Source organism: Paenibacillus sp. B01 (assembly GCF_009649995.1).
GTDB classification, from domain to species: Bacteria; Bacillota; Bacilli; order Paenibacillales; family Paenibacillaceae; genus Paenibacillus_O; species Paenibacillus_O pasadenensis.
This window is the reverse complement of the sequence record NZ_CP045802.1, coordinates 1549279-1605601: the sequence shown is the minus strand read 5'-3', so window position 1 is coordinate 1605601 and position 56323 is coordinate 1549279. Positions and strand designations below refer to the sequence as shown.

At 63.0% G+C, this 56323-nt stretch carries 50 protein-coding genes and 1 pseudogene (2 of these 51 running past the window's edge); 12 read left to right on the top strand and 39 right to left on the bottom strand.

Features of this window, described 5'->3' with window-relative positions:
* Positions 1–630, bottom strand: the 5' portion of a protein-coding gene (locus GE073_RS06905) for a LolA family protein (protein WP_323744193.1). Its footprint begins 291 nt before the window's first position; 630 of the gene's 921 nt are visible here — the first part of the coding sequence; the start codon lies at positions 628–630; the stop codon falls past the left edge of the window.
* A 492-nt stretch (positions 631–1122) separates the two neighbouring features.
* On the opposite strand from GE073_RS06905, the gene GE073_RS06900 reads away from it, so the two are divergent.
* From GE073_RS06900 to GE073_RS06890, 3 genes are all read left to right on the top strand, one after another.
* The gene (locus tag GE073_RS06900) at positions 1123–2481 is read left to right on the top strand and encodes an ABC transporter substrate-binding protein (RefSeq protein WP_028600573.1); all 1359 of its coding nucleotides are present in this window, start codon (positions 1123–1125) and stop codon (positions 2479–2481) included.
* A gap of 115 nt (positions 2482–2596) precedes the next feature.
* Entirely contained in the window at positions 2597–3454 is an 858-nt protein-coding gene (locus tag GE073_RS06895) for a carbohydrate ABC transporter permease (RefSeq protein WP_028600574.1), read from the top strand.
* Between the two features lie 21 nt (positions 3455–3475).
* On the top strand, positions 3476–4354 hold the full coding sequence (locus tag GE073_RS06890; RefSeq protein WP_052333620.1) for a carbohydrate ABC transporter permease: 879 nt from the start codon (positions 3476–3478) through the stop codon (positions 4352–4354).
* Positions 4355–4536: 182 nt separating this feature from the next.
* On the opposite strand, the gene GE073_RS06885 is transcribed toward GE073_RS06890, so the two are convergent.
* From GE073_RS06885 to GE073_RS06830, 12 genes are all read right to left on the bottom strand, one after another.
* Entirely contained in the window at positions 4537–4746 is a 210-nt protein-coding gene (locus GE073_RS06885; RefSeq protein WP_101808753.1) for a type II toxin-antitoxin system antitoxin, read from the bottom strand.
* An 11-nt stretch (positions 4747–4757) separates the two neighbouring features.
* Entirely contained in the window at positions 4758–5627 is an 870-nt protein-coding gene (locus GE073_RS06880) for an SPFH domain-containing protein (RefSeq protein WP_153783123.1), read from the bottom strand.
* 240 nt (positions 5628–5867) lie between these two features.
* Positions 5868–6398 (bottom strand): hypothetical protein, encoded by a 531-nt coding sequence (locus GE073_RS06875; RefSeq protein ID WP_028600578.1) that lies wholly within the window; start codon positions 6396–6398, stop codon positions 5868–5870.
* Positions 6399–6524: 126 nt separating this feature from the next.
* Positions 6525–6869 (bottom strand): hypothetical protein, encoded by a 345-nt coding sequence (locus tag GE073_RS06870; RefSeq protein WP_127464457.1) that lies wholly within the window; start codon positions 6867–6869, stop codon positions 6525–6527.
* 109 nt (positions 6870–6978) lie between these two features.
* Entirely contained in the window at positions 6979–7881 is a 903-nt protein-coding gene (locus tag GE073_RS06865; protein ID WP_153783122.1) for a magnesium transporter CorA family protein, read from the bottom strand.
* A 157-nt stretch (positions 7882–8038) separates the two neighbouring features.
* The gene (locus GE073_RS06860) at positions 8039–9376 is read right to left on the bottom strand and encodes a TrkH family potassium uptake protein (protein WP_373864118.1); all 1338 of its coding nucleotides are present in this window, start codon (positions 9374–9376) and stop codon (positions 8039–8041) included.
* 84 nt (positions 9377–9460) lie between these two features.
* Positions 9461–11713, bottom strand: a complete 2253-nt coding sequence (locus GE073_RS06855; RefSeq protein ID WP_153783121.1) for a response regulator — start codon at positions 11711–11713, stop codon at positions 9461–9463.
* A gap of 27 nt (positions 11714–11740) precedes the next feature.
* Entirely contained in the window at positions 11741–12589 is an 849-nt protein-coding gene (locus tag GE073_RS06850) for a CheR family methyltransferase (RefSeq protein WP_101808751.1), read from the bottom strand.
* Positions 12582–16286 (bottom strand): response regulator, encoded by a 3705-nt coding sequence (locus GE073_RS06845; RefSeq protein ID WP_323744192.1) that lies wholly within the window; start codon positions 16284–16286, stop codon positions 12582–12584. The genes GE073_RS06850 and GE073_RS06845 overlap by 8 nt, the downstream gene beginning before the upstream one ends.
* A gap of 260 nt (positions 16287–16546) precedes the next feature.
* A complete protein-coding gene (locus GE073_RS06840; RefSeq protein WP_153783120.1) occupies positions 16547–17146 on the bottom strand; it encodes a hypothetical protein in 600 nt (199 codons plus the stop codon).
* Between the two features lie 116 nt (positions 17147–17262).
* On the bottom strand, positions 17263–18282 hold the full coding sequence (locus GE073_RS06835; protein ID WP_228551336.1) for a CobW family GTP-binding protein: 1020 nt from the start codon (positions 18280–18282) through the stop codon (positions 17263–17265).
* Positions 18283–18572: 290 nt separating this feature from the next.
* Positions 18573–18899 (bottom strand): YflT domain-containing protein, encoded by a 327-nt coding sequence (locus GE073_RS06830; RefSeq protein WP_028600585.1) that lies wholly within the window; start codon positions 18897–18899, stop codon positions 18573–18575.
* Positions 18900–19167: 268 nt separating this feature from the next.
* On the opposite strand from GE073_RS06830, the gene GE073_RS06825 reads away from it, so the two are divergent.
* Positions 19168–20340: a glucose-1-phosphate adenylyltransferase gene (locus GE073_RS06825; RefSeq protein ID WP_228551334.1), complete on the top strand. Its 1173-nt coding sequence runs from the start codon at positions 19168–19170 to the stop codon at positions 20338–20340.
* Positions 20341–20752: 412 nt separating this feature from the next.
* On the opposite strand, the gene cysK is transcribed toward GE073_RS06825, so the two are convergent.
* The 11 genes from cysK to GE073_RS06770 all read right to left on the bottom strand — a co-directional run bounded on the left by cysK (position 20753) and on the right by GE073_RS06770 (position 31375).
* Positions 20753–21682, bottom strand: a complete 930-nt coding sequence (cysK, locus tag GE073_RS06820; RefSeq protein WP_028600587.1) for a cysteine synthase A — start codon at positions 21680–21682, stop codon at positions 20753–20755.
* Positions 21683–21805: 123 nt separating this feature from the next.
* On the bottom strand, positions 21806–24421 hold the full coding sequence (locus GE073_RS06815) for a rhamnogalacturonan lyase (RefSeq protein WP_153783119.1): 2616 nt from the start codon (positions 24419–24421) through the stop codon (positions 21806–21808).
* Between the two features lie 297 nt (positions 24422–24718).
* Positions 24719–26347 (bottom strand): chaperonin GroEL, encoded by a 1629-nt coding sequence (gene groL, locus GE073_RS06810; RefSeq protein ID WP_028600588.1) that lies wholly within the window; start codon positions 26345–26347, stop codon positions 24719–24721.
* Between the two features lie 84 nt (positions 26348–26431).
* Positions 26432–26713: a co-chaperone GroES gene (groES, locus tag GE073_RS06805; protein ID WP_028600589.1), complete on the bottom strand. Its 282-nt coding sequence runs from the start codon at positions 26711–26713 to the stop codon at positions 26432–26434.
* Positions 26714–26902: 189 nt separating this feature from the next.
* A complete protein-coding gene (locus GE073_RS06800) occupies positions 26903–27178 on the bottom strand; it encodes a hypothetical protein (RefSeq protein WP_043111998.1) in 276 nt (91 codons plus the stop codon).
* A gap of 272 nt (positions 27179–27450) precedes the next feature.
* Positions 27451–28269 (bottom strand): twin-arginine translocase subunit TatC, encoded by an 819-nt coding sequence (gene tatC / locus GE073_RS06795; protein WP_228551332.1) that lies wholly within the window; start codon positions 28267–28269, stop codon positions 27451–27453.
* Positions 28270–28392: 123 nt separating this feature from the next.
* Positions 28393–28650: a twin-arginine translocase TatA/TatE family subunit gene (locus tag GE073_RS06790; RefSeq protein WP_028600592.1), complete on the bottom strand. Its 258-nt coding sequence runs from the start codon at positions 28648–28650 to the stop codon at positions 28393–28395.
* Between the two features lie 63 nt (positions 28651–28713).
* On the bottom strand, positions 28714–29727 hold the full coding sequence (locus GE073_RS06785) for a molybdopterin-binding protein (RefSeq protein ID WP_028600593.1): 1014 nt from the start codon (positions 29725–29727) through the stop codon (positions 28714–28716).
* Positions 29724–30218, bottom strand: coding sequence for a MogA/MoaB family molybdenum cofactor biosynthesis protein (locus tag GE073_RS06780; RefSeq protein WP_028600594.1), 495 nt, complete (start codon positions 30216–30218; stop codon positions 29724–29726). Before GE073_RS06780 ends, GE073_RS06785 begins: the two co-directional genes overlap by 4 nt.
* A gap of 18 nt (positions 30219–30236) precedes the next feature.
* On the bottom strand, positions 30237–30746 hold the full coding sequence (gene moaC / locus GE073_RS06775; RefSeq protein ID WP_028600595.1) for a cyclic pyranopterin monophosphate synthase MoaC: 510 nt from the start codon (positions 30744–30746) through the stop codon (positions 30237–30239).
* Positions 30743–31375: a 5-formyltetrahydrofolate cyclo-ligase gene (locus GE073_RS06770; RefSeq protein ID WP_052333624.1), complete on the bottom strand. Its 633-nt coding sequence runs from the start codon at positions 31373–31375 to the stop codon at positions 30743–30745. The genes moaC and GE073_RS06770 overlap by 4 nt, the downstream gene beginning before the upstream one ends.
* A gap of 141 nt (positions 31376–31516) precedes the next feature.
* Here GE073_RS06770 and GE073_RS06765 point away from each other — a divergent pair, with 141 nt between their 5' ends.
* From GE073_RS06765 to GE073_RS06755, 3 genes are all read left to right on the top strand, one after another.
* Positions 31517–33457, top strand: a complete 1941-nt coding sequence (locus GE073_RS06765; RefSeq protein ID WP_028600596.1) for an ABC-F family ATP-binding cassette domain-containing protein — start codon at positions 31517–31519, stop codon at positions 33455–33457.
* 1184 nt (positions 33458–34641) lie between these two features.
* Positions 34642–35073, top strand: a complete 432-nt coding sequence (locus GE073_RS06760; RefSeq protein ID WP_084137582.1) for a hypothetical protein — start codon at positions 34642–34644, stop codon at positions 35071–35073.
* Positions 35070–36146, top strand: a complete 1077-nt coding sequence (locus GE073_RS06755) for a phosphodiester glycosidase family protein (protein ID WP_153783118.1) — start codon at positions 35070–35072, stop codon at positions 36144–36146. The genes GE073_RS06760 and GE073_RS06755 overlap by 4 nt, the downstream gene beginning before the upstream one ends.
* 384 nt (positions 36147–36530) lie before the next feature.
* On the opposite strand, the gene tsaD is transcribed toward GE073_RS06755, so the two are convergent.
* The 5 genes and pseudogenes from tsaD to GE073_RS06730 all read right to left on the bottom strand — a co-directional run bounded on the left by tsaD (position 36531) and on the right by GE073_RS06730 (position 40609).
* Positions 36531–37580: a tRNA (adenosine(37)-N6)-threonylcarbamoyltransferase complex transferase subunit TsaD gene (tsaD, locus tag GE073_RS06750; protein WP_153783117.1), complete on the bottom strand. Its 1050-nt coding sequence runs from the start codon at positions 37578–37580 to the stop codon at positions 36531–36533.
* Complete coding sequence (gene rimI / locus GE073_RS06745; RefSeq protein WP_052333625.1) at positions 37577–38104, bottom strand: ribosomal protein S18-alanine N-acetyltransferase; 528 nt, start codon at positions 38102–38104, stop codon at positions 37577–37579. Before rimI ends, tsaD begins: the two co-directional genes overlap by 4 nt.
* On the bottom strand, positions 38091–39095 hold the full coding sequence (tsaB, locus tag GE073_RS06740; RefSeq protein WP_255309817.1) for a tRNA (adenosine(37)-N6)-threonylcarbamoyltransferase complex dimerization subunit type 1 TsaB: 1005 nt from the start codon (positions 39093–39095) through the stop codon (positions 38091–38093). The genes rimI and tsaB overlap by 14 nt, the downstream gene beginning before the upstream one ends.
* Positions 39087–39548 (bottom strand): annotated as a pseudogene (gene tsaE / locus GE073_RS06735) (tRNA (adenosine(37)-N6)-threonylcarbamoyltransferase complex ATPase subunit type 1 TsaE); the annotation flags it as partial. The pseudogene tsaE and the gene tsaB, both read right to left, overlap by 9 nt.
* Positions 39549–39733: 185 nt before the next feature.
* Entirely contained in the window at positions 39734–40609 is an 876-nt protein-coding gene (locus tag GE073_RS06730) for a YitT family protein (RefSeq protein ID WP_101808743.1), read from the bottom strand.
* Positions 40610–40885: 276 nt separating this feature from the next.
* Between GE073_RS06730 and GE073_RS06725 the strand changes: the two genes are divergently transcribed.
* Positions 40886–41086 carry a hypothetical protein gene (locus GE073_RS06725; RefSeq protein WP_101808742.1) on the top strand — a complete coding sequence of 67 codons (201 nt, stop codon included), beginning with the start codon at positions 40886–40888 and terminating at the stop codon, positions 41084–41086.
* 46 nt (positions 41087–41132) lie between these two features.
* Here GE073_RS06725 and GE073_RS06720 read toward each other — a convergent pair whose 3' ends face one another.
* Entirely contained in the window at positions 41133–41330 is a 198-nt protein-coding gene (locus GE073_RS06720; protein WP_028600603.1) for an H-type small acid-soluble spore protein, read from the bottom strand.
* Positions 41331–41383: 53 nt separating this feature from the next.
* Positions 41384–41779: a hypothetical protein gene (locus GE073_RS25925; RefSeq protein ID WP_043112002.1), complete on the bottom strand. Its 396-nt coding sequence runs from the start codon at positions 41777–41779 to the stop codon at positions 41384–41386.
* Positions 41780–41948: 169 nt separating this feature from the next.
* Between GE073_RS25925 and GE073_RS06710 the strand changes: the two genes are divergently transcribed.
* The 3 genes from GE073_RS06710 to ligD are packed head-to-tail and all read left to right on the top strand — an operon-like array spanning position 41949 to position 45275.
* Positions 41949–42914, top strand: coding sequence for a non-homologous end joining protein Ku (locus GE073_RS06710; protein WP_153783116.1), 966 nt, complete (start codon positions 41949–41951; stop codon positions 42912–42914).
* Positions 42915–44357: an ATP-dependent DNA ligase gene (locus GE073_RS06705; protein WP_153783115.1), complete on the top strand. Its 1443-nt coding sequence runs from the start codon at positions 42915–42917 to the stop codon at positions 44355–44357.
* A gap of 21 nt (positions 44358–44378) precedes the next feature.
* Entirely contained in the window at positions 44379–45275 is an 897-nt protein-coding gene (ligD, locus tag GE073_RS06700; RefSeq protein WP_028600606.1) for a non-homologous end-joining DNA ligase, read from the top strand.
* 2082 nt (positions 45276–47357) lie between these two features.
* Here the strand turns inward: ligD and GE073_RS06695 are convergent.
* Both GE073_RS06695 and GE073_RS06690 read right to left on the bottom strand, forming a co-directional pair.
* Complete coding sequence (locus GE073_RS06695; protein ID WP_146000514.1) at positions 47358–48062, bottom strand: Fic family protein; 705 nt, start codon at positions 48060–48062, stop codon at positions 47358–47360.
* Between the two features lie 330 nt (positions 48063–48392).
* Entirely contained in the window at positions 48393–48866 is a 474-nt protein-coding gene (locus GE073_RS06690; RefSeq protein ID WP_028600608.1) for a bactofilin family protein, read from the bottom strand.
* Positions 48867–49082: 216 nt separating this feature from the next.
* On the opposite strand from GE073_RS06690, the gene cls reads away from it, so the two are divergent.
* A complete protein-coding gene (gene cls / locus GE073_RS06685) occupies positions 49083–50510 on the top strand; it encodes a cardiolipin synthase (RefSeq protein ID WP_153783114.1) in 1428 nt (475 codons plus the stop codon).
* A gap of 747 nt (positions 50511–51257) precedes the next feature.
* Here the strand turns inward: cls and GE073_RS06680 are convergent.
* The 6 genes from GE073_RS06680 to GE073_RS06655 form a co-directional block, all read right to left on the bottom strand.
* Positions 51258–52073: an ABC transporter permease gene (locus tag GE073_RS06680; RefSeq protein ID WP_153783113.1), complete on the bottom strand. Its 816-nt coding sequence runs from the start codon at positions 52071–52073 to the stop codon at positions 51258–51260.
* Positions 52066–53028: an ABC transporter ATP-binding protein gene (locus tag GE073_RS06675; protein WP_043112008.1), complete on the bottom strand. Its 963-nt coding sequence runs from the start codon at positions 53026–53028 to the stop codon at positions 52066–52068. Before GE073_RS06675 ends, GE073_RS06680 begins: the two co-directional genes overlap by 8 nt.
* A gap of 305 nt (positions 53029–53333) precedes the next feature.
* Positions 53334–53591, bottom strand: coding sequence for a hypothetical protein (locus GE073_RS06670; RefSeq protein ID WP_153783112.1), 258 nt, complete (start codon positions 53589–53591; stop codon positions 53334–53336).
* 100 nt (positions 53592–53691) lie between these two features.
* Complete coding sequence (locus GE073_RS25345) at positions 53692–53925, bottom strand: hypothetical protein (RefSeq protein ID WP_127464560.1); 234 nt, start codon at positions 53923–53925, stop codon at positions 53692–53694.
* Positions 53926–54263: 338 nt separating this feature from the next.
* Positions 54264–54767 (bottom strand): DUF1854 domain-containing protein, encoded by a 504-nt coding sequence (locus tag GE073_RS06660; protein ID WP_052333631.1) that lies wholly within the window; start codon positions 54765–54767, stop codon positions 54264–54266.
* Positions 54767–56323, bottom strand: the 3' portion of a protein-coding gene (locus GE073_RS06655; protein ID WP_228551330.1) for an ABC transporter ATP-binding protein. Its footprint extends 873 nt past the window's final position; only the last 1557 of its 2430 coding nucleotides appear in the window; its start codon lies off the right edge, out of view; its stop codon occupies positions 54767–54769. The genes GE073_RS06660 and GE073_RS06655 overlap by 1 nt, the downstream gene beginning before the upstream one ends.

The window sequence follows — 56323 nt, the reverse complement described above, 5'->3', positions numbered from 1 at the left end:
GCTTTGCAGGTTCGCCTTCGTATCGAACACGCTCTTCTCCAGCTTCTCGTTGAACTTGAACGAATCGAACTTCACGTCTACGAGCACGGCGCTGTTGGAGTCGCTCACCTCGACTTGCTTCGGCGCGTAGTCGTCCTTGCTCAGCCAGATTTTCTGACGGGCCAGCGAGGCGTTCTGATAATTGGCCATGACATCGAACACATAGCTGTCCTTGTCGCTGGCGAACTGGCGGGAATTGTCCTTCAGGATGCTCTCCACCAGCGTCTGGTACAAGTACACCTGGCCCTGCTCCTCCGGCCAGTTGCTCTGGAAGCGGAACACTTTATTGAGGCTCGGCGTCAGGACGAACACGCCTTCGTCGTTGCGCAGGACGATCTGCGTCAGATCCTTCTTCTCGTTCGTCAGCGCGATCCGGTAGTAATTCGGCTTTTGGAACTTCACGTCGACCTTGTACTGGAGCGGCTGGGTCGCCGTATGGAGCGTCATCGTTCCCGTTCCCTGATACGTTTCCGTCTTCTCCTGCAGCTTGCCGAGCTCCTTCACCACGGAGCCCGCATCCTTTTTGCCGCATCCGGCCAGCACCAGAATGAAGCAGGCCATCAGAGCCGCGATCAAGCTTATGCGACGCATCTTCTCATCCCCTCTGCTCGTTGAGTTTTCCTAAGCTGATACATGTCTATGAGGGGACTTGGCCTTTTATGCGGACGAGATTGACGAGCCGGCGGCAGGAGAGGCTTTTCTTCCCTATAAGATGAAGCGCGATTCGAGCTCGAAAAGGGGCCTGGCAACAACGCCCCGTCCCTCGGCAGGCCGCTAGGCCGAAAGTCCCGCTCGGCGAAGCGAAGCCTTTCCGCGGCGATCCGCTGAAGGGCGTCTTCGCGCCAGGCGCCGGCAAGCCGCGCCGCTGCGCCTTCCGCATCGCTTCCGCCGATTTCAAGCGACGGAGAAAAAAGAGGATTTTCCCCTATTCCATCCAAAAATACTCCCCCTCCCGAGAGGAATGTCCCCCATCCAGCGAACCAATCTTGCCTTGGCTGGGAGCTTCCTGGAGCCTACACTTTAAGTAAGCGAGATGGCGAATCTTGCAGCATGCACACAACGAATTCAAGGGGGATTTTCGCAATGTTGAAGAAGAAATCCACAACAGCTCTGGCCGCTCTGTCCATGGCAGCCGTGCTGGCCCTCACCGCTTGCGGAAGCAACGGCAACAACGGAAACAGCGGCGCGAGCAACGGCGGCGCAAGCGCAAGCCCGGCTCCGACGACAAGCACGGCGCCGACCGAAGCGCCTGCAAAAGACGTTTCCCTCCGCGTATTCTCCACGTTCGGCGGAACGGACGCGGCGCGCGAAGCGTTCCAGAAGCTTCTCGACGACTTCTCCGCGAAGTATCCGAACGTGAAGATCGACAACGACGTCATGTCCGCCAACGACGACGGCTTCCGCACGAAAGTCAACTCCGACATGAACAGCGGCAACGAGCCGGATCTTCTGTTCTACTTCGTCGGCGCCGATGCCAAAGGCTTCGTCGATGCCGGCAAGGTCGTACCGCTCAACAGCCTGCTCGACGAGGACGCCGAATGGAAAAACGGCTTCATCCCGTCCGCGCTGGAATCGGTCAAGCAACCCGACGGCAACATCTATGCCGCTCCGCTGACCGGCTTCTACGAAGGCCTGTTCGTGAACAAGGCGATCTTCGAGAAATACAACCTGGAGCTGCCGACCGACTGGGATAAGCTGACGAAGGCCGTCAAGACGCTGTCCGAAAACAAGATCATCCCGCTCGCGGCTCCGTTCGACCAGTCCCACTATGTCATCGAGCACTCCGTCCTCGCGGCATCCGGCTCCGAAGGCCAAAAAGCCGGCCTGCTGAACGGCATCAGCCCGGAATGGGAGCTCGGCATCGGCAAGCTGAAGGAGCTGGGCGACCTGGGCGCGTTCCCGAAAGACGCGGCGACGATCGACCTGACGATGGCGGCAAACTACTACTCGCAAGGTCTGGCCGCGATGGTGCTGGAAGGCTCGTGGGCGATCGGCGGCATGGCCGACGCAGTCAAATCGACGTCGACCGTGCTTCCTTTCCCGGCGATTCCGGGCGGCAAAGGCACCGGCAAGGACGTTGTCGGCGGCTTCGGCAGCGGCTTCTACCTCTCCAAAGCGACGTACGACAACGCCGACAAGAAAGACGCGGCCGTGCAGCTGCTTAAATTCCTGACGAGCAAGGATGCGATCAAAGCGGTCGCAACGGCGAACGGCGGCACTCCAGCCGCAGATGTGCAGATCGACGGCCTGCCGCAAGTCGCGCTTGACGGCTTCAAGATGGTCGCGGACTCCACGTCGGTCAACTCCCCGATCGACAGCTACCTGTCGCCGGAGACGTTCACGACGATCCGTCAAAACATCCAAGGCGTCGTCAAAGGCGAGAAGACGGCGAAACAGGCGCTTGAAGCAGCCGAGAAGATCGAAAAGGCGAACAAGCAGTAATCGGCTTCCTATCGCAGCCCCTCTATAACCAACCCTCGCCGCCCTTCGCACCGCATGGGCGGCGAGCTTTTTTCCGGCCTCGGCTCCATCCACTACGAGTTAAAAAGGTGATTGTATGAAGGGTGACAAGAAGTATATCGTCGCGTTCCTCGCGCCGGCTCTGCTCCTCATTTCCACGTTCGTCTACTATCCGTTCCTGAAAAGCCTGTACCTCAGCTTCTACCGGACGTCTGGCTTCTTCGACAAGAAATTCGTCGGACTGGACAACTACAAGCGCATGTTCACGGACGACCTGCTCGGAGCGGCGACGCTCCATACGCTCGAGATCATGCTGTACACGATCGTCTTCCAGGTCGGAATCGCGCTCGTGCTGGCCGTCATGGTCGACAACATTTCCAAGGGCAAGCAGTTTTTCCGCACCGTCTTCTTCTTCCCGATCGTCATTTCCGGCGCGGCGATCTCCCTGCTGTTCGTCCTCATCTACAACTATCAGTTCGGCATGCTGAACAACGCCATCGCGGGCCTAGGGCTCGAGAAGGTGCTTTGGCTCAGCGAGACCGGCTCGCTGAAGGCGGTGGCCGTTCCGACCGTCTGGCACTATGTCGGCTTCTACTTCATCCTGTTCCTGACGGCGATGTCCAAAATACCTGCCGACTTCTACGAAGCGGCCAAGCTTGAAGGCATCTCCGGCATCAAAAAGACGACGATGCTGACGATCCCGCTCATCCTGAGCGACATCAAGGTCGTGCTCATCCTCGCGATCACAGGCACGCTCAAAGTATTCGACTTCGTCTGGATCCTCTCCCGCGGCCAGAACGGAACCGAGGTGCTCGGCACGTACATGTACAAAAAAGCGCTCGTGGACCAGAACTTCGGCTACGGCTCGACGATCGCCATCTACATCGTCGTGTTCGGCCTGATCCTCTCGATCATCACGAACCGACTGCTTAAAAGAGAAGAGATCACCTATTAACCTTTTATGGGGTGGAAGCAGATGCAGCAAGTCAATGGAGTGAATACCGTACCTGTAGAAAGACATCGATCCGGCAAGCGCATCCCTTTGGGCACGCTGTTCATGTACGTGTGCCTGACGCTGTGGGCGCTCACGACGATCTATCCGATGTTCTGGATCATCAACAACTCATTCAAGCTGTCGACCGACGTCATGAACGACTCGTTCTCCATCGCCCTCTCGCCGGTGCTGACCAACTATGAGACGGCGTTCGACCGGATCAACATCGGCAAGGCCTACGCCAACAGCCTCATCATGTCCGGCGCGACTGTCCTGCTCGTGCTCGTATGCGGCGGCCTGGCGGCCTACGTGCTGTCCCGCTTCAAGTTCCGCGGCCGCAACGCGCTGAGCTCGCTGCTCGTCGCGACGCTGCTCATTCCGGCGTTCGCCACCGTCGTTCCCGTGTACGAGCTGCTCATTGAGTGGGGCCTCGTCAACAAATACTGGGGCCTGATCCTTCCGCATACCGCAGGCAACCTGACCTTCGCGATCCTGGTCATGACCGCTTATATGGCGACCATTCCAAAAGAGCTGGAGGAAGCGGCCTTCATCGACGGCTGCAACCGGTTCAACATGTTCACCCGCATTTTCATGCCGATTGCCCGGCCCGTCTTCGCATCGGCCAGCATCTTCGTCTTCCTCTGGTCGTACAACGATCTGTTCTCGGCCCTGATCTTCGTCAACAAGGAAAACGTTCGGCCCATCGTGGCGCTGCTCAACGAAATCAGCTCCCAGTACGGAACCGACTTCGGCCTCATGGCCAGCGCTGTCTCCCTGACCGTCGTGCCTGTCCTCATCGTCTATCTGTTCATTCAGAAGTACATCGAGAAGGGCATGACCGAAGGTGCTGTAAAGGGCTGATAACCACGATAGCATCATCCTCGCCGTCCGCTCCGCTGAGCGCGGGTGCGGATGCAGCAGCAAAAAGGCTCCAGATTGCCCGATCGGGCATCTGGAGCCTTTTTTGCGCTGCGCCGGAACGCGGACGCCGTGGCCGTCCGTCTGGAGCGCCGTCTCAGGACGCGGCCGCGAGAGCAGACGGCTCAGTCCGCCTGCCCGTCCTGCGGCGGCTCCGGCTCCGGCTCCGGCTGCGGGCTGCGGCGCTGCAAGCGGCCGGACTTGCGCAGCGACTCGCGGAGCAGGAACTCGATCTGCGCATTGACGCTTCGGAATTCGTCGGCGGCCCACGCCTCGACCGCCTGGTAGATGTCGGGGTCCATCCGGAGCGGAAAGGACTTTCTTTCCTTAGGCATCGCGGATGCTCCTAATTGTACAGCGTTCCTGCATTGATGACCGGCGTCGTGCCGCGCTCGGACACGATCGCCACCATCAGATTGTTGATCATCGCCGCCCGCCGCTCCTCATCGAGCACGACCCCGCGTGCTTCCAGCTGCTTGAGCGCCGACTCTACCATGCCGACCGCTCCGTCTACGATCTTCTGCCGGGCGGAGACGATCGCCTCCGCCTGCTGGCGCTGCAGCATCGCGCCGGCGATCTCCGGCGCGTAGGCCAGATGGGACAGCCTCGTCTCCAGCACCTCGACTCCGGCTACCGTCAGCCGCTCCTGCAGCTCCGCCAGCAGCCGCGAGCTCACCTCGTCCGCATTGCCGCGCAGCGATACGGCGTTCGCGTCCTCATACGTGTCGTAAGGATACTGCGCCGCCAGATGCCGGATCGCCGTCTCGCTCTGAATTTCCACGAACGTCTCGTAGTCGTCGACCTCGAAGCTGGCCCGGGCCGTATCCGTCACGCGGAAGACGACGACCGCGGCAATCTCGACCGGGTTGCCGGAGGCGTCGTTCACCTTGAGCTTCTGGCTGTTGAAGTTGCGCACCTTCAGCGAGACCTGGGACTTGGCGCTGAACGGCATGACGAGCCAAAGGCCGCTGTCGGTCACCGTTCCTTTGTAGCGTCCGAAAAAGGTGATGACCTTCGCCTGGTTCGGCTGCACGATCGTCAATGCGCTGAACAGGATCAGCGAGGCGAGGAGAAGCAGCGAGCCGAGGACGTAGCCCGCCGCTCCCAGCGCGAATTCATCGCTGGAGATGAAGAGCAGCACCGCCCCCACAAACGCGGCTGTCCCGAGGAGGAGAGCCCCAAAACCATTCATATGCCATGCCTTGCGTTCTTGCATCGTCATTCCCCCTGAATCACTATGATGTAATAATGATATCACTTTTTCCTTTTCTATGGAAGCTGAAACGAAAAAAAGGCTGTCTCCGGGTCAATCGCCTTGACCTTCGGAGGCAGCCCCGCGTCGAAGACGCTGCAGCCCGTATTGAATGGAAGCTTTCATCCTCGTGGCCGGCTGTCATTCAACCCGGCTTGGCGTCAGGAACGGCGCGTGGCGCGTCCAGCCCCGCCTGCCGACCACTCAAGCGCTCGGAGCAGGCGCTGGCGCCGGCGCCGGAGCGGTCGGCGCGGCGGGCCGCTCCGGAAGCTTCAGCTTGCCTTCGCGATGGAGCTGCCGCAGCTTCTCTTTGAGCTGCTGCTCGTCCATCCCTTTCGTATCGATGCCTTGGGCGGCGGCGAACGCCTTCAGCCGCTCCAGCTTTTTCGCGTGAAGCTGCTGCTTGAACAGCGCCCATTTTTCCGGCTGCTTCGTTTTCTGCTCCCGGATTTCCTGAAGCAGCTGCTCGTCGGTTTTGCCTTGCGTCTTCAGGCCGAAAAAGGCGACCGCCTCGCGGATCATCATCTTCTGATGGGCTTTGCGATAGCGCTGATGGCCGGGCTGCCCTTTTGGATGGCGCAGCTCCCCGTGCGGAGACTCGATGCGGTCTGGCGCCGCCGCCGGCGCCTTGGACGGCTCCGGCTGGATCGCTGCGGCTGCGGAAGCTGCCGGCGCGGACGCCGTGATGGCTGCGGCGAGCAGAAGGGCCGCCGTCTTGCTGAGGAAATGGTTCATTCATCCGTTCCTTCTTTCGGGATGGATTCTGGTTCTTTTTTACCGTGTCCTGCCGTCAGCTCTTTTATTCCAAAAAGATGCAAAAAAAGACCTTTCTCCGTAGAGAAAGGTCGTTGGACTTCAACGTCAGCCTTCAACCGAATGACGGTTCAACAAGCTTTGGAACTGCTCGTCGTTGAGGTCGCGCTCCAGCACGTCCGCGATCTCGATGTCCTCGCAGTCCGGCTTCGTGAACGACTTGCCTTTCATGTAATACCCGTTCGACTTGGCGGCGGCGTAGTAGCCGCACAGCTTCTCAGCCGTCTTGACCGCCTGCTCCTCCGAATCGAAGCTCGCCAGGTTGTTGCCGAAGCTGAGCGGATTTTTGGAGCTTTGAATATTGACCCGATAGGGAGCGACCGCGTCCGACTCTTCGTGTTTGACCAGAATCTCGATGTCAGAGCATGTATTCCGATATTTGATGGACATCATCAACACCGCCTGTTGGTACCTCAGCATGTGAGGCAGATTCGGCCAGTGCCGTTAGCGCTGCCGTACTAGCTATTAAACCGCTTGCTTCAGCTGTTAAACAACAGACGCCCTACATTTTCTCGCGCCGGTTGTCGCTGCGCAGCAAATCGCCCATCCAGCCCTTGGCGCGCATCCAGACATAAACGGCGAGCGTAGAGCCTCCGATGACGCCCAAAGCGATCCAATAGCCGGCCTTCCACTCGAGCTCGGGCATATTCTTGAAGTTCATGCCCCAGATCGCGCCGATCGCCATCATCGGCGTGCACAGGATCGTGAAGACGGTGAGCGTCTTCATGATCTCGTTGCCGCGATAGTTGGACAGGTTCTCCTCCAGCAGCAGCAGCGATTCCAGCTCCCGGCTGTATTCGTCCTGGAGCATGATCATGCGCTCGAGCCGGGACTGCAGCGCCTTGTGGATACGGCTCTCCTCCATCTGCTCGGGAAAAGCCTCCTCCAGCGCGTAGCGGATCTCGCGGATCGGCCGGGTCAGTCCGGACCAGTGCAGCAGCCGGGCGCGGAGCTCGACGATCCGGTGGAACATGTAGCCGCCGTTGCGCTCCTGCAGGCTGTCCTCCAGCTCGCGCAGCTTCACCTCGAACCGGTCCATGCCCTCGAAAAACGGCTCCATGATGCCGGCAAGCAGGTGGATGAAGCCGTCCAGCGGCGTGTCGGCGTCCTCCGCATGCTCGAAGAACGAGGCGGCTTTTTCGCAGCCTGCGACGATCGCCTCCTCGTCGAAGCCGATCGTATAGATCTCCTTGTCCCGAAGCAGAAAATGGAAAAACGAGCTGCTGCTTCCCTCCTCGTCCGCCCGGCCGCTGACAAGCGTGCCGAAGACGGCATTGCGCTCGCCCTGCAGCGAGATCGCCGACAAGTAGTTGACCTCCCGGCTCGAGCTGTTTCTCGCCCATCGAGCGAGCACCGGCTGCTCGCCAAGCGCTTCGGACGCCTGCTCGCAGCTGTCGAACTTCATCCAGCGCCAATGTTGCTCCTCCTGATCCGACCCGCTCACGCTGATCCCCCGCTTTCTTCGACTATTCCCTCTTACCCTGTTCGGCTTGCCTCGCAACCCCAAAACGCCTCCGGAGGCGAGCTCCGAGGCGTTTTTGTTTTTGGATGGCCGAACGAGATCAGCCGATGATGATTCTTCCTTCCGGATAACGGAAGCTTTCCTTTTTGGGCTTGGAGCGAAAAGCGAACGCCAGCGTCAGCAGGCCGAGCCGGCCCATGAACATGAGGGCGATGATGACGCCTTTGCCGGCATCCGTCAGCTCCACCGTCGCTCCGAGGCTGAAGCCGACCGTCCCGAACGCCGATACCGCCTCGAACAGCAGGACGAGGAACGGCCCGTTCTCGACCGTCGTCAGGATCATCGTCGCGACGACGATGACGATCACCCCCATGAGCGTGACCGTAATGGCCCGGTACAGCTCCCGCGCCCCGATCCGATGGCGGAAGATGACCGCGTCCTCCCGGCCGCGGATGATCGCGACGATGCCGGCGAGCAGCACGACGAACGTCGTGATCTTGATGCCCCCGCCGGTCGAGCCCGGGGCGGCGCCGATGAACATGAGGATGACCATCATGAGCTGCGTCGCTTGGCGCAGATCGGCGATCGGCACCGTGTTGAGCCCTGCGGAGCGCAGGCTGAACGACTGGAACGCCGACGCCCACAGCTTGCCGTCGAGGCCGAGCGGCCCGAACGTCCGCGGGTTCGTATACTCGAAGATGAAGAACAGTACGGCTCCGCCGACCGTCAGCACGGCCGTCGCCCACAGCACCACCTTCGTATGGAGCGATACCTTGCGCTTCTCCGGCCAGCGGATCAGGTCGGCCATGACGATGAAGCCGATGCTGCCGAAAAAGATCAGCGTCATGGAAATCAGATTGACCGCCGGATCGTCGACGAACTGGCTCCATCCGCCCAGCAGCTCGAAGCCGGCATTGTTGAAGATGGATACGGAATGGAAGATGCCGTTGTAGACCGCCTCGCCGAAGCTCATTCGATCCATCCAGACCCAGGCAAGCATGATCGCGCCGAGCCCCTCGATCGCGGCGGAGAACAGGAAGATGCGGATGACGAGCTGCACGATGCCGCTCATCTCATGCTGGTTGAGCGATTCCTTGAGCACGAGCCTGTCCTTCAGCGAGATCTTGCGGCCGAGAGCGAGCGCGAACCAGGTCGCCGCGGTCATGAAGCCGATGCCGCCGAGCTGGAACAGCACGAGCAGCACGATTTGGCCGAAGCGGGAGTAGACCGCGCCCGTATCGAGGATCGTGAGGCCCGTGACGCAGGTCGCCGAGGTCGCCGTGAACAGCGCGTCCAGCAGCTTGATCCGCTCGCCGTCGGCCGAGGCGGCCGGCAGGCTGAGCAGCGCCGTTCCGATCAGGATAAGCAGCACGAAGCCGGTTGTCAGCACCCGGGGAGGGGACGAGTAGGCTTTTTTGAGAATGCGAATGAACAGCACCGGATGAAGCTCCTCTCTAATGGTTCCGAAAGCGGCGGATGCGCTTGTCCTCCCTACTATAGCCGAAGCGCAAAAGGCAGTCCACTAATGCGTGGACTGCCTTTTGGCGGCGGACTCGCCGAGCAGGTAACGGTTGATCGTCGTCTCCAGAAGATCCGGACGGATCGGCTTGCTGATGTAGTCCGTCATGCCGGCCTCCAGGCATTTCTGCCTGTCGCCGGGCAGCACGTTGGCCGTCATCGCGATGATCGTCGGGTGGGCCGAGCCGGACTGCCCGACGATCCGCCGCGTCGCCTCGAGTCCGTCCATGACCGGCATCTTCATGTCCATGAAGATGAGGTCATAGGAGCGGGCGAGCGCCATGTCGACGGCGAGCTCGCCGTTCTCCGCCACATCCGCCTCGACGCCGAAGCGGTCGAGCAGCTTGAGGATGAGCTTCTGGTTCACCTCGTTGTCCTCGGCGACCAGCACGCGAGGCGCTTCCTGCCTGCGGATGCGCGCCAGCCGCTCGGGCGGTGTCGGCGCGAAGGGCAGCACTCCGCCGCTGAGCGAGCGGTCCGGCAGCAGCGTCTCCATCTCCGGCAGGGCGGCGGCGCCGATCTCCGCGAAGGTGTCGCTCAGCATCGCCGAAAACGAGAACGGCTGGGAGGCTTCCCAGCGGGGAAAAGGCTCGGCTCCAGGCTCGAGCCTCGCCGGCGAGGGCAGCTCCGTCAGCCCGGAGCCCGGATTCTCCTCGAGCCGCTCCAGACGGACGGTGAAGGTGAATACCGCGCCGCAGGGCTCGTTGGGAGCGCAGGCGATCGAGCCGTCCATCAGCTCCACCAGGTTTTTGCAGATGGCGAGGCCGAGGCCCGTGCCGCCGTACTTGCGGGTCATCGACGAATCGAGCTGGGAGAACGGCTGGAACAGCTCCGCCAGCTTTTCCGCCGGAATGCCCACTCCCGTATCCCGCACCTGGAACTCGACCGTCAAGTCCCGGATCGACCCTGCGAACGGCTCGGAGCCCGGCCGCGCGGCGACCTCGATCCGACCCTCCGGCGTGAACTTGACCGCGTTGCTGACCAGATTCATGAGAATCTGGCGCAGCTTGGTCACGTCCCCGTAGACGTATTCAGGCAAGCTCTCGTCGACGGTGCAGAGCAGCTCGAGGCTGTTCTCCCGCGCCTTGCCGATGAACAGGTCCAGCGATTCGTCGAGGCAGCTCTTGAGGCTGAACGGAATCCGCTCCAGCTCCAGCTTGCCGGCCTCGATCTTCGCATAGTCGAGGATGTCGTTGATGACGCCGAGCAGGGAGTCTCCGCTCTTGAGGATGATTTCGGTAAAGTCGCGCTGCTCTTCGTCGAGGTCGGTTTCCGTCAGCAGATTGGTCATGCCGAGAATGCCGTTCATCGGCGTGCGGATCTCATGGCTGACCATCGCCAGGAATTCGGTCTTGGCGCGGTCGGCGATCTCCGCCGCCTCCTTGGCGGCGAGCAGCTCGCGCTCGGTCTTCTTGCGCTCGGTGATGTCGCTGACCGTGCAGGCATAGATGAGCTCGTCGTCGACATGCGTGCTGCCGAGCTTGATCTCGGCATGGAAGCGGCTGCCGTCCTTGCGCTGCGGCATCACCTCGATCAGCCGCCCGGAGATGAGGCCCTCGGCCGTCTGCTCCGTCATGCCCTCGAGCTGCTTGAGGCACAGCTCGGGCACTAGCTCATGGATATGCCTGCCGATGACCTCTCGCTCCGAATAGCTGAACATCGGCAGGATCGACGGGTTGACGGTCAGGATGATGCCGCCTCCGTCGAAGGTGATCATCGTGTCCATCGACGTGCTGCTGATGACGCTTTTGATCGCTTCCGCCTTGGTCAGCTGATACGCCGTGCGCATCAGCTCCTTGTTCATCCGCTCCAGCTCCTGCGTCTGCTGCTGGAGCAGGATCTTCTGCTGCTGGAGCTTCTTGTTGCTGACGTACATGCCGACGAAGCCCTCGATCTTCGAGCGGAAGATCTGCGGCACGAACGGCTTGAGCATGTAGTCGATGGCGCCGACGGCGTAGCCGGTGAACAAGTGCTGCGACTCCTTGCTCGTCGCGGAGACGAAGATGATCGGAATCTCCTTCGTCTTCTCCCTCGACTTGATCATGCGCGCCGTCTCGAAGCCGTCCATGCCGGGCATCTGGACGTCCATCACGATGACCGCGAAGTCGTCCTTGAGCAGCGCGCGCAGCGCCTCCTCTCCTGACAGGCACTTCACGAGATTGTAGTCGAGGTCGGCCAATACCGCTTCGATCGCAAGCAGGTTCTCCGGATAGTCGTCGACAAGCAGAATATTGATCGGTCCGTCGTAAGAGATCATGGTTCCCCCCCCTCTCTGAACGTGCGGCTACTTGATCTTGCGATAGATGCGGTTCACGAGGTCCAGATCGTCGAACTTGTCGGCATGCCGCGTGAAGTTGATCGACTCCTTCGTGCCGAGCAGCAGCACGCCGAACATGCTGAGGCTGTCGTACAGCAGCCCGTGCACGTGATTTTGCAGCTCCTTGTTGAAGTAGATCATCACGTTGCGGCAGAGGATGACGTGGAACTCGTTGAACGAACCGTCCGTTACCAGATTATGCTGGGCGAAGACGATATTTTTCTTCAGGAAGCTTTGGAAAATGACGGACTCGTACCGGGCCATGTAATAGTCCGAGAACGATTCCTTGCCGCCGCCGTCCTGATAATTGCGCGTATATTGCTGCATCCGCTCGATCGGGAAGACGCCCTGGCGGGCGACGTCGAGCACGGTGGCGCTCATGTCCGTCGCATAGATGCGGGTTTTCTCGAGCAGCCCTTCCTCGTGGAGCAGGATCGCCATCGAATAGACTTCTTCGCCTGTCGAGCAGCCGGCATGCCAGATGCGGATGAACGGATAGGTTCTGAGCAGCGGCACGACATTTTCGCGGAACGATCGGAACGCTTCCGGATCCCGGAACATCTCCGTGACGTGGATCGTCAGATCGGACAGCAGCCTTTCCATGCAGCTGCGGTCATGGACCATCTTGTCGGTCAGGGAGGTCACCGTCGCCAGCCTCTCGGCGTGGACGCGATGCCAGACCCTGCGCCGGATCGAGGCATAGGCGTAATTGCGGAAATCGTACCCGTACAGCCGGTACATCGCCTCCAGCAGCAGCTCGATCTCGACTTGTTCCCTCTCGTCCGCCTCGCTTGGACGAAGCTTGCTGTTATTTATACAACCACACCCTCATTAATGAAAGCAGCTGGTCGACATTCACCGGCTTGGCGATGTAGTCGCTGGCCCCTGCCTCAATGCATTTGTCCCGATCGCCCTTCATCGCCTTGGCGGTGACGGCGATGATCGGCAGCTTGTCGAAGCGGCTGTCCGCCCGCAGCAGCCTCATCGCCTCGTAGCCGTCCATTTCCGGCATCATGATGTCCATCAGCACCAGATCGAGATCCGGGTTCTTCTCGATCTGCTCGATCGCCTCGCGGCCGTTCTCCGCATAGATGATGTTCATCTTGTAGCCTTCGAGCACGTTGGAGAGGGCGAACACGTTGCGGATGTCGTCGTCGACGATCAGCACGTTGCGGTCTTCGAAAATCGTCTCGACGCTGTGCAGCTTGCGCAGCACGCTTCGCTTGTCTTCCGGCAGGTCGGCCTCGACGCGGTGCAGGAACAGCGTCGTCTCGTCGAGCAGGCGCTCCGGAGACTTCACGTCCTTGACGATGATCGTCTCGGCGTATTTCTTGAGCATCATCTCTTCGCGCTTGTCGAGCTCCCGGCCCGTGTAGATGATGATCGGCAGATCGTGGAGCTCCTCGTTGCGCCGGATCTGGTCCAGCAGCTCGAAGCCGCTGATGTCCGGCAGCCCGAGGTCGAGCACCATGCAGTCGTAGCGATGCTCGGTCAGCTCGCGGAGCGCTTCCTTGCCCGAGGAGACGCCGGTGATGACGAGGTCGTCGTGGCCGATCAGCTCCTCGATCGCGAGCCGCTGCGCCTGATCGTCCTCGACGATGAGCAGCCGCTTCAGGTTGCGCTCCAGGAACAGTCCGATCTGCGTGAACAGATTGTCGAGATGCTCCTTGGTGACCGGCTTTTTGAGATAGGCGATCGCGCCTAGCGACAGCCCCTGCTGCACCTCGTCGATGACCGAGATGAGATGCACCGGGATATGCCGCGTATCGGCATCGTTCTTGAGATGATGGAGGACGGACCAGCCGTCCATGACCGGCATCTGGATATCGAGCAGGATCGCGTCCGGAACATACGTCCTCGCCAGCGACAAGCCCTTGTCTCCCTGTCCGGCCGTGATCGCCTTGAAGCCGCGCGAGCGGGCGATGTCGACGAGCACCTTGGCGAAAGCCACGTCGTCCTCGATGATGAGCACGACCTTGTCGCCTTCCTCCAGGTTTTTCAGATCGTCTTCGACCTCCTGCAGCACGCGGACCGGCTCTTCGGCCTGACGGCGCGGCGCCGCCGCGATTGCCGGCCGGCCCGGCGACAGGGCGGCGGCCGCTTCGCTCATGCCCCCGAAGCTTGCTCCCGCGTCGAACTCGGCTGGTTCCGTCAGACTTTTAACGATATGGAACTCCGGCAAGGTGAGGACAAAGGAGCTCCCTTCTCCCGGCTTGCTCGTCAGCCTCACGTCGCCGCCGAGCAGCTTGGCGAGATCGCGGCTGATCGCGAGGCCGAGGCCCGTGCCGCCGTACTTGCGGCTCGTCGTGCCGTCGACCTGCTGGAACGCCTCGAAAATGATCGCTTGCTTGTCTTCCGGAATGCCGATGCCGGTATCGCGCACCTCGAAGGAAATCCATTCGCCCTCGGCCTGCTCCGGAAGCTCCGGCCCGGATGCCTTGCGGATATGCAGGGCGACCGAGCCCTGGCTCGTGAACTTGAACGCGTTGGAGAGCAGATTGCGAAGGATCTGCTTGACCCGGTGGCTGTCGGTGAACAGCTCGGTCGGCACGTCCTCGTCGATTTTCGTCTCGAACACGAGATCCTTCTGCGCGCTCAGCGGCTGGAAGCTGCGCAGCGCGTACTGCTCCAGGTCGCGGATCGGCACATGCTCGGTGACGACGTCCATCTTGCCCGCGCCGATCTTGGACAGGTCGAGAATCTCGTCGATCAGCTTCAGCAGATCCGAGCCGGAGCCGTGAATCGTCGTCGCGAATTCAATCTGCTTCTTCGTCAGATTGCCTTCCTTATTGTCGGACAGCATCTGCGACAGGATCAGCAGGCTGTTGAGCGGAGTCCGAAGCTCATGCGACATGTTGGCCAGGAATTCCGACTTGTACTTGGAGGCGAGGCCGAGCTGCACGGCCTGCTTTTCGAGCGCGTCGCGCGTCTGCTCGATCTGCTGGCTGCGCTTCTGCGTCTCCTTCATCTGCAGCTCCAGCATATGCGTCTTCTGGAGTAGCTCCTCGTTCGTCTGCTCGAGCTCCTCCTGCTGCGACTGCAGCTTCTCCTCGGAAGACTTGAGCGCTCTCGTCTGCTCCTCGAGCCGTTCGTTGGAGCTGCGCAGCTCCTCCTGCTGGCTGATGAGCTCCTCGGACTGCGACTGCAGCTCCTCGCTCATCGTCTGCGACTCGCGCAGCAGCTCCTCGATGCGGATGCGGCCGAACAGATTGTGCAGCACCATGCCGACCGACTCGCCGATCTGCTTCAGCAGCTCCAGATGGATCGCGGTGAACGTCTGCAGCGTGCCGAGCTCGATGACGCCGATGACCTTGTTCTGATAATGGAGCGGCAGAATATGCAGCTCGCGCACGGCCGACTCGCCGATGCCGGAGGATACCTTGAGGTAATCGCTCGGCACCTCGGTCAGATGCACGGCCCGGCCGTCGGCGGCCGCCTGGCCCGTCAAGCCCTCGTTCAGACGGACGACGGAACGCATACGGCCGCCCTCCATGCCGGCATAGCTGCCGCGCAGCGTCAGCGTCTGGGCTTCTCCCATATGGTCGCGCACGTAGAACGCCGCATACGTCGCTCCGGTCAGCGGCGCGATCAGCTCCGCCAGCTTGCCCGACAGGCGGTCCAGGTCGGTGATGCCCTGCGCCTCCACGGTGACGTTGGCCAGATTCGTCTTGAGCCAGGTCTGCTCCTGCATATTCTGGTTGTAGATTCTCTCCGCCTCGGTCTTTTCATCCAGATCGTCGGCGAGCGCGATGAAGGCGTCCGTCACTTCCTTGAACTCGCCCTCCTGCTTCTCCGCCAGCCGGCGGGACTCCGCCGTCGAGCCGCCCTGGGCGAAGCCGGCGATCATCGCCGACAGGCCGCGGAAGCCGCGATTGAGCGACTTCGTGTTCCAGGCCATGATGAACGCTCCGGCCAGCACGCCCGCTACCGTCAGGGCGACCATAATGTTCGTCGTCGCCTCGTTGTCCGCGCGCGTCTGCTCCACGAGCTGGGTCAGGGCGTTGCGGTGGTAGCTCGACAGCTTCTCGATATCGGCGACGAGCGATTCCTGGAATTCCAGTCCTTGCGCTTCGCGCAGCGCGACCGCCTCGGCGCCCTTGCCGGAGCTCACGAGTGAGAGCGCCTGGTCCACATAGCCGAAGAAGTCGGCGGCAGAGCCTGTGATATCCTCCATCATGGAGATTTCGGACGCATTGGTCGAAAGCGATTTGAGCCTTTCGATGCCTTCCAGGACGTTCTGGCGCATCGCCTCGATGTTCCCGCGGTTTTTCTCGACCGTCTGGGCCGTCGGAACGGTCAGCACGTTGACCATGAATTTGGCCACATTGTTCGCGTTGCCCCGCATGTCCGTCGCCACGTAGACCTTTGTATAGCGGTCGTCGTAAATCTCGTTGAGCTGGTCGCTCATGCTGAACAGGTTCCGCACGCCCGCGATGCTGAGGATGATGATGATCGCCAGCAGCAGGGAGAAGCCGATCTGAACTTTCGTCCGGATTTTCATGTAGGTGCTCACCGATTCCCCTCTTATATGAATGTCATTCTATGACTATCGTTCTGTAACGATCTTTCTTGATCAAAAACGGTCCTTCCAATCTATTTTACAGGAGCCGCGAAGCGATCGTCACCCCGAATCCGCAACAAAATATGGGTGTTTGCCCAGGTACGCACGAAGCGGCCGCAACCTCCAGAGGCAGCGACCGAATCGATTCAACATCATATGAAATTGAAATACCCGCTTCCGAGCCTATTGAAACAGAGGAATCGACATTTATTTTATTGCTGCGGGGAGGACCAGAAAAAGTCGATCGAGACAAGCTCTCCGCTGAGAGGATCGAGGAACAGCTTGGCGGCGAAGCCGCGCTCGTCGACATAACCGACGCCGTCGTCAGCCGTGAACATCGGCTGGCCGAACGCCTCCGTCCATCCCTCGAGCGAAATCGGCAGGCTGCCGCTCTCGAGCTCGATCCGCCCCTCTCCGGCCGGCACGCTCACATACTCCACGCTGCCGCCGGTGAAGCCGACCTCCATGCCGGGATAGGTCCACGCCGTCTGTTCGGGCAGCAGCTCGTCGCGCTGCGCCGACTGCGGGATGCCGATCTCGGTCACGACCTGCTCCTTGGCGTCGGAAAGGCCCACTCCATTCACTTCGCTGAAATCCAGCGCCGGCTCCTCCGACATGGCGGCCTCGTCCTGCAAAAAGGCCGAATACGCCGGCGAAGCTGCGCGGACCGCAGCCTCATTCGAATCATCCGCCACCGCCGGTCCGACGGCGACCGCCGGAGAAGGCGCATAAGCGGGGCGCATGAGCACGCCGATCGTAACCCCCGTCATCAGCAGGCAAGCAGCGGCAACCAGAGCGACGATCCGTTTCATGCGCCTTCCTCCTCGTAAGTGGAATCTTCCGTTTCTTGCTTGATTCCTTCATTTACCACGAGATTCGGACGGCGAAACAGCTCAAGGCGCAGGAAAAAAGCCGGCGGAACGGCGAATCAGAGCCGCTCCAGCTCCGCCAGCTCCCGCAGCAGCTCCTCGCGGGAAAAATGCTCTCCGATAAAGACGATCGCATCGGGCGCGGCGGAGGCCGTCGGCACGAAATCGGCTTCGCGGAACGCATACTGGAACAGATACCGGCTCGGCGTGTCGGCGAAGGTGACGATGCCTTTGGCCCGGTAGACGGCATCGGGCAGCCGTCTCAGCAGCTGCTCGAACGCGACGCTGTCGAACGGCCGTTCCGGGTAGTAGGAGACGGCCAGCAAATGCTCATGCCGTTGTCCGTGCGCGCAGGCGTGCCCCGCAGCATGCGTCTCTCCGCAGCCGCAGCCTGACGTTCCGTCCGGCGCTTGCCGTCGCTCGCGGATCTCCTCGCCGGCGATCGCCCTGCCGCTGGCGTTCAGGCCGTCGAGCCAGCCGTCCGGGACGGCGGCGCGCACCGTCACGGCCAGCTTCGCGCGGCCGTTCAGCTCGCGGAGCAGCTGCTCCAGCTCGACCCGCTCCTCCGGGTGCAGCTTGTCGGCCTTGTTGAGCACCAGATGCGTCGCGCAGCGGATGCCGTCCGTCAGCAGCCGGTACGTCCGCCGGCTTCCTTTGCGCAGCTGCAGCAGTCCCGGCCCGTCCACGACGGCGATCGCGGCAGCCAGATGGAGCGGGCGATGCAGCGAGGCTTCCATGACGTTTTCGACCAGCTCCAGCGGATTGGCCGCTCCGGTCGCCTCGACGAGGATCACATCCGGCCTGCGGTCGGCCAGCTGCAGCAGCTCCGCGGTCAGATCCGCCTTCATCGAGCAGCAGATGCAGCCGCTCAGCAGCTCGCTTACGGGCCTGCCGCCCGCTGGCAGCTCGTCGAACGCGACGTCTCCGAGCTCGTTCAGGATGACGGCGGCCAGCTTACCCTCCTCGCGGAACCGCTCTGCCAGCCGGGCGAGCAGCGTCGTCTTGCCGCTCCCCAAAAAGCCGCCCAGCAGGACGACCGGTATCGACGGAGCGGCCGCGGACGGAATCATTTCGTTCATGCTTGCATCTTCCTCCCCAAAACCGAAATTCCCATCCTATCAGTATACCTGCGGGTCGGCAGTCCGTACACCGGAAGCCGCGAGGCCATTTTTTTCTGTCAGATAAAGGGAATCGATCTGCGGATGGGGAATATTTACATTGGGATAACCGATCTTCGATATCGGAATATTTAATCCTATTAAACAAGCGAGTGGAAGGGGGGATTTCGGGGATACGGCTGTCGCCGGCATCGGGAAACGCGGAAAAGCCCCGGAAAGCGCTAGGCGCTCCGGGGCGGGCAAGGCGACGGTCAGTGGGTTTTGGCGATGACGAGAATCTTGCCTTGGTCGAGCACTTCCTCGTAGCGCTCCGCCTCCAGGTCCGTCAAGCCGACGGACTCCAGCTTCGAGCGCAGCTCGTCGCCGCGGGAGCGGAACATATTGGCCATGGAGTCGAATACGCCCTCCTCGGACATGCCGATCTTGTTCGCATCGGAATTTTCGACCAGCCGATCCGTCTGATCCTTGTCATGCGCCAGTACATAGATCTCATCCCGACCATATCCGCGACGGTTCAGTTCCCGTACGGCCGACATCGCGTCCGTGCCGTTCTCGACAACTTGAATGCTTGGTTTCATTGAAAATCCCTCCAGTTTGGTGTAGTCGGTCTTATCGGGAAGCCGCCAGCGCGGCGGCCTGTCCTCAGCCTAGGCATCTCTACCCTTGCCTTGCGGCTCATGAAACATTCAGGACCTTCTCCGCCGCGGCCAGTCCAGCCGAAACGCCGCTTCGTCGCTCCCCGGGCCGCTTGGCCCGCTTGTTTTCATTCGGTTTCAAAGTGTTCCGTGCCGTTTAGTTATAACCTAGACATGATATTCCGAGCGAAAAAATGGAGGGTACCGCCTAATGATCCAATCGAATGCTTGCCTTGCTATGCTTCTTGCCGGAGGCGAAGGAAAACGCCTCGCCCCTCTGACGAACCGACTCGCCAAGCCTGCGGTGCACTTCGGAGGCCGCTACCGCATCATCGACTTCCCGCTGAGCAACTGCGTCAATTCCGGCATCAACCGGATCGGCGTGCTGAGCCAATATATGAAGCAGTCGATCACGCAGCATATCGCGGACGGACGGGCTTGGGACAACGCCCGCATCGACCTGCTTTCCTCTAAGGATGAAAAGAACGGCTACGTCGGGACGGCCGACGCCATTTATCAACATATCGACTTCATCGAGAAGGAGAATCCGGAGCATGTGCTGATCGTCTCCGGCGACCATATCTATCAGATGGACTATACGGAAATGCTCACGTTCCACCGCCAGCGCGGCGCGGCTGCGACGATCGCGGTGAAGGAGGTGCCGTGGAGCGAGGCATCGCGCTTCGGCATCATGAATACGAACGAGCGGCTGCAGGTGACCGAGTTCGCCGAGAAGCCGGCCGAGCCCAAGAGCAACCTCGCTTCCATGGGCGTCTATATTTTCCGCTGGGCCGACCTGAAGCAAGCTTTGGTGAAGGATGCCGAGTCGAGCCGCTCCTCCCATGACTTCGGCAAGGACATCATTCCGCAGCTGCTCTCCGAGGGCAGCAGCGTCGTCGCGTTTCCTTTCCAAGGCTATTGGAAGGATGTCGGCACGCCGGACAGCCTGTGGGAAGCCCATATGGATCTGCTGAACGGCGTCATCGACCTGAACCGTCCGGAATGGCCGATGTACACGCCGTCCCTCGACCTGAGCCCGGCCGTCTACGTCGAAGGGCGCGGCGAGGTGTCCAACTCGATCGTGCAGCGCGGCTGCCGCATCCAAGGCTCGGTCGAAGGCTCCATCCTGTTCCATAGCGTGCAGATCGGAGAAGGCAGCACGATTACGGACAGCATCATCATGCCCGGAGCCCGGATCGGCCGAGGCGTGCATGTGCACCGCGCGATCGTCGGCGAGGGCGCTTATGTCGCCGACGGCTCGACGATCGAGGGCACGGGCGAGAAGCTTACCGTGCTCGGAGCCGGAGAGTTCCGCTACAGCCGCTCCCCGCTTCGTCGCCTGCGTCCTGCCGCAGCGATGGAGGAGATCCGCACCGGCTCTTGAGGAGCCGGTTCAGGCTTGAGGGTTCAGGCGAAAGCGGGCCTGCGGAGATTGACTCCGAGATTGGGGATGGCCTGTCCGAGCCGGAAGCCGCTCCGGGCACGGACCCTCTTTCCGATTCCGCTGATGCCCAGATTCCTTTGATCTCCCTTCCCGAAAAGGATGGGATCCGGCCATCAAGGGAAACGCTCCCGCTTCTCCAAGAGGGTTCCGTTCCCGCCGCTTTCTGTTCTGCCATTTCCAAGGCAGCTCGAACGATCCAAGCTGTCCATCCGCATAAAAGCAAAAGGGACGAACTGGAGCCAGACTCCGTTTCGTCCCTTTTTGCGTTTTTAGCCTGGCTGCGGCGGCGATCCCGCTCCGCCTTGCCGATGCGGAGGCCGAAGGGCGCTCGCGGCCGAGGCTGCGGCTGCGATCATGGGGCGTCGAACACGCCCATGCTCAAATACCGCTCGCCGCTGTCCGGCGCCATGCAGAGCACCCGCTTGCCCGGACCAAGCCGGGCCGCCTCCCGCAGCGCCGCCCAGACGGCCGCTCCGCCGGACGGGCCGATCAACAGCCCCTCCTCGCGCGCCAGCCGCCGGCATGTCTCCAGCGCCTGCTCGTCCTGCACCTGCACGATCTCGTCGTAGACGGACGTGTTGAGGATGGCAGGCACGAAGCCCGGGCTCGTGCCGACGAGCTTATGCGGTCCTGGCTCGCCGCCCGACAGCACCGGCGAGCCTGCGGGCTCGACGACGACGATGCGGAGACCGGGCAGCCGGCGCCTCAGCTCCTCCCCGGTGCCGGTGATCGTGCCGCCCGTGCCGGCCGTCGCGACAAAGGCGTCCAGCCGGCCGTCCATCTGCTCCCAGATTTCCGCGGCCGTCGTCAAGCGATGCGCGTCGGGGTTGGCAGGGTTTTCGAACTGCTGCGGGATGAAGCTTCCCGGGATGCCGGCGGCCAGCTCCTCCGCCTTGCGGATCGTGCCCGGCATCCGCTCGGCTGCCGGCGTCAGCACGACCTCCGCCCCATAGGCGCGGAGGATGCCGATCCGCTCCTTGGTCGCGTTGTCCGGCATGACGAGAATCGCGCGGTAGCCGCGCGCGGCCGCGTTCATCGCCAGTCCGATGCCGGTGTTGCCGCTTGTCGGCTCGATGATCGTGCCGCCGGGCAGCAGCCGTCCGGATTTTTCGGCTTCAAGGATGAGATTGGCGGCGGCGCGGTCCTTCACGCTCCCGCTCGGATTGAAGCTCTCCAGCTTGACGCAGACTTCGGCCAGCTCCGGGCCGGCCAGGCGGTTCAGCCGCACGGCGGGCGTGTCCCCGATCAGCTCCGTGACGGAGCGGACGATTCTAGGCGGCATGGTCTGCCCCTCCTCTTCCTTTTGCGATATGACCCATCGTAAAGGAAGAGGAGGCCGGAATCAACCGGCCTCCCCGAACCGGCTCTGCGGCTGTCGCTATGCGGCATGCCCGTCCGTCCTGCTTCAGCGCTTTTTCCACTGCTCCAGCTGCTGCTCCGCCAGATCGCCCAAGTTCAGCCCTGCGGCGCGGGAGACTTTGGCTTTGGAGCCTCTCTTCTCCAGCTGGATGCGGAATTTCTCCAGCGCCTTGGCCGCCTGCTCGGCGCGGCCGGCTTCGTCATGCCGCCAAGCCTGCTCCCACGACGCTTCAAGCTGCTTCACGATCGGCCCCGACAGCTCGCCTGCTCCGGCATAGTGCTGCAGCTGCCGGCCGAGCTGCGCCAGCAGGCCCGGCTGCCGGATCGACGCCGACTTGACCGCGGACCAATCCATGTCCGAGCCGAAATAGTAGCTCGGATACGACGGCTGGTTGTAGGTCGTGTTCTGACGCGCGACTTCGGCCCGGTACTGCGGGTCGAGCATCGGCGTCACGAGCTTGCGGCTCGCAAGCTCCGTGCTGAGGTAGATCCGGATGGCGGAGCTGTCCGCCGTGCGGACGAGCAGCTCCTCGCGCCAATCGCCGAAAACATCGGCGACGAGGCCCGGATTGCCCTTCGTGCCGTTGTTCGTCTTCGTCCCTTCGGCCGTCAGCAGCGTGCCGCGGCGCCAGTCCTGGATCGTCGGCGTGACGTCGATCGCGCCGTCGACGATCTGCGTCGTGCCGTCCGCCGCCCAGCGGATGCTCATGTTCGTGCCGGGAGCCTTGCTGCCGATCTGCGTGCCTTTCGCGTTCCACAGCGCCCCCGCCGGAGCGAGCGGCACGCCGGCCCACGCCTCGTACCCCGGCTGGGACGGATCGACGTCGCCGACCATGCCGCGGCCGGTATCCTTGCCGGTGTAGCCGCCCCACAGCACGCTCCCCGTCGCCGCGTCCCGCATCGCATAGCCGTAAGGCGCGTACGTCCCGCCTTCGTGGACCGTGAAGATCTCGAGGCCAGGCCGCTGCGGATCCAGATCGCCGACATGCATCGCGTCGCCATGGCCGAGACGAGCCGTTTCGCCCGGCTGAGCGCTCTCCGCAGGCATGAGCGCCTTGGAGCTGTACAGCAGCGAGCCGTCGTCGTCGATCGTCGCCGAGCCGTAGACGATCTCCTGCCTGCCGTCGCCGTCCACGTCGGCCGCGCTCATCGAGTGGAAGCCCTGCGTCGTCAGCGAGCCGAACTCCGGATCCGTGCCGTCGCGGCCGTGAGGACCGTCGTTGAACGGATTCGTCATCGGCGTCCAGCCGCTGTCCACGTACCAGTATTCCCGCAGCCGCTTGCCGTCCCAGCCGTAGGAGACGAGCGTCGAGCGGGTGTAGTAGCCGCGGGCGAACACGGCGTACGGCTTGCTGCCGTCCAAATAAGCGACGCCGGCCAGGAAGCGGTCGACGCGGTTGCCGGGCTCGATCCGGGCCATCGCGTAATCGCCCCAGCGCAGGCCGTCGTCTTCCCGGCCCGGCTTGTACGGAATCGTCTGCAGCTCCGCCCCCGTCCGCCCGTCGAATACGCTCAAGTATTCCGGACCGTCGACGATGAAGCCCTCGAACGCCCGCAGATTGTTGCGTGCGCTGCGCGCCGGAGCGTACACGTCCATGAAGTAGTCGGCCAGCTCTCTCGCGTCCTCCAAAGAGAGCGGGTAGCTGAACTTCGGCTCGATGCCGAACGCCTCCTCCAGCGTCGCCGGCCAGCTGCCGTCCTTGACCTCCGGCTGCTGATGCCACTCGCGGAACAGCTTCACGACATGATCGTAGTAGCCTTGCTTGCTCAGGCGATAGTCGTCCTGATGGCTGTATCCGGCCGAGACATCCGCCTTCGGCATCGTCACGTAGGCTTCCTTCCGCACGCTGCCGTCCGGCGCATACGTCGTGACCTTCGTGCCCGGAGCGGTCTTGAACATGATCTCCGACTTGCCGTCGCCGTCGAAATCGTAGACGAGGAACTGCGTATAATGCGCTCCGGCCCGGATGTTGACGCCGAGATCATAGCGGTAGAGCAGCGTGCCGTCGAGGCGATAGCAGTCGATGTAGACGTTGCCCGTATAGCCGATCTGCGACACATCCTTGGAGTTCGACGGGTCCCATTTGACGAAAAACTCGTACTGCCCGTCCCCGTCGACATCGCCGACGCTCATGTCGTTCGCGCTGTACGTGTACGCCTCGCCGACCGGAGTGACGCCGTCCGCCGGCTTGCGCAGCTTGAGGTCCAGATAGGCGTTCGTCCATGGCCGGACGGACGCGCTTTCGTTCCTCTCCTTGCCGCCGCGCACGGCGACGACCTTATACGCCGAGCTGCCCGAGCCGCCGCGGTCCACGTAGTTCGTGCTGTCCTTCACCTCCGCCAGCTTGCGCCCATCCCGGTAAACCTGGAACGTCGTGCCGGCATCCTTGCCCGCGCGGGCCGCCCCTTCCTCTCCCGCGAGCAGGCGCCAGCTCAGGAACACCCCCTCCGACGTCGCCGCAGCGACAAGCCCGCGGTCCAGATACTCCATCTGGTAGCTCGCTTTTGCGGGCGAATGCGATTTACCGGCAGTCGCGCTCGCGGACGCCGCAGCCGATGGCTGCGCGGATGCCCCGGCGCCAGAAGCCGCGCCTGTCGCCAGCATCGTCGCCGCCAGGCCGATCGCGGCCGCTCGCCTTCCGGGTTTGAATCGTTTCGTCATATCCAAGCTCCCCTCGCCGTATGAATGGTTGCGCTTTCAATTGACGCGTTGCTCCAGCTTGACCGCTGACCTCCTTCCCGTGTCTAGTCCCTATTGTAAAATCGTTATCCATTCGTTTCCATGCATACGGGAGAGGTTTTTGATCATAAATCAGTGGTTGTGCTAAAAGCGATCCGGCTTGCGCGGATGCGAAACGCGCCAGCAGAGCCAGCAACATAGAGCCGAATTAAAAAAAAGACGGGACCTCGAAAGGTCCCGTCTTCTTCTCTTGCTGGATCAGGCTAGTTGGCCCGGCACTTACATCATGCCGCCCATTCCGCCCATTCCGCCCATGTCTGGCATGGCCGGCTTATCCTTCTCCGGCTTGTCGACGACGACCGCTTCGGTCGTCAGGACGACAGCCGCTACGGAAGCGGCGTTCTGCAGCGCGGAACGCGTCACCTTCGTCGGATCGACGATGCCGGCTTCGAACATGTTGACCCAGTCGCCGGTAGCGGCGTTGTAGCCGATGCCGACCGGTTCCTTTTTGAGGCGCTCGACGATGACGGAGCCCTCTACGCCTGCGTTGGTCGCAATCGTGCGGACCGGCTCTTCCAGAGCGCGCAGGATGATGTTGACGCCGGTCTTCTCTTCGCCGGTCACGTCCAGAGCCGCAACGGCGCTGTATACGTTCACGAGAGCCGTGCCGCCGCCGGATACGATGCCTTCTTCAACGGCAGCGCGCGTGGAGTTCAGAGCGTCTTCGATGCGCAGCTTGCGCTCTTTGAGCTCGGTTTCCGTCGCAGCGCCGACCTTGATGACGGCTACGCCGCCGGACAGCTTCGCCAGACGCTCTTGCAGCTTCTCGCGGTCGAAGTCGGACGTCGTTTCTTCCAGCTGGGCGCGGATCTGCTTCACGCGGACTTCGATGTCCGTCTTGTCGCCGGCGCCGTCCACGATGATCGTGTTCTCTTTGGTCACGCGGATCTGGCGAGCGGAGCCGAGCTGCTCGACCGTCGTGGACTTGAGGTCCAGGCCAAGCTCCTCGGTGATCACTTGGCCGCCCGTCAGAGCGGCGATGTCGCCGAGCATCGCTTTGCGGCGGTCGCCGAAGCCAGGAGCCTTGACGGCAACGCAAGTGAACGTGCCGCGCAGACGGTTGACGATCAGCGTCGCTTGAGCTTCGCCTTCCACGTCTTCCGCAATGATCAGCAGCTGCTTGCCGGATTGGACGACCTTCTCGAGCACCGGCAGGATCTCCTGGATGTTGGAGATCTTCTTGTCGGTGATGAGGATGTAAGGGTTGTCGAGCACCGCTTCCATCTTGTCCGTATCGGTGATCATGTACGGGGAGACGTAGCCGCGGTCGAACTGCATGCCTTCTACGACTTCAAGCTCGGTGTAGAAGCCTTTGGACTCCTCGACCGTGATGACGCCGTCGTTGCCGACCTTCTGCATCGCTTCGGCGATCAGCTGGCCGACTTCCTCGTCGCCGGAAGAGATCGCAGCGACTTGAGCGATCGACTGCTGGCCCTCGATCGGCTTGGAGATGTTTTTCAGCTCCTCGACCGCAGCGCGGACCGCTTTTTCGATGCCTTTGCGCAGGACGATCGGGTTCGCGCCCGCCGTCACGTTTTTCAGGCCTTCGCGGATGATCGCCTGGGCGAGCACCGTCGCGGTCGTCGTGCCGTCGCCGGCGACGTCGTTCGTCTTGGTCGCGACTTCTTTGACGAGCTGAGCGCCCGCGTTTTCGAACGGATCTTCGAGCTCGATCTCTTTTGCGATGGATACGCCGTCATTGGTGATGAGCGGGCTGCCGAATTTCTTCTCGAGCACGACGTTGCGGCCTTTCGGTCCGAGCGTCACCTTTACTGCATTCGCCAGAGCATCCACCCCGCGCAGCATGCCGCGGCGAGCGTCTTCGCTGAACTTGATTTCTTTCGCCATCGTTCGTTACCTCCCGAGTGATGATTGGATTGTGGTCCTAAGTATGAAAGCCGAGCCTCTATAGCGCCGGCAAGCCGATGCAGCTTAGCCGAAGATCGCGTGGATGTCGCTTTCTTTCATAATCAAATACTCTTTGCCTTCGTACTTGATCTCCGTGCCTGCATACTTGGAGAAAAGAACGCGGTCGCCGACCTTCACTTCCAGCTCGACGCGAACGCCGTCCTTCAGAGCTCCGCTGCCTACAGCTACGACTTTGCCTTCTTGCGGCTTCTCTTTTGCCGTGTCAGGCAGCACGATGCCGCTCGCAGTCGTCTCTTCCTTGGCGATCGGTTCAACCAATACGCGTTCACCCAAAGGTCTGATCATGAAAAAATAGCCTCCTTGATCGAAATTTGTCATTTTATTAGCACTCGTTGGAGTCTAGTGCTAATAACAGTTTTTATCATACTCAAACTGCCGAACAATTTCAAGGGGGCACCCCCATCTTTGTCTTCAAAAAAGAGGTCTTGAGTTCAAAAAAAAAAGAAGCCGCGCTGGCGCGGCTTCTTGCAGGGGTCAGAAACGGTCTTCCGGTCGATCCTCCAGCTGCTCGAGCTTGTGGGAGACGAGGTGAAGGGCTGCTCCGGACGTATAGATGAACACGCTGCCGATGAGGAATCCGATGCCGACCATCAGCGTCATGTTCGTATCGCTAAAGTGGGTGATGTTCCAAAGGGAGGTCACGACTCCGATCAGCAAGCAGGTCCACGCCATCATATTCATGAATTGGAAGAGACGATCGACCGCATTCTTCGTTTGCTGTACCGGTTTCACGGACATCATTTTAGCCATGCTTGTCACATCCCGTTCAAGATTGTAAGTGTTTTCTTGCATCCACTATACCATAGTCGAGCATCGATGTTCAAACTTTTTTCACATTTCCATCATATCTATGTCACGAATTCCGGATTATGCGCCTTCTTTTCCCTTACCCTGGTCTTGACTCCACCAATCTCAAGCCTTATTCTGCCCGCTTTATGTCTTTTTCATGAAAAAAGCCCCGTCCTCCGGAAAACCGGAAAACGGGGCTGCAAAGCTCAGGGCTGCGCCAGGCTCGATCGGAGCTATTCGCTCAGCGCCGCCGAATCGTAGCGGCTGTCGAACTCGGCATCCTTGCGCAGCTGCTTGCGATGGATGCGGTCGCACATGTAGATGCTCACCTCGTACAGCAGGATGAGCGGGATCGCGACGAGCAAGTCGGACACGACATCCGGCGGCGTCACGACGACGCCGATGACGACCATCCCGAAGTAGGCGACGCGGCGCATCTTGCGCAGGCCGGCCGGCGTCAGGATGCGGATCGCCGTCAGGAACATGAACAGCACCGGCATCTCGAACAGCAGCGAGATCGGCACGACGATGTTCACGAGAAACGTCAGGTACTGCACGATGCCGTACGTCTCCTCAAGGCCGAGGCTGCGGGAGATCTCCGACGTGAAATGGAACGCCATCGGAAAGACGACGAAATAGGAGAAGCTGATCCCGATCAGCAGCATGAGCAGCGCGAACGGCACGTAGCGCAGCGCGGCGGTCTGCTCATGCTTGCGCAGCGCCGGCTTGACGAACGCCCACAGCTGGTAGAACGCGAGCGGGACGACGGGGACGAGCGCGATGATGAAGGCGAACTTCATGTAGATGCCGATGCCGTCCCACAGCGAGAACGTATGGAATCCTCCGATCTCGCGGGCCTGCTCGGTCGTCGTGAGATACCCGTACATCGGCTTGGCGAGAAAAAGGCCGAGCACGAGTCCCGCGATCAGCACGAGCACCACGACGAACAGGCGCTTGCGCAGCTCGCCGAGATGCTCCATCAGGGACATGAGCCCCTCCTCGCTCATCCGCTTGCGCAGCGGCGAGGATCCGTCCGGGGGACGGCTGGCCATACGAGGTCCTCCTTATGCAGCCATGCCGGCAAGCCCGCGCCGCGAGCGTCCCGACCTGGCAGGGATTCAATGAAAAAGCGGAAGCCTCGGGCTTCCGCGCGGTCATGCGCCGATGCGAGCCGGCTACTCCGGCAGCCGGCGGGCTTCGGCACGGCTCGCTTCGGGCTGCGCGCCCTCGCTGCCGGATACTTCGATCCGGGAGGACGAAGCCGGGCGCTTCGCCTGGTCGTCGTCCTCGGCCATCAGCTCGCGCGTGCCGGCCTTGAATTCCTTGAGCGTGCGGCCGAAGGCGCGGCCGAGCTCCGGCAGCTTGTTCGGTCCGAACAGCAGCAGCGCGATGACCGCCAGCAGCAGAAATCCAGTAGCTCCAATACCACCCATTGTCGGTTCCTCCTTGAGAACGGGCCCGGGCAGGCCGTTCCGCTGTTGAATGCGCGGAGGGCGTCAGCAGCCGTACAGGCCGCCGTATCCCATCGCGGTGATGTCTTCCCTGCGAATCTCCTCTCCCGCCAGCAGGCGCGGAAGGAGCACGTCGAACGAAGTATGGGGATCATGCATGACGCAGCCGGGCAAGCCTAGCACCGGCGTCCCGCCGAGATAGCCCATGAGCAGCATCGAGCCGGGCAGCATCGGCGTCCCGTAGCGGACGATGTCGGTGCCGGCGGCGCGGATCGCGCCTGGAGTCCGGTCGTCGGGATCGACGGACATGCCGCCTGTAAGCAGTATCATATCATATTCCTTGTCTTTGTACTCAACGATCTTGTCGACGATCCGCTGCCGGTCGTCCGGGACGAGCGCCTGCTCGGCCACGGACGAGCCGAGCCGCTCCAGCTTGGCGCGCACGGCGGGACCGAACCGGTCCTCGATGCGGCCGCTGTACACCTCGCCTCCGGTCGTGATGAGGCCGACGCGCATCGGCCGCAGCGGCTTGACCTCGATCGGCGCGCGGCCGTGCCGCTCGCGGAACCGCGCCGCCAGCTCCTCGACGCGGGATACGAGAGCTTCCTCCACGACGAGCGGAATGACGCGGGTCGCGGCCACCTGGCCGCCCGCCTCCACGAGGCGGTCGCCGACGACGGTCGCCAGGGCGATGTCGCCGAGGGCGTTGATCTCGTTCACATACTCCGGATCGATCTTGACCAGCCCCTGGATCGAAGACTTGAGCGCCACCTTGCCCTCATGAGGACGGCCCGGCTCGATCCGTTCCCCGCGATGGGCTTCCGCCATGCGAAGCGCGGCCTCGTCCTCATGGAGCTCGCCCTCGGCCAGCTCCATGACATAGAGATGAGCCTTGCCGATGTCGAGCAGCGCCGGGATGTCGGCCTCGGTCACGACATGGCCTTTGACGAACGCCCGCCCCTTGAACGAGCCGGGCACGATGCGCGTCAGGTCATGCGCGAGCCGCAGGCCGAGCGCCTGCTCGACAGGAACCTCGCGCAGCCTCGTGCGGATGCTCATGCGCCGTGCTCCCCTTCCCGCCCGGAGACGATGGCGAGCGCATGAGGCAGCTGGTCGATGACCGCCATCAGGCACTCATGCACGCCCTTGGGGTTGCCGGGAAGATTGATGATAAGGGTGCGGCCGCGGATGCCGCTCACGCCGCGCGAGAGCATGGCGCGCCGGGTGCGCGACATCGTGCTGCTGCGCATCGTCTCGGAGATGCCCGGCACCTCGCGCTCGATCACCTTGAGCGTCGCCTCCGGCGTGATGTCGCGCGGACCGAGGCCGGTGCCGCCCGTCGTCAGCACGAGGTCGGCCTCGTAATAGCCGGTCATCTCGATCAGCGCGGCCATGATCTCGTCCTGCTCGTCCGGCACGATGCGGTAATCGACGATGTTCCCGCCCAGCTCCTCCTCGACGAGCTCGCGGATGACCTGCGCGCTCGTATCCTCCCGCTCGCCCCGCGAGCCCTTGTCGCTCGCCGTAAGAATCGCTACCTTCCATCGCATCTTCCGTTCCTCCCGTCGCTATGCCCGATCTGTCCGGCTGTAATCGCCGTTTTTGCCGCCCGTCTTGGAGACGAGCTCGGTCGGTCCGATGACCATGTCTTTTTGCATCGCCTTGCACATGTCGTAAACGGTGAGCGCCGCGGCCGATACGGCCGTCAGCGCCTCCATCTCGACGCCGGTCGGCCCCTTGGTGCGGACGGCCGCCTCGATCGTGAGCACGTCCCGTCCGTTGTCGCCGAACGAGATGTCGACGCCGCTCAGCGGCAGCGGATGGCACATCGGAATCCACGCCGACGTATTCTTGGCGGCCATGATGCCGGCCACCTGGGCGACCGCGAGCACGTCTCCCTTGGCGATGCCGCCCGCCTTGATGCGCGCTAGCGTCTCCTCGGCCATCGCGATCGACGTGCGGGCGACGGCTGTGCGGGCCGTCGTCTCCTTGTCCGAGACGTCGACCATCCGCGCGCGCCCCTGCCCGTTGAAATGGCTGAGCGGCTCCTGCGGCGATGCGGTTGAACGGTCTGTCATGATCGGCCTCCCTCCGGCGGATGCGTGTTCGTCCAGACGAGCCCCTGCTCCGTGACCAGCCCGTCGAGCGCGGCGTCATGCGGCTCCATCGGCACCTGCGGCACGAGCTGCGCGGCGAAGCCGAGCCCGATCCAGCGCCCGCCCGCCGCATCGCGCGCCTCGGCGCGGAAGCGGTCGTAGTAGCCGCCGCCATAGCCGATCCGGCCGCCGCAGCGGTCGAAGCCTGCGCCCGGCACGAACACCGCCTCCGGCGCCTCGTCCGGCGCCGCGGCAGCTCGGCCGGGATCGGGCTCGAGGATGCCGTAAGCGCCTGGAGCGAGCTCGTCGCGCGAGCGCACCGCATGCAGCGCCAGGCGCTTCGCGCCGACGTCGGCGCGAGGCAGCAGCAGCCGCAGGCCGCGAGACCAGCAGAACTTCAGCAGCTCCGACGTGTCCAGCTCCGAGCGGAACGAGACGAACGCCATGACGCTGCGGATGCCGGAAGACTCGATCCACTCGGCCGCATGGCGGCAGGCGAGGCACGAAGCCTCCGCCCTCTCCGCCGCGGACAAGCCGTCGCGCAGGGCGAGCAGCCGCCGGCGCAGCTCCCTCTTGGTCTCGGCGGACTTCGCCGATCCGGATTCCATCATCGGACCCACCATTCCTGCCATAATTGTCTATAGTGTACCACCGAGCGGTTTGTTTCGCCAATAAGGGTCGATTATAGCGGCGGATTGCGGTATTCTACATTTATATATAGAAGCATTCTGCGGAAAGGAACATGCCCGGCCATGCTGCTGCAAGTCAACGACCTAACGAAAAGCTACGGCATCACCACCATATTGTCCGGCATCACGTTCCAGATCCAGGAGCGCGAGCGCGTCGGGCTTGTCGGCGTCAACGGCGCCGGCAAGTCGACGCTGCTGCAGATCCTCGCGGGCCAGATGTCCAGCGACAGCGGCGTCATCCACCGCGCCAAGGAGACGCGCGTCGGCTATCTCGCCCAGAACAGCGGGCTGCAGTCCGAGCGCAGCATCATCGAGGAGATGAGGGCGGTGTTCGGCCCGCTGCTCGAAGCCGAGCAGGAGCTGCGCCAGCTCGAGCGCGACATCGCCGATCCGGCGCTGCACGAGGACGACAAGCGCTACCAGGACACGCTCGAGCGCTACGCGCGCCGCTCCGACTGGTTCCGCGACCAAGGCGGCTTCGAGATCGAGACCCGCATCAAGAGCGTGCTGCACGGCATGGGCTTCGGCCAGACCGATCCCGCCACGCCGATCCGCTCCCTGAGCGGCGGGCAGAAGACGCGGCTCGCGCTCGCCCGCATCCTGCTGCAGGCGCCGGATCTGCTCATGCTCGACGAGCCGACCAACCATCTGGACATCGCGACGCTGACCTGGCTCGAGGATTATTTGCGCGGCTACTCCGGCGCGATCCTCGTCGTCTCCCATGACCGCTACTTCCTCGACGCGACCGTAGGCACGATCATCGAGATCGAGCGCCATCAGGCCAAGCGCTATACCGGCAACTACAGCCGCTTCGTCGAGCTCAAGGAAGCCGAGTTCGAATCGGCGATGAAGCAGTTCGAGAAGCAGCAGGACGAGATCGCCCGCATGGAGGAGTTCGTGCGCCGCAACCTCGTGCGCGCCTCTACGACCAAGCGCGCGCAGAGCCGGCGCAAGGCGCTCGACCGGATGGAGCGGCTCGACCGTCCCCAAGGCGATCTGAAGCGCGCGCATTTCCGCTTCGAGACGGAGCGGACGACCGGGCGCGACGTGCTCGACGCGCGCGAGCTGTCGGTCGGCTACGAGGACCGCGCCGAGCCGGTGTTCCGGGACGTGTCGCTGCGCATGGAGCGGGGCGAGACGGCCGCGCTCGTCGGGCCGAACGGCATCGGCAAGTCGACGCTGCTCAAGGCGCTCATCGGCAAGCAGCGGCCGCTGTCCGGCACGATCCGCTGGGGCACGCATGTCAAGATCGGCTACTACGATCAGGAGCAGACCGAGCTGAGCGGGACGAACACCGTGCTGGAGGAAGTATGGAGCGCCTACCCGCATGTCGAGGAAGCGCGCATCCGCACCGTGCTCGGCAACTTCCTGTTCAGCGGCGACGACGTCAAGAAGCGCGTCGGCTCGCTGAGCGGCGGCGAAAAGGCGCGGGTCGCGCTCGCCAAGCTGATGCTGCTGCAGGCCAACGTGCTCATCCTCGACGAGCCGACCAACCATCTGGACCTGTACAGCAAGGAAGTGCTGGAGACGGCGCTGCTCGATTACGAGGGCACGCTGCTGTTCATTTCCCATGACCGCTACTTCCTTAACAAGATCGCCGAGCGCATGATCGAGCTGACGCCGACCGGCACGATCGACTACCTGGGCAACTACGACGACATGATCGAGAAGAAAAAAGAGCTGGAGGAGCTGCGGCTGGAAGCCGGAGCAAAGCAAAGCGCGGCCTCGGCGGCCGCGGCCGCAGCCGACAAGCCGGTCGGCGCCGGCTCGTACGAGGCGGACAAGCAGGCGAAGCGCGACGAGCGCGCGCGCCAGCGGCGGCTGGAGCAGCTCGAGGCGGACATCGCCCGCCTGGAGGGGGAGAGCGGCGAGCTCGAGGAGCGGCTGGCCGACCCGGACGTATACCAGGACTATGTGCAGGTCCAGTCGATCCAGGAGGAGCTCGCATCGGTCAAGGCCAAGCTGGAAGCGGCCTACGCCGAATGGGAAGAGCTGCTGGCCTGACGGCATGGGCTGACGGCCGCCGAATGGGAGGAGCTGCCGGGCTGGCGAGCTGGCGATGACAGACGGACGAGAGGCGTTGCCGACGGACGGGACTGCGTGCCGAGTCAAGGAACGGCGCACCAATAGCCGCAAGCGTCCATTTCAGGATGCTTGCGGCTTTCCTCGTTCTGCTGCTGACATTTGCTGAGGCGCAGCCTGTTCAAGATTGCGGCGCTTTGTCTTTATTGAACCCATGCTCTTGACCAGATCCTGGTCTTCGTGGTATGATGTTAGTTATTGATTACCCGCCTATTCCCCTTCTTTCAGGAATCGCATGTTTTTCCCCGATTCCGCCGTTACTTGAATCCCTTGATTAGCCTGCCAGCTGTTGCTAGAAGTTCTGATTCACACTGGCGCGGTCTTCGGAGCCGCAAGGACGGAAGAGAGGTAGGGCTTCCGTTGTATTGGATGGCCTTTCGCCGGAACGTTGCCCGGCGCCTGAAGGCATCGCAACACCGAGCAGGTCGAGTTTCATCTGTAGGTTATGGAAAAGAAGCAGGAATAATCCCGCTCGAGCCCGGCCGGGCAGCGCTTATGGCGCTCCGCCAGCCGCATGTGCTACGTTGCTCGAGCGTGGGTCGTCATAAGGCCGATTCGGCGCCTCAAGCCGCTTGGCCGCTTGTCACTCCGCCCTGCGGGCGAGGCAAGCGCAACATCAGAAGGCTCTCCGCCGCAGCTGCATGCAGCCGGCAGAGGGCCTTCGTCCATTTTCCGCGCGATGACTTCGATGCGGGTCAGCTGCGTCAGCGCCCTTGCGTCGTGGTCTGGGCGTTGTTTTGGAGGATTCCTCCCGACTATCAACAGGCTTGTCCACAGCTCGTGAATAATCGTCGGACAATTCACTCGATGGACGGGGATAAAACGGTACGTATGATGGAGATTTAAGGCGATCGCCTTCCCTCATGGATGGACTCTGGATTTTATCCACAGAATCCACAATACCCACACCCAATTCACAGATTCAGCGCGAAGCGCTCTGACGGCCGATAATAGGACCTCCGTTTGGATGAATCTTCCGAAACGGTATGGTAAAATAGGGGCTCCGCCGATAGGACGGCGCAACTATTCCGCCCTTCTGCTCGTCCCATTTTCAGCAGCGATGAATCCCTGACGGAAGCCGCAACACCGCAAGAGAGGTGAAAGTTATGATGAATACCGATTCCCGCATCGTCTCCTCTGTCCCTGCCGACCCTCCGGTGCCGCGCCGCGCCTCGAAGCGCTCGCCGTGGCCGTTTCTGATCGCCTGGATCGTCATCATCGCCGCCGGCGTCGCCGGCGCCTGGTTCTATACGCAGCGCCTGCAGCAAGAGCTCGCCGTCCAGATCCAGCAGCAGACCGATCGTCAGATCGCCGAGATGCAGTCGGGCTACGACGCCCGCCTCCAGCAGCTTGAGAGCGGCTATGCGAGCCAGCTCGCCGAGCTGCAAGGCAAGGTGGACAGCCTGAACGAGCTGCTCGCGTTCAACCGCGACAACGCCAGCAGCAAGACCGACAACAGCAACAAGCTGTACACGCAGCTCAGCCAGGTGCAGAAGCAGCTGGACGAGCTCAAGAAGAATCTGGACGTGCTGAAATGACGAGCGTGCAGCGGCTCAATCGTTGGATGCTGCTGACGACCGCGCCTTTTCTCGGCGCGCTGCTGCTGCTGCTCGCGGTCCAGGTCGAGGTGAAGCTGCCTGACGCTGCCGGTCCGGCGGTTGTCCCGCAGCAGCCGGCAGCGGATCCGGCGCCGGCCGCCCGCATCGGCGGCTCGCTCGACGAAGCGGCCGTCGTCGCCGCCCAAACCGCGGACGCCATCAAGCGCGGCTCCGAGCTCTACACGCAGACCGCGCGCCGCATGAGCTTGATCGCGAGCACGGCCGCCGCGCAGAGCAGGCGGCCGCTGATGATCTACGACCGCCGCATCACGCTGCCGCTCGGCAGTCCGTCGCGGACGATCCAGTCGGATCGGCTGACGGCGCAGCTGTTCCCGATCAAGGCTCAGAATTTCACCGCCTATGCCTTGAAGATCCGGCTCAAGGACAAGGATGCGATGAAGCTCGTCATCGGCGGGGACAAGCCCGGCAAGGCCGAGACGACGCTCGCGGCCGCGAAGCGCTACGGCGCCGCCGTCGGCATCAACGCCGGAGGCTTCGCTGACGACGGCAGCGGGCGGCGCTATCCGCTCAGCACGACCGTGCTCGGCGGCAAGTACGTGAACGGCTTCGAGCCGTCGTACAAGGACCTGTTTTTCGTCGGCTTGAACGAACAAGGCAAGCTGATCGGCGGGAAGTACGCGACGCGCGAGCAGCTCGACCGGGAACAGCCGCGCTTCGGCGTCTCGTTCGTGCCGATCCTGATGAAGGACGGCATCGCCCAGCCGATTCCGGCCAAGTGGCAGCTCAGTCCGGGCCGCGCTCCGCGCACCGTCGTCGCGAGCTACAAGGATGACCAGCTGCTGTTCCTCGTCGCCGACGGCTACAACGAGTCGGGAAGCTCCGGCGCCACGCTGCGCGAGATGCAGATCCTGCTGTCCCGGTTCAAGGCCGTGGACGGATACAACCTCGACGGCGGCGGCTCGTCGACGCTCGTCTTCGACGGCCGCGTCGTCAACCGGCCGTCGGACAAGACGCTGCGTCCGGTCGCGACGAACTTCCTGTTCTTCTCGTAGCGGAGCGGAGCGAGCATTCGAAACCGGCACCCGCTTGGCGCAGCTCAGCGGAACGAGCATTCGAATCCGACATCCGCTTCGCGGAGCGGGAACTCGCTCTGATCTCCCTGGAGCCCAGATTCCTTTGAATGTATTCTTCCGAAACGGAAGGAATCCGGCCTCCAAGGGAACCGCTGACGCTTCTCCACGAGCCCCCGTCCGCTTTCGCTTCCCGGTTTCATTTCGATGCCGCTTCGCCTGCCATCCTCAACCCGATTCCGCAGCCATAGACGATGCCCATGCAAAAACCGCCTCAAGGCAAGCAGGAAGCCGTTGCTTCCTGCACGCCCGAGGCGGTTTTTTTTTGGATCGAGCGAACTTCGACTATGCGCGCCGGAGCTCTGCCTAGCCGCCCGCGCCGGCAGCCGGCTTGACCGACCAGGCCTCCAGCGACAGGCCGGGATCGGCCTTCAGGTCGAGCTCGTCGAACTGGCCGCGCTTCCACTTGAGATGAGCGGCGGCGCCGATCATCGCCGCGTTGTCCGTGCAGAGCGAATGCGGCGGAATGAGCAGCGGCAGCCCCTCGGCCTCGCACAGCTCCGTCAGCCGCGCGCGCAAGCCGCGGTTGGCCGCCACGCCGCCGCACAGCAGCAGCTGGCGCGCGCCATGCTCGCGCGCAGCGCGCATCGCTTTGCCGGTGACGACGTCGATGACCGACTCCTGGAAGCCGCGGGCCAGTCCCGGCACGTCGAGCTCCAGCCCTTTCATGTTCGCCTGGTTGATGGCGGCGAGCACGGCCGACTTGAGGCCGCTGAAGCTGAAGTCGTACGAGTCCGGCTCCAGCCAGGAGCGCGGCAGCTCGATGACCGTCTGCGCCTCCGCCGCCGTGCGGTCGACATGCGGTCCGCCCGGATACGGATAATGGAGCGCCCGCGCGACCTTGTCGTACGCCTCGCCGACGGCGTCGTCGCGCGTGCGGCCGATGATCCGGAACACGCCTTCCTCCTCGAGCAGCACGAGCTCCGTGTGGCCGCCGGACACGACGAGCGCGAGGCACGGATACTCCAGCTCCTGCACGAGCGCGTTGGCGTAGATATGCCCCGCGATATGATGCGTGCCGATGAGCGGGATGTCGAGCGCCATCGCCAGGCTCATGCCGGACACGATGCCGACGAGCAGCGCGCCGACGAGCCCCGGCCCCTGGGTGACGGCGACGGCCGACAGCTCGTCCGGCCGCACGCCCGCTTCCTGCAGCGCCTCTTCGATGATGAGCGTGATCACCTCCACATGCTTGCGGGAGGCGATCTCCGGCACGACGCCGCCGAACAGCCGATGCGTCTCGATCTGGCTCGAGACGATGTTGCTCAAAATCTCCTTGCCCCCGCGGATGACCGCGGCGGACGTCTCGTCGCAGCTCGTCTCGATCGCGAGGATCAAGCCTGCTTCTGTCTTCATTGCGATTGCGCCCTTCCTTCCGCTCCGCCGCGGCCGAGCTCGGCCCACATGATCAGAGCATCCTCATTGTTGTCGGAATAGTAGCCGGGGCGGATGCCGGAAGGCTCGAAGCCGAACTTGCGGTACAGCGACTGGGCGATCTCGTTGCTTACCCGCACCTCCAGCGTCATCCTCGTGGCGCCGAAAAACGTCGCGAGCTTCTGCAGCTCCGACAGCAGCCGCGCGCCGAGCTTGCGCCCGCGGAACGCGCCGCTCACCGCGATGTTCGTCACATGCGCCTCGTCCATGATGATCCACATGCCGCCGTAGCCGATGATCTCGCCATGCAGCTGCATGACCATGTAGCGGGCGAAGTGGTTGTGCGTCAGCTCGTTCGCGAACGCATCCGAGGTCCACGGGGAGGTGAACGCTTCGTGCTCGATGGCGATGATCGAAGGAATGTCCTCCATCCTCATGGAGCGGAAGACGAGTCCGTCTCCTCCGTCGTCCTCCGCCTGCTCGCGCAAGCGGTCATAGTCGGCCATCGTTCTTCTCCTCCCGGGATTTTTCCAGTAGTTTAGCTTCCGCTTCAGCCAGCTGCGTGTAGTTAGGAACAAGTCCGTGCGCATCGACCGCTTCACCTCCGGCAAGACTCCGTGCCCCGAGCCAGGCGACGGTTCGCCCGTCTATCGTATGCGGCTGCCTGCAGACAGCCGGTCCATCTCCGTCAGCCTCGGCCAGCTCTTCGAACCGGCGGATGCTTTCTTCATGCTTGTCCAGATCGCCGGTAAAAAGCACATAAGCCGGCCGTCTGTCCGCCGCGGCCAGCAGCTCCGCCAGCCGCGCGGCCCAGCCGTCCATCAGGCGCAGCGCGTCCGGCTCCAGCCGCCGCCACGGCGCATCCGCGGGCAGCCACTGGCCCTCGGCATAGCCGGGAGCGGCGCCGGCCGCGAACAGCGCCGTATACGCCTGACCGCGCCGCGCGTCGAGCAGCGGCACGATCCAGCCGCCGGCCTCGTCGGCCAGCAAGCTTGACGAAGCCAAGCCGAGCGTACCTCCGTCGCGAGCGCCGGCAGCCGGCTCCCCGCTTCCGTCATCAGCGCCGCCGACAGCCGCAGCCGCCAACCCGGCCGCCTCGCGCCAGGCGCCGGCGGCCAGCGCCTCCGGCGTGGAGACGCCGACGAGCGGCACGCCCCACGTCCAGGCGAGCGTCTTGGCGATCGAGGCCGCGATCCGCACGCCCGTATACGAGCCCGGACCTACGCCGGCGGCGATGCCCGCAAGCTCCGTCCCGCGCACGCCCGCCTCGCGCAGCAGCCGCTGCACCGCCGGCACCGCATGCGCGGAATGGTTGCGCGCGGCTGGCGCCTGCACGCTCCCGAGCGCCTCGCTGCCGCGCATGAGCGCGGCGGCGAGCGTCGGCGTCGCCGTGTCGAGCGCCAGCACGAGCGGCTCCCCGGCTTCGGCCTTCGCTTGCCCGGCCAGGAGGCCCGCCTGCGTTCCCCCGGCTTCCGCGGCGGCAAGCCATTCCCGCACCCATGCCGCATACGGCAGCCCTTCGCCCCGCAGCGCGAACCCTCTCCGCTCGCCGTCCTCGCGGACGATGCGGATGCTCAGCTTGCGCTCCGGCAGCAGCTCGGGGATCAGGCTCGCCCATTCGACGAGCGACACGCCGCGGCCGTACCAGTACTCGTCCAGGCCGAGCTCGTCCGCCTCCTCCGGAGACAGCCGGTACACATCCATATGGTAGAGCGGCAGCCGGCCGCTTTCATATTCCTTTATAATCGTAAACGTCGGGCTGCTGACCACGCCCTCCACCGCGAGCGCCGCCGCGAACGCCTGCGAGAAGCGCGTCTTGCCCGCCCCGAGGTCGCCGTCGAGCGCGATTACAGTCCCGGGCTCGGCGCGCTCCGCCAGCCACCCCGCGAGCCGTACCGTGTCCGCCTCGCTGGCCGCGATCCACTGCGCTTCCGCCGCTTCCATCGTCATCTGTTCCACCCTGCTCTCTGTCTGCTGCATCCGTACTCGGAATCTTGTTCCCATTATATCGGCCGCCTCCGCATGCCGCAACCGCCGTCCGCCGCCGTCCGCCGCAGCGGCGGACGCGAAAAAAGCTCCGGCCGGGACCGGTCAGGTCCCCGTGCCGAAGCTCGCAAGCCTTTGCCGGGCATCCGCTAGTGGATGTCCCGTTTTTTGAACCGGCCGCCCTTGACGTCATGGATGTTGCCGACCGCGAGGAAAGCGGCGGGGTCCATGTCGGTCACGATCGACTTGAGCTTGGCCTCCTCCAGCCGGGTGATGACGACGAAGATGACCTTCTTGTCGCCGCCGGTGAAGCCGCCCTCGCCGTTGAGGTAGGTGACGCCGCGCCCGAGCCGGCTCATGATCGCCTCGCCGATAGGGCGATGCTCGTCGCTGATGATCCAGGCCGCCTTGGACTCGTCGAAGCCCTCGATGACGATATCGATCATCTTGTACGCTATGTAGTAGGCGATCAAGGAGTACATCGCGCGGTCCCAGGAGAACACGAACCCGGCGCTCGTCAGGATGAACAGGTTGACGAACATGACGATCTCTCCGACGGAGAACGGCAGCTTCTTGGAGAACAGGATCGCGACGATCTCGGTGCCGTCGAGCGAGCCGCCGAACCGGATGACGAGGCCGACGCCGACGCCCAGCACCATGCCGCCGAAGATCGAGGCGAGGAACTCGTCGATCGTCAGCGGGTCGACGTCATGCAGCAGGAACGTCGTAATCGACATGACCGCTACGCCGTACAGCGTGGAGATCGCGAACGTCTTGCCGATCTGCTTGTAGCCGAGGAACAAGAAAGGCAGGTTGAGCACGAATAGGAAAAGTCCGAGCGGAGCATCCGTCAAATAGGAAACCATGATCGAAATGCCGGTGATGCCGCCGTCGATGATATTGTTCGGCACGAGGAAGATTTCCAGCCCAACCCCCATTAAAATCGCGCCGATCGTCAGAAAGATCGTCCTCTTGACCACCTCGATCAGAGGCAGCCTCAAGTGCTGTCCGTGAACCGAAGCCATAACCCCTCACTCCCTCTCTCCTGTCTATATCTTTAATTATAAAGGTTCTTTTTACTAAATTAAAGCGTTTTTGACCGTTTTCGAATAGAAAACTCGTTTTCTAACGGTTTATCTGCGATTACAGCCAGTTATCCCTCGTTATCTCGACTTCTCACCTGTTTTCATCCGGAATCCATCAGGATGCTCCCGAATCCTCTTCTTTATATTTATTTTGGGCTTTGCCTCTTAGACCCGAATCCGGTAGCATGAAAGACAAACCGAGGAGGCGATGCGCACATGTCCCGCAACCGCAAAAAAGCCTCGGCGAAGCAAGGAGCTTCGCCAAGGCAGCATGAACTCGATTCGACTCGCAAGCTTTGGCCGCGCAAGCCGCAGACGCAAGTCGGCCCGAGCCGCAAGCAGCAAGAGCGCCGCACCTGGTGCCGCAAGGGCCGGGATGACGGCGCTTTTCCTGTTCGGGCCGGCCGACCGGCCTGAACATGCCGTTCTTCGGGATGGCCGATCGTTCCGCATCCGCGTCAGATCAATGCTCTCGCTCCGGCTTTCCCTCATGCAGCCGGTCGACCGACACGGTTTTCGTTTTCTGCGGAGTCGTGCCGACCTGCACGGTCGCCATGCCGTTCGCCTCATCCACGTTCTCGATCCAGACCGAATCCCCGCCCAGATGCACCGCGAACATATCCGAAGATCTGTAGATTTCCATCGCGCGCTTCACGTCCATTGGTCTTCCTCCTTCATCTCGTTCGCTGTACGGACTTCGATTCCTGGCAAAGCCTAGTCGGCCATCAGCTGGCTCTTGATGCGGCCGAGCCGCTCCGTCGGATCGGGCTCTTCCTGCTCGTCCAAGCCGATATCTTCCTTCAGCCTCATCGTGTCGGTCGTCGATTCGCCGATATGTCCGTTATGGATCGTTACCTGGCCGCCTCCCAGCCCCTCGCCGACCATCCGGTCGATGTCCATCTCATAGTCCATGCGTCCGCCGTGATCGTTCGTCCTTCCGGTGCCGGCATCCGTCTCGGACGTCGCGCCTCCATCCTCCAGGGAGCCGTCCAGCTCCGTGCTCATCTCCGCATCGAGCTCGGCCAGGCTGCGCTCGTCGCGCTTGCTCGCCAGCATATGCCGGTTGTCCAGCTCCTTCTCCAGCTTGCGCCGGATTTCTTCCTCGTTCATGCGCTTTCGCCTCCCTTGCTGTCGCTGAGCGTGCAGAGGCTGCATCCAGCCCTATGCGTCAATATGCCCTCACGCCCACGCCCCCATGCATGGAAAACGGCGCCGAAACGCACACTGTCCGTATTACGAGCCGGGCCTTCCCCGGCGCCAGGAGGTCGACTGGACAGCGATGCATACGGTATGGAAAGGCGCGATCAGCTTCGGGCTGGTCCATGTGCCGGTCAAGATGTTTTCGGCGACGGAGGACAAGGATATCTCGCTGCGCATGCTGCATTCCGTCTGCGGCAGTCCGATCGCTTATGTGCGGGAGTGTCCGGTATGCGACAGGAAGATCGAGTGGGACGAGATCGTCAAGGGCTATGAGTACGAAAAGGGCCGTTTCGTCACGTTCTCGAAGGACGAGCTGGAAGCGGCCGCGGGCGAGAAGTCCAAGACGATCCAGATCCTCGATTTCGTCGCCTTGGAGGAGATCGATCCGATCTACTTCCAGAAGACGTACTATTTGTCGCCCGACCAGGCCGGGGGCGGGGCCTACTCGCTGCTGATGGAGGCGATGAAGCAGTCGGGCAAGATCGGCATCGCCAAGATTTCGATCCGCTCCAAGAGCAGCCTTGCCGCCATCCGCGTGCTGGAGGACGGCTGCCTGGCGATGGAGACGATCTTTTACCCGGACGAGATCCGGGCCGTATCGCAGGTGCCGAACCTGCCGGGGCAGGTTCAGGTGAGCGACAAGGAGCTGGCGATGGCCAAGCTGCTCATCGATCAGCTGACGACGCCGTTCGAGCCGGAAAAGTACACCGACGACTACCGCAGCTCGATGCAGGATCTGATCCAGGGCAAAATCGCGGGCGAGGACGTCACCGTCGCGCCGCGCCAGGAGCCGGGGCGGGTGCTCGACCTCATGGCCGCCCTGCAGGCGAGCCTCGAGTCGGTCAAGACGCCGGCCGCGATCCCGGTGACGGATGCGGGAGCGGGAGCTGCCGCCGCCTCAGGCGGCAAGCGCAAGAAAGCCGCCTCCACCGGGGCGGCGGGAGGCGGGAAGACCGATTCGGCAGCGGAGTCCGCCTCCGCCAACGGGACGAAAAAAGCGCCGAAGCCTCGCGTCAAAAAGAAAAAGGACGCCGGGGCTTCCTAGATGGGAGCGATCCGCGCGGGCGGAAAAGTCGGGCGGGCAGGCGAGATGGGCATGGCGGGAGCCGGCAGTTCCGGCGCGGCCGAGGCGGATCCGTGGCCTATCGCTGGGGCGCAGGCGGGCGGCGCGGCCGAGGCAGTTCCGTGGCCTATCGCTGAGGCGCAGGCGGGCGGCGCGGCCGAGGCAGATCCGAGCGCGATCGCTGAGGCGCAGGCGGGCGGCACGGCCGAGGCAGTTCCGTGGCCTATCGCTGAGGCGCAGGCGGGCGGCGCGGCCGAGGCAGATCCGTGGCCTATCGCTGGGGCGCAGGCGGGCGGCGCGGCCGAGGCGATGCAGCCTATGGCGCCGATCCATGCGGCAAAGCTGCCGGAAGGGCCCGACTGGGGCTATCAGATCAAATGGGACGGCGTCCGCTTGCTCGCCACGATCGGCGGCGATGGCGGAATCGAGCTTTTTTCTCGCAACGGACTGCGCAAAAACGCCATCTATCCGGAACTCGTCGAGCTGCTGCGAAGCGCCGCCCCGGCGCTCGGTCCATGCGTGCTCGACGGCGAGCTTATCGCTTGGACCGGCGAGCGTCCGAGCTTCCAGCGGGTGCTGCAGCGCGAGCGGATGCGCGGCCGTTCGGCAGGCTCGGCGATGACGCTCCTGCGTCATCCGGATCCCGGCGTCCGCCCTTGGCGGGGCGGAGCCGAAAGCGCTGCGGCTGACGCAGCCATGGCAGCGGAAGAGCCCAGGAGCGGGGCCAAAAGCCCCGGGAGCGGTCAAAAAGGCGAGGCCTCGCAGTCGGAGCTTCGGCATGATCGGCCCGATGGCAGCGGCGAGCCGCTCGGGCTTCCCGGCCTCGCCTTTATCCTTTTCGACCTGCTGGCATACGGGGGAACCGACCTGCGGGCGCTGCCCTATGCGAGCAGGCATCAGCGGCTGCTCAAGCTGGTCCCTCTGCTGCCGGACGGCATGCTCGTGACGGAGCTTTATTCCGACGGTCGCGCGTTGTGGCGATGGGTGCAGGAGCAGCGCTGGGAAGGCGTCGTCAGCAAGCGGCTGACGGCCCCCTATCGTCCGGCCAAGAAGCATCGGGACTGGTTCAAGACGAAAACCGCGCTGCGGATCGATGTCGATATCGTGGGGCTGAAGGTCCGGGAAGGGCAGGTCGCGAGCCTGGTCATGAGCTTGGAAGGGCAGTATTTCGGCAGCGTATCGCTCGGATTGACGGGAGAGATGAGGACGCTGCTGACGGAGCAGCTCGTTCCGGACGAAGCCTTTCGGGAGGGAAGCCGTCAGCACGGCACGCTTCCTTTTCCGGCGCTGCCGTCGGACCTTAAGGGCGAGCGGATCGTCTGGCTGGAAGCGCCGCTGCCTGGCACCGTCACGGGACTGGAGATCACCGAGGCCGGACAGCTCCGGCATCCGAAGCTGGCGGGCTTCGGCCGCGCGACGAGCTGATCGGAAGGAGGAGTTGCAAGCATGGCGGTCAAGCCGGAAATAGGAGAAATCACCGTCGAGGGAGTCACGCTCTCGATCACGAATCCGTCCAAGCCGCTCTGGCCGGAGGCAGGCGTGACGAAGCTGACGTTCCTGGAGAAGCTGATCCAGCTTTCTCCTTATTTGATCCGCCACTGCCGCGACCGGCATCTGACGACGATCCGCTATCCGCATGGCATCCACGACAAGTTTTTTTACCAAAAAAATTGTCCGGAGCCCCGGCCGGAATTCGTCGCCACGCGCGTCAGCGGCGGAATCGACTACGTCGTGCTGGACAAGCTGCCGACGCTGCTTTGGCTCGGCAATCTGGCCTGCCTGGAATTCCACGCTTCGTTCGACCTCGCGGACGATCCGGTCCATCCGCTGGAATGGGTGATCGACCTTGATCCATCGCAGGAGGAGGAGCCACGCATCATGGAGGCGGCCCTGCTCGTCGGCGAGCAGCTCGCCGCGCTCGGCATCGAGTCGCTGGCCAAGACGAGCGGAGCGACCGGCGTGCAGCTCATCGTGCCGCTGGCGGACCGGCTCTCCTTCGACGAGCTGCGCTCGATCGGGCAATTCGTCGGCGAGTATATGACGCAGAAGCGGCCGGACCTGTTCACCGTCGAGCGGCTCAAGAAGCATCGCGGCGACCGCATCTACTTCGATTACTTGCAGCATTATCAAGGCAAGACGATCGCCGCTCCGTACACGCCGCGCGCCAAGCCGGGCGCGACCGTGTCGACGCCGCTCGGCTGGGACGAGATCCGCGCCGGCGCGCAGATCGCCGACTTTCATCTGCTCAATATCGCGGAGCGGCTGCAGGAGAAGGGCGATCTGCTCGAAGCCGCTCCCCGCCAGCGGCTGCGGCCGATTTTGGAGTTTCTTCGGCGGCGGTGAGGAGAGTAGACTCGTGACGGCATTGGACAGCCCTCCCGCTACGCGCAGTTTTTCCGCGCGTAGCGGGCTGGGGCGCGCGGGTCGCTTTCGCTACGCGCAGTTTTTCCGCGCGTAGCGGGCTGGGGCGCGCGGGGCGCTTTCGCTACGCGCGGTTTTTCCGCGCGTAGCGGGCTGGGGCGCGCGAGGCGCTCCCGCTACGCGCAGTTTTTCCACGCGTAGCGGGCTGGGGCGCGCGGGGCGCTTTCGCTACGCGCGGTTTTTCCGCGCGTAGACGGCTGGGGCGCGCGAGGCGCTCCCGCTACGCGCAGTTTTTCCGCGCATAGACGGCTAGGGCGTGCGAGGCGCTCCCGCTACGCGCAGTATTTCCGCGCATAGACGGCTAGGGCGTGCGAGGCGCTCCGCTACGCGCAGTATTTCCGCGCGTAGACGGCTAGGGCGCGCGAGGCGCTCCCGTTACGCGCGGTTTTTCCGCGCGTAGCGGGCTGGGGCGCGCGAGGCGCTTTCGCTACGCGCGGTTTTTCCGCGCGTAGCGGGCTGGGGCGCGCGGGGCGCTTTCGCTACGCGCAGTATTTCCGCGCGTAGACGGCTAGGGCGTGCGAGGCGCTTTCGCTACGCGCGGTTTTTCCGCGCGTAGACGGCTAGGGCGCGCGAGGCGCTCCCGTTACGCGCGGTTTTTCCGCGCGTAGCGGGCTGGGGCGCGCGAGGCGCTTTCGCTACGCGCGGTTTTTCCGCGCGTAGCGGGCTGGGGCGCGCGGGGCGCTTTCGCTACGCGCAGTTTTTCCGCGCGTAGCGGGCTGGGGTGCGCGGGGCGCTTTCGCTACGCGCAGTTTTTCCGCGCGTAGCGGGCTGGGGCGCGCGGGTCGCTTTCGCTACGCGCAGTTTTTCCGCGCGTAGCGGGCTGGGGCGCGCGGGGCGCTTTCGCTACGCGCGGTTTTTCCGCGCGTAGCGGGCTGGGGCGCGCGAGGCGCTCCCGCTACGCGCAGTTTTTCCACGCGTAGCGGGCTGGGGCGCGCGGGGCGCTTTCGCTACGCGCGGTTTTTCCGCGCGTAGACGGCTGGGGCGCGCGAGGCGCTCCCGCTACGCGCAGTTTTTCCGCGCATAGACGGCTAGGGCGTGCGAGGCGCTCCCGCTACGCGCAGTATTTCCGCGCATAGACGGCTAGGGCGTGCGAGGCGCTCCCGCTACGCGCAGTATTTCCGCGCGTAGACGGCTAGGGCGCGCGAGGCGCTCCCGTTACGCGCGGTTTTTCCGCGCGTAGCGGGCTGGGGCGCGCGAGGCGCTTTCGCTACGCGCGGTTTTTCCGCGCGTAGCGGGCTGGGGCGCGCGGGGCGCTTTCGCTACGCGCAGTATTTCCGCGCGTAGACGGCTAGGGCGTGCGAGGCGCTTTCGCTACGCGCGGTTTTTCCGCGCGTAGACGGCTAGGGCGCGCGAGGCGCTCCCGTTACGCGCGGTTTTTCCGCGCGTAGCGGGCTGGGGCGCGCGAGGCGCTTTCGCTACGCGCGGTTTTTCCGCGCGTAGCGGGCTGGGGCGCGCGGGGCGCTTTCGCTACGCGCAGTTTTTCCGCGCGTAGCGGGCTGGGGTGCGCGGGGCGCTTTCGCTACGCGCAGTTTTTCCGCGCGTAGCGGGCTGGGGTGCGCGGGGCGCTTTCGCTACGCGCAGTTTTTCCGCGCGTAGCGGGCTAGGGCGCGCGGGGCGCTTTCGCTACGCGCAGTTTTTCCGCGCGTAGCGGGCTAGGGCGCGCGGGGCGCTTTCGCTACGCGCAGTTTTTCCGCGCGTAGCGGGCTGGGGCGCGCGGGGCGCTTTCGCTACGCGCAGTTTTTCCGCGCGTAGCGGGCTAGGGCGCGCGGGGCGCTTTCGCTACGCGCAGTTTTTCCGCGCATAGACGGCTAGGGCGCGCGAGGCGCTCCCGTTACGCGCAGTTTTTCCGCGCATAGACGGCTGGGGCGCGCGAGGCGCTCCCGCTACGCGCGGTATTTCCGCGCGTAGCGGGCTGGGGCGTGCGAGGCACTCCCGCTACGCACAGTATTTCCGCGCGTAGCGGGCTGGGGCGCGCGGGGCAGGGCGACTCCCGCACTTACGCTGCTAGAAACGAAACTCATCTCTAAAGTACTGATATCTCCGCACACAAGTCGATTTACCCAGCGCGATCAACCTTCCCTTCTCCACTAACTTTTTCATATAATGCCGAGCTGTGCTGGGATGAATTCCAATTGCCTTTGCCACTTGGCTTGGAGAGACGTCCTTGAGTTGGGTCTGAGCAAATTGCAATATAGCCAGCTCTGTCGTTGACAGATTGAGGGAAGTCTCGGAAGGCTTTCGCTCAAGGGATTGAAGCAGCTGCCTGATCATCTGCTGAAGCAGCTGCGGATCTCTGGCAACCGTGTCGTAGGGAATCGCAACATTTCGGAAAGAATAAGTTTGAAGCTGAATTTCTCGCAGAAGCTCGCGCTCATACTTCGTTCGATCCGTCTGCTCCACATGCGGGCCGTATCCTTTCACGTCGAGGTTGAAGCGCAGATCGCCTCTCAGCCATGCGAAGTCCAGGTAGCATCTCGCGCCACGCCAGTCACTCACTTCATACTCAGGGTGCAATTCGTCGAGCGAACCGAACATCGGCCACCATACTTTCTTTAGAAACAGCTTCTCCCCATGTCCGTGACCTCGTTTCAGCCGATCTCTCCGTTCGCCTTTGCGCTTGCGAAGGTGGCCGTTCAGCCATACCGCATGCGCCTCCTCGAATTCATGTTCTTCCTTTGCCTTGATTCCTTTCGCCTCCCTATCGCCCATAAAAAAACGCCCTGCCGCGTGACGGAATGGAGTCGTCGATCCGCCTCCTTTCGCGAGCGAAAGGAAACGAATCGGGATTCGATCCGGTCAAGCAACAGGACGTGCTTCGTCCAGGCCATTGATTGCACGCACAAGCTTCATCGCTTGGCGTTTTTCAAAGAATAGCCCAAAACGATGTAATAGGCAAGAAGATTCTCTACCAACCTGTAGAACAAGCTGCACCCTCCGTGCGCCGCACGACGGCAGTCCGGACCCCTTCCACGCTCGCCAGCAGGCTCGCGCCATCCGCCGCATGACGGTGTCCGGACCCTTCGCCGCTTGCCGCGCCGCTCAGCCCGCCTGGCGGCGCTCCTTCACGACGCCCTCGCGCAGCTCGCGCGGCGGAGCCGGCTCGCCGCTCTGGACCTGGCGGGCTGCCTGCGGAGCAGGAGCCGGCGCAGGCTGCGCGGCTTCTTGCGGACGCGGAGCCTCCATGCGGCAGCTGCCGCTGAGGACGCCGCCGTCCTGCACGAGCAGCGACGCCGTCGTCGCGCTGCCATGAAGCTGCCCGCTGCTCAGGATCGTGAGCCTGCCGGTCGTCACGACATCGCCGTACACCTTGCCGGAGATGGTCAGGTCGCGCGCGGATATGTTGGAGCGGACCACTCCGCTTTCGCCGACGATGACATCCTCCTTGCACTCGATGTCGCCCCGGTATTCCCCTTCGATGCGCAAGCTGGCCTGGCAGGACAGCGTGCCCTCTGCGCGCGTGCCTTGCCCGATCAGCGTGTCGGCCGCCATCAAGCGCTTGTTTTCCTTGAACATGCTCCATCCCCTCCCGCAGTGTAGGCTCGTGCTATGTAGTATGTATTCTCGATGGAGGCCGTTCATGACAGAACTCGTCGAGGGCAGGCCGGTTCATGTTCGAGTCTGCCGCCCAAGCCCGCGTATCGCTCCACCCCCGATTCCTGCTTGAAATCGCCGTCCATCGTTGATACTTATAGAGAAGATCCTATTTCATCTCCTATAAGAAGGTGCCCCATGTTCTGGCTGCTGATCGCGCTCTTGGTCTTCCTCTTTCAAATCATGACCATCCTCATCCTGGAATACCGCCAGCCGAGCAAGACCGTCGCCTGGCTGCTTATCCTGTTCGTGCTGCCGGTCATCGGCTTCGTCATGTACTACTTTATCGCGAAAGAGTTCCAGAACCGCCGCACCGTCCGCCGCCGCGGCGTCATCGCCCGCGAAGTGCAGCTGAAGGCGCTGCGTCAGAGCGCGCTCGTCCACCGGGCGCAGGATATGGAAGCGCCTGACTTCGCCCATGAGGAGCGGCTGTTCAACCTGCTCGGCAGCTTCTCGATGCTCCCGATCACCGGCTGCAACGAGACGGAGGTGCTGACGAACGCCGAAGCGACCTACGCCTCCATCCTGGACGCTCTCGAGGGGGCGAAGCATCACATCCACCTCGACTACTACACGCTGCGCGACGACGAGATCGGCTGCCGCTTCAAGGAAGCGCTGCTCCGCAAAGCGAAGCAAGGCGTCGAGATCCGCATCATCTACGACGGGATCGGCAGCCTGGAGCTCAAGAGCTGGTTCGTCAAGGAGCTGGAGGAAGCCGGCGTCTGCGTGCAATGCTTCCTCACGCCGCGGATCGCCTTTTTCGACAAGCGCGTCAACTTCCGCAACCATCGTAAGATCGTCGTCGTGGACGGCACGGTCGGGTTCGTCGGCGGCATCAATATCGGGGACGAATATCTCGGCAAGGACCCCAAGCTCGGCTTCTGGCGCGATACGCATATCAAGCTGACCGGGGACTCCGTCTATTACTTGCAGCTCGTCTTCATGAGGGATTGGTGGTTCACCGCGCGGGAGCGGCTGGAAAAGCCGGAGTACTTGCCGGAGCACGGCTGCATCGGCGAGGAGCAGGTGCAGATCGTCGCCAGCGGGCCGGATACGAGCTCCGACGCCATCCTGGAAGGGATCTTTTCCGCCATCAGCGCGGCCAAGGAAAAGGTGTACATCGCGACGCCTTACTTCATCCCCGATCCGAGCGTGCTCATGAGCCTGCGGACGGCGGCGCTGAGCGGCGTGGACGTGCGCATCATCCTGCCGCATGGATCGGACTCCAAGCTGGTTCTCTACTCCTCGCTCTCCTATGTCGAGGACCTGCTCATGGCGGGCGTGCGCATCTACCGCTACCGCAAGGGCTTCATCCACGCCAAGGTCATGATCGTCGACCGGCTGCTCGCCTCGGTAGGCACGGCGAACATGGACATGAGGAGCTTTTTCAGCAACTTCGAGATCAACGCCCATGTATACAGCGCCAAGGCGATCTCGCGGCTGGAAGAGGACTTCATGGCGGATCTTGGAGACTGCTACGAGCTGACCCTGCATGAGTTCGAGAAGCGCCCACGGATGCAAAAAGCGGCGGAGGTCGTGGCGCATATGCTTTCTCCGCTGCTGTAGGAGGCTGCGGACCGTGCCGCTTGGCGTGCGAGCGGGTCAGAACGAGCAGGCGCGTCGGTCGGGAGACCGTATGCGCGTGATGGGCCGATCCTTCGGCTTGTCGAAGGATCGCGGCTGCCGCTTGCACCGACTGGATCGCCGTCGCCGCTCCTTCCGCCCCTGCCGCCTGCACCGACTGGATCGCCCCGCCCCTGTAGCTTACACCGACTTAATCACCGTTGCCGCTCCTTCCGCCCCTGCCGCTTGCAACGAACGGCCGCTCCTACTCGCACCGAGCCACCGAGCTAACGATACTCAGCGACGCTATTCCGCTCCAAACGACGCTCTGCATTTTCTAGCGATACTCACAAGCGCTATTGAGCCTCCGACGGCGAAAAAACATGGTTTCAGCACCCAATAGCGTTCCTCAGTATCGTTACGATTTTCAATCGCCTCTTTTCAGGACGAATAGCGTCCTGCAGTATCGTTAGCGCACCGCAAGCGAACGAAAAAAGCCCCACGCTCGAAATCGAGCGTGGGGCTGTGCCTAAGATCAAGCTCGCCAGCGTGAGCGTGCATCCACGCCTGGCGGTCAGCCGCCGGCGCGGCCTCACAGATGCGCCAGCCATGCAAAGCCTCTGCGCATCAGCACACGCAGCAGCCTGCACACGCCGTCTGGGCGCATTTTACATCCCTCTGCGCATCGTCGTGTATGCACAGTGCTTGGGAGCAGGGCCCTGCGCGGAGCCTAAGCGGCTCCGTCGCCGCTTAGGCCGCGACGTCCCGCTTCGTGAATACGAACCAGGACAGCGCCATGAAGACGAGGTAGTAGCCGGCGAGCACGGCCAGCGAGAAGCCGAGCGTCATCGGAGAGCCGGAATGGAGCTCTCCGCTCGCGCCGCCGCTGCCGATGTAGCGCGTCAGGTTGAGGTGCTGGAACAGCACGTAGTCCACCCACGGCTTGTCCACGAGCCGCAGCAGCTGCGACAGCGTCGCGCCCATGAGCAGCAGGAACAGCGACAGTCCGATCGACAACGCGCTGCTGCGGAATACCGCCGAGATCATGAAGGCGAGCGTGACGCCTACGGCCGCGGAGATCAGCTCGAGCAGGAAGTACTGATGATAGTACGACCATGCCGACAGGCCCGGGTCGAGGACGCCGAACGCCTTTTCAGCTGAGACGCCCCGCTCGTAGCCGAACACCGCCGAGTTGATCAGCAGCACGGACAGATAGACGACCAGCAGCGTGAACATCACGAAGATCAGCACGGAGACGTACTTGGAGAGAAGCACCTTGGAGCGCGTCCACGGCCGGATCAGCAGCAGCTTGATCGTGCCGCCGGTGAATTCGCCGGCGACGCTGTCGGCGGCGATGATGACGCTGAAAATGTTGGCCAGCGGCACGAGCAGCATGAGCATGACGCTCGTCATCGACCACATCTCCAGCGGAGAGCTGGAGGAAGCCGAGGCGATGAGCGCGATCGCCGCCGCCAGCAGCGCCAGCAGGCCGAGCATGATCCATGCCCGCGGGCGCCGGTAGATCTTCATGTTCTCGTTCGCGACGAGAGCTGCAAAATCAAACAACCGATTCCCCTCCCGTCACTTCCAGGAATTGCTCTTCCAGCGTCTTGCCGGCGGAGCGGATGCCGTACACAAGGATGCCGCCGCGCACGAGCAGCGCGTTGATCTCGGCGACGTCGGCGCGGCGGGCGTCCAGCAGGATCGCCCCTGCCTCGCTCCGCACCTGCACCTGCGCCGGCACTCCGTCCGCCGTCCGGATGGCGTCCCGGATCAGCGCGGCCGCCTCGTCCGGACGGTCAACCTCGAACAGCATCTGCACCGGCATGCGGATGCCGGCCGCATCGGCCTCCTCGCCGCCGCGCAGGCGGCGGACGTCGATCAGCCGTCCCGCCTGGATGATCGCCGCCTGATCGCACATCAGCTCCATCTCCGACAGGAGATGGCTGGAGACGAACACGGTCGTTCCCTCCTCCGCCGCCAGCCGGCGCAAGTAATCGCGCAGCTCGCGGATGCCCGCGGGATCGAGCCCGTTTGTCGGCTCGTCCAGAATGAGCAGCGAAGGCTTGTGCAGCAGCGCCTGAGCGACGCCGAGCCGCTGCCTCATCCCGAGCGAGTAGGTCTTGACCTTGTCCTCGATGCGCTTGTCCAGGCCGGCGAGGCGGATGACCTCGTCGATGCGGTTGCGGCTGATGCCCGGCACCATGCGCGCATAGTGCAGCAGGTTCTGGTAGCCGGTCAGATATTTGTACATCTCCGGATTCTCCACGATCGCTCCGACATGGCGGATCGCCTTTTCGTAGTCGGTGCGGATGCTGGAGCCGCCGATCACGATGTCTCCCTCCGACATGCGCATCAGGCCGACCATCATGCGGATCGTCGTCGTCTTGCCCGAACCGTTCGGACCGAGAAATCCAAATACTTCGCCTTGCGGAAGCTCGAGCGACAGATTGTCGATGATCGTCTTGCCGCCGATCCGCTTCGTCACTTGCTTCAATTGAACGATAGGCTGGCTCAGCATGGTTGACCTCCCTCCGTTTCCATCCATATCCAGCCTATTATAGCCTATCCGCGCTCCGGTTGGAAACCGCGCCTGCATCCGCGGCAGCGAGCCTTTTTTTTGGCGAAGGCTGTTTCAGAACGGATCCTTCCCGGTTAAGAAGAAAAGGATCCGCCGCTCCTTCCTGCTTCTCGCCGTGCGGATCGCGGCTCTGAAGCAGAATCTAGTCTCCTCGGCCGTCTTTTCCGACAAAAAAAAGCATCCCGCCCATGTCCTAGGCCGGAATGCCTGAAGCGATTCGCAAGTGTGTCGTTGTTCCAGCTCGCTCAGGCGCTTAGGATCGAGCAGCCGTACAGCAGGCTGGACGGAGATGAGCTTGGTCCCGGGTCAGATCCGGATCCCCCAGGGGAAGTCGATAGGCCGGAGCTGGAAGCTTGCTTCGCATCGCGGCAGGACGTGCAGCTGCCAAGCGGATAGGACGCCTGATAGAATCCGGTCTGGAACAGCTTGTCCGCCGCTTCGAGGCGAAGCAGCTGCCCGCAGCATAGACAATGGAACATCTGCCAGTTCGCTTTCATGTCCATCTTATCACTCCTCAGACTGGAATGGTCTTGCCCCCTTCTCCTTACCCGAGCTTACCAGATACGAAACGTATCCCGATTTCGTTTATTCATCCGGCAACCGTCAAGCCGAGATCGAATAGTGGGCGAAGCGCGAATGCGCGATGTCGCGAGCTCCAGGGGCTTGTCCGTCCCGGTCGGCCGCAGCGCCTCCCTCTGCCTGATCCTCGCAGGCTTTGCAGCAGCCGAGCCGGTAGTCGACGCGATAAAAGCCCGTCCGGAACAGCACCGACGCCTCGGCGCCCGGAAGCTGACGGTCGCAGCTGAGGCAATGGAATTGATCGTTGAATCTCATCATGAATCCCCCTTTGGGTTGTCGTTCTGCTCCTCTGCAAGCAAGCCGCGGTATGGAAGCGAGAGCAGCATGAGCCCCCTCGAGCGTTTTGGTTGTTACGATCTGTATCAACACCTCTTTAATTTATTGCAATTCTCTTCATTCGTCAAGACAGTAGAGGACCCGATTCCGCAGAAAGTTGTCGAAATTCGCTGGATCGTTATGTATCCGCTTACATTTTCGACCAAAGAAGAAGAATTCCTTCTTTATTTAGCGATATTTTAAAAAAATCCGGCTTTCGCTTGAAAGCCGGATTTCGCTGCCGCCGCGTATCGAACCGCCGATGTCGGCCTTGACGCCAGTCAGCCGATCTTTTCCCACTGATCCCGGCTTCGCTGGTCCATGCGGTCGAGGTTGGACAGCTCGAACCGCCGTCCATCGTCGTCGGTCACGATCCAGCGCCCGTCCGCCAGGCTGTGGATGCCTTCGTGCAGGATGCTCATATGCAGCATGCTCGGACCGTAGTCGGTCTCGACCGACCAGATCCACTCCGGCCCCTTCTTGCGGATGGAGACGATGCGCTCGATGCGCGGAATCGTATACTCCCGCTCGAGCTCCATGACGGCCGCGATGCGGCTCTCCTCCTCGAGCTGATCCAGGCTCGGCAGCAGCAGCAGCTCCTTGCCCGTATCGGCGGTACGCACCGAGATGAGCCGATCCGGCAGCGAGTACGGAAAGCAGCGCACGAGCTTGACGCGGCCCATCGGCTCGCCGCCGAGCACGGCCTTGAGATAGCCTTCGCGGCTGTGGTACAGCATCACCTCGTAAGGCTTCGAGCGGTTCATGAACACCAGGTTGCCGTTCATCATCCCACCTCCGATTCGGTCATCTGCTTCTGCGACTCGACGAGCCGCCAGTACGTGCCCTTGCTGCGGTACAGCTCGTCATGCGTGCCGGTCTCGGCGATGCGGCCCTGCTCCAGCACGATCAGCCGGTCGGCGCCGCGCAGCGTCGAGAGCCGGTGGGCGATGGCGATCGTCGTGCGTCCTTTGACCAGGCGGGCCAGAGCCTCCTGGATGGCGCGCTCCGTCTCCGTATCGACCGAGGCGGTCGCCTCGTCGAGGATGAGGATCTCGGGATCGAGCAGCACGGCGCGGGCGATTGCGATCCGCTGCTTTTCGCCGCCGGAGAGGCGGTGTCCGCGCTCCCCGACCTGCGTCTCGTAGCCTTCCGGCAAGCCGCAGATGAAGCCGTGCGCCCCCGCCGTGCGCGCCGCTTCGATGATGCTCTCGGGCGACGCGTCCTTTCTGCCGTAGGCGATGTTCTGGGCGATCGTACCGTCGAACAGGAACGTCTCCTGCAGCACGACGCCGATGCGCGCGCGCAGGCTTTCCTGGGCGATGTCCCGCAGGTCGATGCCGTCCAGGCGGATGCTGCCGGCATCCGGGTCGTAGAACCGGCAGACGAGATTGATGAGCGTCGACTTGCCGGCGCCGCTCGGACCGACGAGGCCGATCATCTCGCCGGGGCGGATCGTCAGGTTCAGGTCCTTCAGCACGGCGCGGCTCTTGTCGTAGCCGTAGCGGACGCCTTCGAAGCGGATCTCGCCCTGCGCGCTCTCGAGCTGCACCGCATCCGGGCGGTCCGGCGTGTCGCTCTTCGCATCCATCAGCTCGAAGATGCGCTCGGCCGAGCCCATCACCCGGTTGATCATGTTGAGCGAGGCGCCGAACGCCTGCAGCGGACCGAAGAACATGACCAGATACGACGCATAGGCGGTCAGCGATCCGAGCGTCATGCCGCCGCCGAGCACCGACTTGCCGCCGGCGTACCAGACGAGCAGGCCGAACGCCGCGATGACGAGCGAGAACAGCGGCGAGACGCTCATCCACAGGTTGCCCATCGAGATCATGCGCTTCACGAGCGTATCGTTCGCCTGCGCGAAGCGCTGCTTTTCACGCCGCTCCTGGGCGAACGCCTTGATGACGCGGATGCCCTGCAGCGACTCGCCGATGACGTTGTTGACGTTCATGACGCTCATCCACTGCGAGTACCACAGGATGCGGATGCGCGGCCAGATCCAGAGGAAGCCGAGCGCCAGGAACGGCACCGGAATGAGGATCATCCACGTCAGCGGCGCGTTGAGGTAGAACAGCAGGCCGAGCACGCCGACCGCGAGCAGCACCTGCGAGAGGAACTGGATGAAGCCTTCGGTGAGGAACTGCTTGAGCTCCTCCGTGTCGTTCTGCACGCGGCTGATGAACTGCGACACCTGCCTGCGGTCGAAATAGCTCATCGACAGCTTCAGGATCGCGTCGAACGCATGCTTGCGGATGTCGCCCATCAGCCTGCCGCCGAAGCGCAGGCCGATGAAGCTGCGGGCCATCGAGACGCCCGTGCCGATCAGATGCACGGCCGCCAT

What these genes read in the sequence shown, in the direction of transcription:
- GE073_RS06900 (WP_028600573.1), top strand. Translation starts at nt 1,123, where the DNA reads ATGTTGAAGAAGAAATCCACAACAGCTCTGGCCGCTCTGTCCATGGCA.
- GE073_RS06895 (WP_028600574.1), top strand. Translation starts at nt 2,597, where the DNA reads ATGAAGGGTGACAAGAAGTATATCGTCGCGTTCCTCGCGCCGGCTCTG.
- GE073_RS06890 (WP_052333620.1), top strand. Translation starts at nt 3,476, where the DNA reads ATGCAGCAAGTCAATGGAGTGAATACCGTACCTGTAGAAAGACATCGA.
- GE073_RS06885 (WP_101808753.1), bottom strand. Translation starts at nt 4,746, where the DNA reads ATGCCTAAGGAAAGAAAGTCCTTTCCGCTCCGGATGGACCCCGACATC.
- GE073_RS06880 (WP_153783123.1), bottom strand. Translation starts at nt 5,627, where the DNA reads ATGCAAGAACGCAAGGCATGGCATATGAATGGTTTTGGGGCTCTCCTC.
- GE073_RS06875 (WP_028600578.1), bottom strand. Translation starts at nt 6,398, where the DNA reads ATGAACCATTTCCTCAGCAAGACGGCGGCCCTTCTGCTCGCCGCAGCC.
- GE073_RS06870 (WP_127464457.1), bottom strand. Translation starts at nt 6,869, where the DNA reads ATGATGTCCATCAAATATCGGAATACATGCTCTGACATCGAGATTCTG.
- GE073_RS06865 (WP_153783122.1), bottom strand. Translation starts at nt 7,881, where the DNA reads ATGAAGTTCGACAGCTGCGAGCAGGCGTCCGAAGCGCTTGGCGAGCAG.
- GE073_RS06855 (WP_153783121.1), bottom strand. Translation starts at nt 11,713, where the DNA reads ATGATCTCTTACGACGGACCGATCAATATTCTGCTTGTCGACGACTAT.
- GE073_RS06840 (WP_153783120.1), bottom strand. Translation starts at nt 17,146, where the DNA reads ATGAAACGGATCGTCGCTCTGGTTGCCGCTGCTTGCCTGCTGATGACG.
- GE073_RS06835 (WP_228551336.1), bottom strand. Translation starts at nt 18,282, where the DNA reads ATGAACGAAATGATTCCGTCCGCGGCCGCTCCGTCGATACCGGTCGTC.
- GE073_RS06830 (WP_028600585.1), bottom strand. Translation starts at nt 18,899, where the DNA reads ATGAAACCAAGCATTCAAGTTGTCGAGAACGGCACGGACGCGATGTCG.
- GE073_RS06825 (WP_228551334.1), top strand. Translation starts at nt 19,168, where the DNA reads ATGATCCAATCGAATGCTTGCCTTGCTATGCTTCTTGCCGGAGGCGAA.
- cysK (WP_028600587.1), bottom strand. Translation starts at nt 21,682, where the DNA reads ATGCCGCCTAGAATCGTCCGCTCCGTCACGGAGCTGATCGGGGACACG.
- GE073_RS06815 (WP_153783119.1), bottom strand. Translation starts at nt 24,421, where the DNA reads ATGACGAAACGATTCAAACCCGGAAGGCGAGCGGCCGCGATCGGCCTG.
- groL (WP_028600588.1), bottom strand. Translation starts at nt 26,347, where the DNA reads ATGGCGAAAGAAATCAAGTTCAGCGAAGACGCTCGCCGCGGCATGCTG.
- groES (WP_028600589.1), bottom strand. Translation starts at nt 26,713, where the DNA reads ATGATCAGACCTTTGGGTGAACGCGTATTGGTTGAACCGATCGCCAAG.
- GE073_RS06800 (WP_043111998.1), bottom strand. Translation starts at nt 27,178, where the DNA reads ATGGCTAAAATGATGTCCGTGAAACCGGTACAGCAAACGAAGAATGCG.
- tatC (WP_228551332.1), bottom strand. Translation starts at nt 28,269, where the DNA reads ATGGCCAGCCGTCCCCCGGACGGATCCTCGCCGCTGCGCAAGCGGATG.
- GE073_RS06790 (WP_028600592.1), bottom strand. Translation starts at nt 28,650, where the DNA reads ATGGGTGGTATTGGAGCTACTGGATTTCTGCTGCTGGCGGTCATCGCG.
- GE073_RS06785 (WP_028600593.1), bottom strand. Translation starts at nt 29,727, where the DNA reads ATGAGCATCCGCACGAGGCTGCGCGAGGTTCCTGTCGAGCAGGCGCTC.
- GE073_RS06780 (WP_028600594.1), bottom strand. Translation starts at nt 30,218, where the DNA reads ATGCGATGGAAGGTAGCGATTCTTACGGCGAGCGACAAGGGCTCGCGG.
- moaC (WP_028600595.1), bottom strand. Translation starts at nt 30,746, where the DNA reads ATGACAGACCGTTCAACCGCATCGCCGCAGGAGCCGCTCAGCCATTTC.
- GE073_RS06770 (WP_052333624.1), bottom strand. Translation starts at nt 31,375, where the DNA reads ATGATGGAATCCGGATCGGCGAAGTCCGCCGAGACCAAGAGGGAGCTG.
- GE073_RS06765 (WP_028600596.1), top strand. Translation starts at nt 31,517, where the DNA reads ATGCTGCTGCAAGTCAACGACCTAACGAAAAGCTACGGCATCACCACC.
- GE073_RS06760 (WP_084137582.1), top strand. Translation starts at nt 34,642, where the DNA reads ATGATGAATACCGATTCCCGCATCGTCTCCTCTGTCCCTGCCGACCCT.
- GE073_RS06755 (WP_153783118.1), top strand. Translation starts at nt 35,070, where the DNA reads ATGACGAGCGTGCAGCGGCTCAATCGTTGGATGCTGCTGACGACCGCG.
- tsaD (WP_153783117.1), bottom strand. Translation starts at nt 37,580, where the DNA reads ATGAAGACAGAAGCAGGCTTGATCCTCGCGATCGAGACGAGCTGCGAC.
- rimI (WP_052333625.1), bottom strand. Translation starts at nt 38,104, where the DNA reads ATGGCCGACTATGACCGCTTGCGCGAGCAGGCGGAGGACGACGGAGGA.
- GE073_RS06730 (WP_101808743.1), bottom strand. Translation starts at nt 40,609, where the DNA reads ATGGCTTCGGTTCACGGACAGCACTTGAGGCTGCCTCTGATCGAGGTG.
- GE073_RS06725 (WP_101808742.1), top strand. Translation starts at nt 40,886, where the DNA reads ATGTCCCGCAACCGCAAAAAAGCCTCGGCGAAGCAAGGAGCTTCGCCA.
- GE073_RS06720 (WP_028600603.1), bottom strand. Translation starts at nt 41,330, where the DNA reads ATGGACGTGAAGCGCGCGATGGAAATCTACAGATCTTCGGATATGTTC.
- GE073_RS25925 (WP_043112002.1), bottom strand. Translation starts at nt 41,779, where the DNA reads ATGAACGAGGAAGAAATCCGGCGCAAGCTGGAGAAGGAGCTGGACAAC.
- GE073_RS06710 (WP_153783116.1), top strand. Translation starts at nt 41,949, where the DNA reads ATGCATACGGTATGGAAAGGCGCGATCAGCTTCGGGCTGGTCCATGTG.
- GE073_RS06705 (WP_153783115.1), top strand. Translation starts at nt 42,915, where the DNA reads ATGGGAGCGATCCGCGCGGGCGGAAAAGTCGGGCGGGCAGGCGAGATG.
- ligD (WP_028600606.1), top strand. Translation starts at nt 44,379, where the DNA reads ATGGCGGTCAAGCCGGAAATAGGAGAAATCACCGTCGAGGGAGTCACG.
- GE073_RS06695 (WP_146000514.1), bottom strand. Translation starts at nt 48,062, where the DNA reads ATGGGCGATAGGGAGGCGAAAGGAATCAAGGCAAAGGAAGAACATGAA.
- GE073_RS06690 (WP_028600608.1), bottom strand. Translation starts at nt 48,866, where the DNA reads ATGTTCAAGGAAAACAAGCGCTTGATGGCGGCCGACACGCTGATCGGG.
- cls (WP_153783114.1), top strand. Translation starts at nt 49,083, where the DNA reads ATGTTCTGGCTGCTGATCGCGCTCTTGGTCTTCCTCTTTCAAATCATG.
- GE073_RS06675 (WP_043112008.1), bottom strand. Translation starts at nt 53,028, where the DNA reads ATGCTGAGCCAGCCTATCGTTCAATTGAAGCAAGTGACGAAGCGGATC.
- GE073_RS06670 (WP_153783112.1), bottom strand. Translation starts at nt 53,591, where the DNA reads ATGGACATGAAAGCGAACTGGCAGATGTTCCATTGTCTATGCTGCGGG.
- GE073_RS25345 (WP_127464560.1), bottom strand. Translation starts at nt 53,925, where the DNA reads ATGATGAGATTCAACGATCAATTCCATTGCCTCAGCTGCGACCGTCAG.
- GE073_RS06660 (WP_052333631.1), bottom strand. Translation starts at nt 54,767, where the DNA reads ATGAACGGCAACCTGGTGTTCATGAACCGCTCGAAGCCTTACGAGGTG.